Genomic DNA, 57,671 nt, shown 5'->3' with positions numbered 1-57,671 from the left:
AACTGATCGACATCACCGTGCGCGCGGCCCATGCCCATGGCAAATGGGTCGGTGTGTGCGGCGAACTGGCGGCCGATCCGCTGGCGGTGCCGGTGCTGGTCGGCCTCGGTGTAGACGAGTTGAGCGTGTCGGGCCGCAGCATTGCCGAGGTCAAGGCGCGCATCCGCGAACTCAGCCTGACCCAGACTCAAACCCTTGCCCAGCAGGCGCTGGCCGTGGGCAGCGCCAATGAAGTGCGCGCATTAGTGGAGGCCCTGTAATGGCCAAGATCCTGACCCTGACACTCAACCCGGCGCTGGACCTGACGGTGCAGTTGCCGCGCCTTGAGCCCGGCCAGGTCAATCGCAGCGACGAGATGCACACCCACGCCGCCGGTAAAGGCGTGAACGTGGCGCAGGTGCTGGCAGACCTCGGGCATTCGCTCACCGTCAGCGGCTTTCTCGGCGAGGACAACCTTCAGGCGTTCGAAACCCTGTTCGCCAAACGCGGTTTTGTCGACGCGTTTATCCGCGTTCCCGGTGAGACCCGCAGCAACCTCAAACTGGCGGAAAGCGACGGGCGCATCACCGACATCAACGGTCCCGGACCCAAGGTCAGTGAAGCGGCGCAGCAGGCGTTGCTTGATCGACTGGATCAGATTGCCCCGGGGCATGACGCGGTGGTCGTGGCCGGCAGTCTGCCCCAAGGCGTCAGTCCTGAATGGTTGCAGGCATTGGTACTGCGCTTGAAAAACCTCGGCTTGAACGTCGCGCTCGATACCAGTGGCGAAGCATTGCGGGCGGCGCTCAAGGCCGGTCCGTGGCTGATCAAACCGAACACCGAAGAGCTGGCCGAAGTGCTCGGCTGCGAGGTGGTTTCGGTTGCGGCTCAAGCCGAAGCAGCGAGCCGTTTGCATGCCCAAGGCATCGAGCACGTGGTGATTTCCCACGGCGCCGACGGTGTGAACTGGTTCAGTGTCGGTTCGGCGCTGCACGCCACGCCGCCCAAGGTCAGCGTCGCCAGCACCGTGGGCGCAGGGGATTCGTTGCTGGCCGGCATGCTTCACGGTTTGCTCAAGCCCGATACGCCGGAACAGACCCTGCGCACCGCTACGGCGATTGCGGCGATGGCGGTCACGCAGATCGGTTTCGGTATCGGCGATGCGGCGCAGTTGGCGCGGCTCGAACAGGGTGTGCGCGTGCGCCCCCTGACAGAACAATAAGAGGGTTTGTCATGAAGTTAGCCATCGTTACGGCTTGCCCCAACGGCATGGTCACCAGCGTGCTGTGCGCCCGTTTGCTCGATGCCGCGGCGCAGCGTCAGGGCTGGAGCACCAGTGTCGAAGTGGTGGATGTGGCGCACCCGGAACGCCAGTTGTCGGCGGCTACGATCGAGGCCGCCGAGTGGGTGTTGCTGGTCACCAGCGCGCCGGTGGATATGTCGCGATTCGTCGGCAAGCGTGTGTTCCAAAGCACTCCGGCACACGCCCTGCAAGATGTCGAAGCGGTGCTGCGACGCGGTGCCGAAGAAGCTGAAGTTTACGCCGCAGCCGAAGTCACCGTCGAACCTGCAGCCGTTACCAAAAGCGCTCCGCGCCTGGTCGCGATCACCGCGTGTCCGACCGGCGTTGCTCATACTTTCATGGCCGCTGAAGCCTTGCAGCAAGCGGCCAAGCGATTGGGCTATGACCTGCAAATCGAAACCCAGGGCTCGGTCGGTGCGCGCAATCCGTTGAGCGCGGCAGCGATTGCCGATGCGGATGTGGTGCTGCTGGCCTGCGATATCGAAGTCGCGACCGAGCGTTTTGCCGGCAAGAAAATCTACCGTTGCGGCACGGGCATCGCCTTGAAGCAAGCCGAAGCGACGCTGAATAAAGCCCTGGCCGAAGGCAAGCAGGAAAGCGCCGCGACCGGCGCTAAAGGCCCGGCCAAACAAGAGAAGACCGGCATCTACAAACACCTGCTGACCGGCGTGTCGTTCATGCTGCCGATGGTGGTGGCGGGCGGTCTGATGATTGCCTTGTCGTTCGTCTTCGGCATCACTGCGTTCAAGGAAGAAGGCACACTCGCCGCTGCGCTGATGCAGATCGGCGGCGAGACCGCGTTCAAGCTGATGGTGCCGCTGCTGGCGGGCTACATCGCCTACTCGATTGCCGACCGCCCGGGCCTGGCGCCGGGGATGATTGGCGGCTTGCTGGCGAGCACGTTGGGTGCCGGTTTCATCGGCGGGATCATTGCCGGTTTCATCGCCGGTTACGCGGCGCAGGCGATCAACCGTTACGCGCGTTTGCCGCAAAGCCTTGAAGCGTTGAAACCGATCCTGATCATCCCGTTGCTGGCGAGTCTGTTCACCGGGTTGGTGATGATCTACGTGGTTGGCAAACCGGTGGCCGGGATGCTCACCGGGCTCACGCATTTCCTCGACAGCATGGGCACCACCAACGCGATTCTGCTCGGCGTGTTGTTGGGCGGGATGATGTGCGTCGACCTGGGCGGGCCGATCAACAAGGCCGCTTATGCCTTCTCGGTGGGGCTATTGGCGTCCCAGAGTTATGCGCCGATGGCCGCGACCATGGCCGCCGGGATGGTGCCGCCGATTGGCCTGGGCATTGCCACCTTCATTGCCCGGCGCAAGTTCGCCCAGACTGAACGCGAGGCCGGTAAAGCGGCGTTGGTGCTGGGGCTGTGTTTCATCTCCGAAGGCGCGATTCCGTTTGCCGCCAAAGACCCGCTGCGGGTGATCCCGGCAAGCATTGCCGGTGGCGCGCTGACCGGTGCGCTGTCGATGTATTTCGGCTGCAAACTGATGGCGCCGCACGGTGGATTGTTCGTGTTGGCGATCCCGAATGCGATCAACCATGCCTTGTTGTATTTGCTGGCGATTGTCGCGGGGAGTTTGCTGACGGCGGTGGTGTATGCGGTGGTCAAGCGACCTGAGGTTGTCGAGTTGGCAATAGAACCCGTCAACGCATAATCCACCCTTGTAGGAGCCAGCTTGCTGGCGATGGCGGTATTGAAATTGTCATCGCCGGCAAGCCGGCTCCTACAGGTGTGAGTCGATCACAAAACGCGTGAACGACACGGACCTGTAGGAGCAAGCTTGCTCGCGATAGCAGTTTCCCAGCCAACATAGTTCCTGAGTGCTAAACCGCTCTCGCTCCCACAGTGGGGCTGGTTTGTTTTCGGAGTCATGCCTCATTTCTCCTTGAACCCCGGCAAACCTTGAGTGGCACGCCATTCCTTGAGTGTGCGAGTGATACCTTCTGCCGAGTCGTCAGCGCCGTCTTCCGGGTAAAAAATCAGATCTGACCCTGATGGATGTTCACTGATTTTTTCAAAGTGGAACACCAACGTGTCAATCTCTTTTTCCGTTCCGTCGTGGCTGATGATGCTCTGAAGCAAAGCCACGAACTCGCTCTCTGTGTATTCACCGATTTTGTTTTTCATGGTTTCTGCCGGTCTTCCTTGTGGGTTGTTGCGTGTTGTTTGGGTGTCATTACGCGAAGGTTATCAATATCGAAAACAGCACCTCCATGCTGGATCTGTTCAATGTGATGCAATTCATAACGAGCGTTTCCGCCGTTACGCCCGGTCTTGGGGGCAAACGGGGAGTTGCCACCCAGAACGAAACTTTGATTGCTGGCCTTGAACTGGCCAAGTAGCTCGGCATCATTTCCCACAGCAGTCCAAAACGCCTTCCTGAATGCATCAAAGTCTCTGAATTTTTGCCCCCGAAGCACATCCGCAATCCGCGTTGGAATTGGAGCTCCTAGTCCCGCACCAGCCCCTGCCAGCCAAATACCCGAAACATCTTCACCTACTCCCGTCACTCCTCCCGACTCATACCGTGCATTGAGCACAATGTAGATCGGCTCAAGCCCCGCATCCGCCGGGAACCAGATAATTGCATCCTGGTACTCGGGAGGATGCTCCGGGTTCTCCAGTATCTTGTCGGCCTGCTCCGTGGGCGGGTACACCCATATCGTCGGCAGCGGTGGAGCGCCTTCCAGGGCGGGGACTGTTGGGGCGTCGTCAGGATTGGCGACGGGTGTCCAGGTCAGGCCGATGCCGTTGCCGAGGTCTGCGATGAACTGCTCGCCGTCCTTTCGGGCCTTGATGACGGGGACAAACTCCCAGTCTTTTTTTCCGCCGGTGTAGAAGCCGTAAGCGCTGATGGCGTTGTCCGGCAAGACCTTTACGTTGACGCGTACACGGGTGCGTCCCGCCTCCAGTGCTGCGTATTGCTCGTTTTTGTAGAAGGCGCTGTCGAGCGAAAGGCGGGTGTTGGGCATTAGCAGCGCCACTGTCCCGACGGCTGCCCCGGTCGCCACCACTGAACCCGTCAGCGATAGGGCGAGCGAACCACCGAGACGTTGGGCCAAGGCGTTGCCCGTCGACGAGCCGGCCACCCATTTCAGCGGTGTGCCTTCGGCGGTAATCGCCGCGCCGGTGCCCAGTACCGCCCACAACCCGTAGTCAGCCAGTTTCTCGACTGGGACATAACCGGCGTGGTTGTTGTGATTGATGACACCGTCCGGGAGGTTGCAGCTTTTGGCGAACACGCAACCTTTGAAGTGCGAATCGGGCGTTGTGTCGAGAGCGTTTTGTCGTGTTTTTCGACGGGCCTCCCAACGGGCATTGGCCTCCAGTTCATGCCGTTCGTTCTTGGCGGATACCGCTGCGCCAGCATCCTGGAAGGCTTGCACTTCCTCCGTCGTGGGGAGTTGTCTTGGGGCGGGCAGATAGTCCGGGGATTCCGGGAAACCGAGCTTTTTCATCAGCGCTTCTTTTTCGTCCTTGGACAATCCCGGCGTGTAGCCGGGTTTGCCTCAACCCTATCCGGGACGCTCAGGCGTAGGCGTTAGGACGTTTCCTAAAAGCGGCGCTGAAATTTCCTATTTCATGGTGTTGCAGATGAGGGGCGAGTCGGTAAGACCGCGTTATCGTTCATCGCGAGCAGGCTCGCTCCCACAGGTGACCGAGTTGCCCGGACGGACGCGGTCATTGTGGGAGCGAGCCTGCTCGCGATGACGGTTTAAGATTCAATGAAAATGGTGATGGTTAACCCGTAGTCGAGGGCAAGCCCGCCCCCACAGGGGATCTGCGACGTTGGCAGGTTTTGTGTCACGCCCGGGTCACACAGCCATGCTTTAGTTTTCCTTTTTCAGGGAGAACACCATGAGCGAATTCAACCTCGGTCGCCGTCGTGTCATGCAAGCAGTCGGCGCCGGGATTCTGCTTCCCGGTCTTGCGCCGGCGGTGATTGCCTCGGTCAAGGATCGGCCGCAACTCACCGATGGCGTGCAGTCCGGCGACGTGCTGGGCGACCGGGCGATGGTCTGGAGCCGCAGCGATCGTGCGGCGCGGATGGTGGTGGAATGGGACACGCGTAGCCTGTTCGCCAACCCTCGGCGTTTTGTTTCGCCGCTGGCTGATGCCCGCAGCGATTTCACCGCGCGGGTCGAGCTCACCGGTCTGCCCGCCGACCAGGCGATTTTCTATCGCGTGCATTTCGAAGACGCCCAGAGCGGTGTCACCAGCGAACCCTGGTTTGGCCACTTGCGCAGCGTGCCGCAAACCCGGCGCGACATCCGTTTCGTCTGGAGCGGCGATACCGTTGGCCAGGGCTTCGGCATCAACCCGGACATCGGTGGCATGCGCATCTACGAAGCCATGCGTTTGCGCCTGCCGGACTTCTTTATCCACAGCGGCGACACCATCTACGCCGACGGCCCGGTGCCGGCACAGCTTGTGACTGAAAGTGGTCGCGTGTGGCGCAACATCACCAGCGACGCCAAGAGCAAAGTCGCCGAAACCCTCGACGAGTATCGCGGCAATTACCGCTACAACCTGATGGACGAAAACGTCCGTCGCTTCAACGCCGAAGTGCCGCAGATCTGGCAGTGGGACGACCACGAAGTGGTCAACAACTGGTCGCCGGGCAAGCAACTGGATGAGCGTTACCAGAGCAAGGATATCCACAGCCTGGTAGGCCGCGCACGTCAGGCGTGGCTGGAATATGCGCCTATGCGGTTGCAGAGCGCGGATAACGGCGGGCGGATCTATCGCAAGCTCGGTTATGGGCCGATGCTGGATGTGTTTGTGCTCGACATGCGCAGTTATCGCGAGGCCAATGATGACAACCTCGGTGCAGCCAAACCCTTTCTCGGGCGTGAACAGCTGGACTGGCTCAAGCGTGAATTGAAAGCCTCCAGCGCGCAGTGGAAAGTCATTGCCGCCGACATGCCGATCGGCCTCGGTGTGCCTGACGGTGAAGTCAGCCCCGGTGTGGCGCGCTGGGAAGCGGTGGCCAACGGTGATCCGGGCGCGGCCCAGGGGCGTGAGCTGGAAATCGCCGAACTGCTTGGTTTTCTGCGGGCGCAACAGGTGCGCAATTTCCTGTTCCTGACGGCGGATGTGCATTACTGCGCGGCGCATCACTACCATCCGGATCGTGCCGCGTTTCAGGATTTCGAACCGTTCTGGGAGTTTGTTGCCGGGCCGTTGAACGCGGGGAGCTTCGGGCCTAATCCGCTGGATAAAACCTTCGGGCCAGAGGTTGTGTTCGAGAAAGCACCGTCGGCGCAGAACATGTCGCCGTTTGCCGGGTTTCAGTTTTTTGGCGAGGTGAATATTGAGGGGGCGACGGGGGAGATGAGTGTGGTGTTGCGGGATCTGGATGGGGGCAGTGTGTTTGAGCAGAAGTTGCAGCCACAATGACCTGTAGGAGCCAGCTTGCTGGCGATGGCGGTTTTGATATCGCCATCGCCAGCAAGCTGGCTCCTACAGGGGGGAGGGGGTCAGTAGACGTCGCGGCGGTAGCGGCCTTGCTCGATCAAGCGTTCGACTGCTTCAACCCCGAGCACTTCGTTGAGCACTTGATCCACCCCTGAAGCCATTCCCTGCAAGCTGCCGCAGATGTAAATGACGGCACCGTCATCCAGCCATTGCTTGAGCAAACCGGCGGATTCACGCAGGCGATCCTGCACGTAGATCTTCTCGGCCTGATCCCGCGAAAACGCCAGGTCCAGACGCTCGATATCCCCTGAAATCAACCAGTCTTCAAGTTCGTCGCGGCACAGGTAGTCGTGCTCGCGATTGCGTTCGCCAAACAACAGCCAGTGACGTTGCTGCCCATCGGCGATCCGCGCCTTGAGCAAACTGCGCAGCCCGGCCAGGCCGGTGCCGTTGCCCAGCAGGATCATCGGCAGCGGTTCGACCGGCAGATGGAAACCGCTGTTGCGGCGCACCCGCAGGCTGATGGTGCTGCCCACCGGGGCGTGTTCGGTCAGCCATCCGGAGCCGATACCCAGGCTGCCGTTGGGGTGCAGTTCCTGGCGCACGATCAGTTCCAGCACACCGTCGGCGGCAATCGAGGCGATGGAGTATTCGCGCATGGCCAGCGGCACCAAAGCATCCACCAGTGCTTGCGCGTGCAAGCCGACAAGGTGCGTGCGGTTCTCGGGCAATTGTCGAGTCGCGAGTGCTTGCTCCAGCGCTTGCGACAGGCCATCGAGCATCACCGAGGCGCGACCGTCGATCCCGAGGCCATCGAGGAAATGCTCGATCGCCCACGGGCAATTACGCGGCAACACTTCCACCAGATCACCGGCCAGCCAACTGCTGGTGGTGGGTGCGCTGAGACCCAGCAGGTACACGGGCGAGCCGCTGCTGTCCGGGTTCATCACGTCGCGGCGGCTCAGCGTCCAGTTGTCGTAGCTCGGCGCTTGCCAGGAGTCCACGGGCGCTTGTCCGGTCAGTAGACCAAGTTGCTGCTGCCAGTGACGCAAGGCGTAAGGGTCGCCGCAGTCGACTTCCACCGGCGCGAACAAATGCTTGCCGCCGTGCTCGCCGAGCCAGGCATGCAAGCGTCGGGCGAAACCACAGAAGTGTTGATACTGCCGGTCACCCAATCCAAGCACCGCATAATTCAGGCTCTCCAGGCTCAATGCCCGGCCCAGCACTTTGCGTTCGAAACCACGGGCGCTGTCCGGCGCTTCGCCGTCGCCGAAGGTGCTGACCACGAACAGCGCGTTGCTGGAATGACGCAGGTCTTGCTCGCTGACGCTGGCCAGTGGCTGAACCTTTACCGGCAGGCCTGCTGCCTGCAGTTGGCCGGCGGTCTGCCACGCCAGTTGTTCGGCAAACCCGCTTTGGCTGGCGAAGCCGATCAGCCACGCCGGAGCATCGCTGTCCGGTTGTTCGAGGCCTTTGCGGGCGTCCTTGATCTGCTTTTTCTTGCGTCGACGATCGAGGTACAGCAACCAGCCCGTGACGAAAAACAGCGGCATGGTCAGTGCGCTGAGCGTCAGGACGATCCGCCCGACAATCCCGAAGTAACTGCCGACGTGCAGCGCGTAGATGCTCGTCAGCAGTTGCGCCTTGAAGCTTTTGTCGCTGTAGCGGTCATGGCGTTTGACGACGCCGGTGGCCGGATCGAGGGTGATCTGGTTCAGCGCGCGGTCGTGGGGCGAGGTGTTCAACAGGTAGAACACCGTCGCGGGTTGCCCGGCCACAGGCGGCATACGAATGTTGTACGCACTCAATGCCGGGCCGGCAGCGCTGTAAATGCTGCTCCACATCGATGCGTAATCGGCCGTCGGTGCCGGGCCTTCCGGTGCCGGGCCACGATTGCGAACGCGTTCATTCTGCGGCGCATCGGACAGCAATCGGGTCAGGCCCTTGTTGTACCACTCATAGGACCAGGACAACCCGGTCAGCGCTGCCAACAGATAAAACACCAGGCACCAGGTGCCGGCCACCGAGTGCAAATCCCAGTTGAAGCTGCGGCCTGTTTTCTTCCAGTCGAGGGTCAGCCAGGCGCGCCAGCTTTTCCATTGACGCGGCCAGCGCAGGTACAGGCCGGACAGGCAGAAGAACAGCAGAATCAGTGTGCACGCGCCGGTGATCTGCCGACCGGTATCGCCCATGGCGAGGAAGCGGTGCAGTTTCAGCATCAGGTCGAAGAAACCCTGGCCGGTGGCGTCGCCCATGAACTCGGCGGTGTACGGATCGAAGTAGCGCATCTCCCCGCGACGCTCACCCGGTGGCGGGGTGAAGTTCACCCGTGCGGCGTTACCGCTGTCGGTGTCGACCCAGAGCATCGAGACTTTCTTGCCCGATGCACCCTCGATTTTTTCCACCAGTTCAGCGGGCGGCAGCACGCCGGCGACCTGTTTCTCGACCTGCAACACCGACGGGTTGAGTGCGCGCAGGATTTCATCCTCAAACGACACTATCGCCCCGGTGATGCCCATGAGGGCCAGGACCAGCCCGGCACTGATACCGAAAAACCAGTGCAACTGGAACAGGGTTTTCTTCAACACGTCACTCGCCTTGTTCGTTCGAAATTGTCATCACGGCGCGCATTATGCCGTGGGCTGTCGAGAAGCATTCTTTTTTACACACAAAAGCCCCGTTCAATTGCGTGAACGGGGCCTTTCCCTGATTCCAGCCTTCATCTGCACACCTGTAGGGGCACAGCTTGCTGGCGATGACGGTGTGTCAGGCAACATAAATGCTGTCTATGCCGACGTCTTCGCGAGCAAGCTTTGCTCCTACAGGGTTGTGGTGTGGTCAAAAGTGGAAGTTGGCGCTCAGCAGGGCGGTACGGCCGGCCGCTACGTGGGCGTAGTGGGTCTGCAGTATCTGGTCGAAGTAACGCTTGTCGGTCAGGTTCTGCACGTTGAGTTGCAGGTCGACGTTTTTGGTCAGGCGGTAGCTGGCCATCGCGTCGTAACGCCAGTAGGACGGGATCTCCACCGAGTTGGCGATGTTGCCGAACTGCGAGTCAACAAAAGTGGCACCCGCACCCACGGTAAGCTTGTCCGGCACCACGTCGTAAGTCGACCACAGGGTGAAGTTGTTCCGCGGGGTGCTCGGCATGTGGTTACCTTCATCGGCGGCGAGGGTGGTTTTGACCACTTCGCTTTCCATGTAGGTGTAGCCGCCGAAGACTCTCCAGTTGCGGGTCAGCTTACCGGTGTACGTCAGCTCGAGGCCGTTGACGGTTTGCTCGCCATCCAGCACTTGCGAGGTGGCACCATCCGGATCGTTCATACGTGCGTTGGTTTTCTCGGTGCGGAACAGTGCAGCGGTCAGCGACAGGTCGTCACCGAAGAAGTCCCACTTGGTGCCGATCTCGTAGTTGCGGTTCTTTTCCGGGTCCAGATCGGTGTTGTTCGCCGCCAGATCCAGGCCACCGTTGCCGCTGGTTTCACCGGACGGGTTGCTGGAGGTGGAGTAGGCCGCGTAGATGCTGCCGTTAGGCAACGGGTTGTAGACCACGCCGATCTGGTAGTTGACCAGGTCGCTGGTGTTCTCGCGGGAGAAGTCGTTCGCCGGCGCTGTGCTGCTAGCGTTGGCGTGGCCGCTGGATTCCACCTGGTAGTTGTCATAACGCAGGCCCAGGTTCAGGGACCATTGATCGTTGAACTTCAGCGTGTCGAACACGTAGGCCGCAGCGGTTTTGGTGTCGGTGTCGGTGAACGCGGCGCTGTCGGTAATCGTGCCGTTCCAGTTATCCCCAGGTGTCGGGTTGTACAGACTGGTGCAGTCGCCGGAGCGGAAGAGTGCAGTGTTGCACGTCGTGCCGTTGGCGGTCAGGCTGTAAGGGCGGTTGTGGGTGTCTTGATAAGAGAACTCAATACCGGTGACCAGGCTGTGTGCGATGGTGCCAGTGTCGAACTTGGCGCTCAGGTCGGTCTGGTTGATCCAGCCGCTGGACGTCGAATTACGGCTCTTGGCGCCACGGTACACACTGCCCTTGGCGACGTTGCCCTTGCTGTCGTCCGGGTTGGTGACGATGTAGTCCAGCGTCGAACGGGACATGCGGAAGCTGTTGGACACGGTCAGGTCTTCATTCAGATCGTGCTCGATCTTGAAGGTGCCGCTGTCATTGGTGGTCTCGCGGAAGTCGCGGCTGGTGACGCCGTAGAAGTTGTCGCGGTCGACATGCACCGGTTTGTCGACGTTGTACTTGCTGCGGGCCGGGTTCAGGGTCAGCGGAATGCCGTAGTCCGGCATGTCGTCGGTTTCAACGTGGTAGTAACCGAGGGTCATGCGGGTATCGGTGCCCAGGCCGAAGGCGAACGTCGGCGCGACACCCCAGCGGCTGACGTCCACGGTGTCACGACCGGCGACATTGGCTTCGTGTTTCATCAGGTTCAGGCGGAAGGCCGAGGTGTCGGTCATCTGCTGGTTCAGGTCGAGTGTGGTGCGCTTGGTCTGATCCGAGCCCCAGGTGAAGCCGCCATTGTAGAAATTGCCCAGTTTGGCGGTCTTGCTCACCAGGTTCAGGCTGCCACCGGTGGAGCCGGCGCCGGTGTAGGCCGACCCCGGGCCTTTGCTGACTTCGATCGATTCAACGTTGAAGATTTCGCGGCTCTGGGACGCCGGGTCGCGCATGCCGTCGACGAACGTGTCGCTTTCAGCGCTGAAGCCACGAATGATCGGACGGTCGCCCGCCGGGTTACCGCCTTCGCCAGCACCGAAGGTGATGCCGGGTGTCGTGCGCAAGGCGTCGACCAGGCTGGTAGCGCCTGTGTCGCGGATCACCTGCTGCGGAATCACGGTGACACTTTTCGGCGTTTCACGCAGCGGTGCGGTGTATTTCTTGTTGGCCGAGGTATCGGTCTTGTAGGAGGTATCGTCCTGTGTTTCGCCGGTGATGGCAGTGGCGTCCAGGGAAATCGCATTGTTCGGCGCTTTTTCGGTCTTTTCGGCCGCGAAAACCATATGCCCCGCAGAGCCGGCGGTGATTGCCACGCCAATCGCAGAAGCGAGCAAACGCGGTGAATTGACAGGTAATTGTGGTTGTTGGCGTGACATGTGAATTCCCCTCCCCAAGGATTTGAGGCCGCGGAATATAGGGTAGACGCGTCTATGTATCAATTGCGAAACGTTTCTATTCGCACTGAATTTACATTCTTTACAATTTACCCTTACGGTTTTTGCTGTTTCATTCGTCATGGGGGTTTTACAGCGTCAATAAGAATCAATACCATTGACGCCCCTTTGTCTTCAGGTGGTCCTCATGCTGCTGCACATTCCCGGCTTGTTCACTAAAGAAGAAGTGCAGCGCATCCGCGAGGCTCTGGAACAGGCAGATTGGGCCGACGGCAAGATCACCGCCGGCTACCAGTCGGCCAAGGCCAAACACAACCTGCAACTGCCGGAAGGTCATCCACTGGCCAAGGAAGTCGGCGCGGCGATGCTGGAACGGTTGTGGAAAAATCCGCAGTTCATGTCTGCGGCGTTACCGCACAAGGTCTTTCCTCCGTTGCTGAACTGTTACACAGCGGGCGGCAGTTTCGACTTTCATATCGACAACGCCGTGCGCCAGCCCAAAGGCAGCATCGAGCGCGTGCGCACGGATTTGTCGTCGACCCTGTTCTTCAGTGAGCCGGAGGACTACGACGGCGGCGAACTGGAAATCCAGGACACCTACGGCACCCAGCGCGTGAAGTTGCCGGCCGGCGACATGGTCTTGTACCCCGGCACCAGCCTGCACAAGGTCAATGCCGTCACCCGTGGTACACGGTTCGCCTCATTCTTCTGGACCCAAAGCCTGGTCCGCGAAGACAGCCAGCGCGCCCTGCTGTTCGAGATGGACGGTGCGATCCAGCAACTGACGCAGGACATGCCCGACCACCCTTCACTGATCCGCCTGACCGGCACGTATCACAACCTGTTGCGTCGCTGGGTCGAGGTATGAGTTTTCAACTGCGCCGCGAGGAAGTGCTCGACGGCGATCACCTCAAAGCCATGCTTGAGGAAAGTCCTGCGCGTGCTGCTCAGGCAATCCTGATCGCTGCCCGCGAAGGCGTGCTCGACGCGCAAGCCTTGCTCGGCCAGATTCTGCTGGACGGACAGGGCATCGCGCTGGATCAACCGCTGGCGCTGCGCTGGTTCGAGATAGCCGCTCAGCGCGGGCACCTGATGGCGCGCAACATGCTCGGTCGCTGTCATGAACATGGCTGGGGTTGTGCGGCAGATGCTTCAGTTGCAGCGCAGCATTATCGCGTCGGCGCTGAAGCCGGACTGGATTGGGCGATGTACAACTACGCCAACCTGCTGGCGACCGGGCGCGGGGTGACCGAAGATCAGCCGCAAGCGCTGAGTTTTTATCGCCGCGCTGCGGAGCTGGGCCATGCGAAGTCGATGAACCTGCTTGGGCGTTACCTGGAGGAAGGACGGATTTGCCCCGCGGATCTGCAAGGCGCACGCGAGTGGTATCGACGTTCGGCCGATGCCGGGGATTTTCGCGGGCAGTTCAGTCATGGCGCGGTTTTGGTGGAGCAGGGCAGGCTTGACGAAGGAATGGCCTGGTTGCGCCAGGCGATGGTCAACGGCAATCAGCGGTTCCTGCGGGTCAGTGTCCAACGCTTGCGCGAAGCGTCCGACCCTGCGCTCAAGTGTTTGGCTGAGGAGTTTGCCCATCACGAACAAACACTGTTCGGTCGAACCTGAAAGACGCTTCATATAAACATGAAGTGGGTTGTTTCGCAGGTTTGTATTCTTTTCTTATATATGCCCCTCAGGGATTCTTTGACAGCACTTTTATAAGTGGATTAGTCTTTTGTTCAGCGCAGTTAAATGGGATTTGACAGTGCGCCGTTACGATCTGCTTTAAATTATTTAAATATATTCATGCCTATAGTTAATGGAGTAGTTATGAGCAATGACACATTGTGGGAGAACTCTTTACGGGGGGCGAACTACGAGAAGATTACCGAGTTTGCAACCGAAGTTCCAAAGATACTGTCCGATGCGTCCAGCGCGGATGCGGACAATGTGACGCGTGAAGCCGGTTTGTTGCTGACAAAAAAACAGATCATTGATCTGCGCAAGTATGAAGCCGCAGGCTTGGCCCTTCCGTATACATTGAAGGATGTCACCGACTATCTGCGCTTCGGTGCAGGCCAGGATGGCGGTGCCGGTCTCAGGGCCGCCGATTTCCTGAAGACGTTTGTCGAAACTCGTGATCACGCCAGGCGCTGGTCACCGCTGCGCGAACGCATCATGATCACCGGGACCGAACTGAAGCTGTTTGGCGCAAGCATGCAGCGCTACGGCGAAGACATGGAAGAGGTCTACCTTGATCTGAAGTCCGGTCCATTGCTTGAAAAGTACAATGTCAAAACACTGGAGCAACTGAAAAAGTTGCAACTTGAACTGGGCGATAAATTTCCCGGTATAGAACTTGATGCGGATACGATTCCGGACATGAAGTTTTACCTGGGTAAAATATTCGACAGGGTTGCATCCAATCTGGTGAGTGTCCGGGGTATAAAAACCGATCTGGACAAGTTTGGTTATGACCTGCGTGAAAAAGTGCTTCCAGGTATCAAGTTGCGCGTGGCATTGATTCAAACCAATTCCTATCCAGCGGAAGTCAAGAAACTCGATGAAGTCATCGCCCGTCGTGCCGAAGAGATTCTGGAAAAGAATACCCAATACCAGGCGTTGGTCGACAAGGCGCTGGGCTCGGCAGCCGGGTTGAATCTTTTCGGCTTGGGAATGGCTATTTACTACGGTGTCGAAGCGGAGGCGGTACGAGCCGTACGCAAGGAACTGAACGCGGCGCAGGACAAAGACATTGAAGTCCTGAGAAACATGAACCAGACCCTCGGTTCGTTAAAGCGTGTCGAACAGGATCTGCAAAACCTGACCGTCATCGCCATTGATGCTGATCTGGCCACGCAGAATCTCATACACGTCTGGAATGTCATGCATCGGTACGTCGATGAATCGTCGAACGCCATGTTGGGCATCACCGATGCGCTGAGTTTGAGGCGCTTCATGTCGTCATTCCGAGAGGTCGTCGGCCCTTGGGTGCAAATCCACAATGATGCGGACCTCTTGATCGAAGTGTTCAAGGAAGCGGATCGGGAATACAACCAGGACCAAGGAAGGGCGGTACCCAAAATGACAACTTTTTCCATCAAGCAGAACTACCCGGAGCCGAATCTTCAGGTTCTGAAGGACAGCCATCACGCGATGCGTGACGATGCTGTCGCGGCCGAAGCCCTTTTTATCCGGCTCAATTACTTGCCGGGAGTATTCGATCGCTTTCAAAGATTGCTCGGCGATGTCGGTGCCGCAGCCCGGGATCTGCGTGAATCGAGCCTCAACAGCAAGATGGACCTGGAGTCCAAGGTTCGTAAGTTAGTGGCGCTTGAAAAGGAATTGACCGGTGCCGTTGAGGGTTCCGAGGAGTTCGACGAGATTGAAGAGGATCTCATTGCGGCATTGAAAAAAATGCTCGCCATCACGCGCAGCGAGGCGAGCAAAGTGAGTATTCGCCTGGCCAACATCAGCGACGGGTATGACCGACGTACCACATTGGGTTACATCGCTGGCCTGGAAAAAGACCAACTCGATGCCAAAGAGTCCAAACAAGCGTTGAGCGAGACTCAGGTCAAGCTTCAACGTGAGCTCAAGGTTTTGTCCGAGGCAATCAGCGCAATCGAAAAAGCCGGTATCGAGAAAATTGGCAAAGACATTGCCTTGACCATCGACAAGCTCAAAGAGCTGGGCATGGCGCCGCCGCAAGCTCAGATCGTGATGTTTGCGATCGATGAACTGAAGAAAGCCATGGCCGATATCAACGCAGGCATCACCTTCATCAACATGATCCATGAAAGCAACAAGCTTCAGGACAAGGTCAATGAGCTTGGTCGAAAGATTGCGCTCAAAGACCGGGATATCGATCAGTCGGTGGGCAAGATCGAGTTTATCCACTTGATTCATGCGCTGGACGACCAACGCCAGCGTTATGTGGGCGAGTACAAGCTGGCTGTTGCTGCATTCAAGCAATTCCTGACGGTCATGGAGGGCGATACGGCGGGTGATGTCGCGACGCGCAGTGCCAGGGCCATTAAAGAAGCGAGCCAGTTCATTGGCTTCCTGACGCCAATTTCACGGCCGTAACGCCAGCATTCACTGATGGCAGGGGTGGCTTTCATCGAGCATGGCGACCCTTGCCTGATAGTGATCAGTGACAGCTCTCCACGCTGGCCTTCGTCAGTGTCATCAGGTTATTTGCCATGTATGAGTTTTTGCTTGCGAAGACGCATTTCGTTGCGTTGAAAAAATACTTCGATTTCCTCCGCGCACTTCCCGCCACGCTGGATCAACTGAAAAGCCATTCGGACAACTTGCAGCGTCAGGGACATGTGCCGACGACAGGACCTGACGCCGAGCGTCTTAAAGTGCTGGCTTCATTCAGTACCGGTTATCTGGAACGGCTTGAGGCTGATATTTCGGCGCTGGGTAAGGTGTGTGATGAGAACTTGCACTCCATCGAGGTGTTTACCGTGGAGTGCCAAATACTGGCCAAACTGTCGCACAAGCAAGGCCGCTCTTTCAGTATCAGCTCCGTGAACTACAAATTATTCAGCCTGTCCCGATCGCAGTGGTGGATCTGGTTTCCTCCCAGTGATGTCGACGGCCTGGCTTTCGAGCTTTCTCTGCGCCTGGGTCGTACCAAGTCTGCACTGTTGGACTTCAAGGCTGTGCCGCAGGAATTGCACAATGATATCCAGAACGTGTTCGAGCGGTTTTTCCGGTCGTTGACGTTGAAATCCTGTGAGTGCCACTCGCGCTATTCCCGACTTGAAGCCTGGTACGTGGATGGCGGATCAGGCCTGCCCGGGCTGAGTGGCGCTGCCAGTCCAGGCGATTCTGCACAGGCGCGTCAGGCGCGGGCGAACGAGCATCTGCGTGAACTGTTCGCGATCAAGACAGAGGCCTGCTCGGCGATTCACAATCTGAGCGACTTCCTCTATGCAATGCAGCACTTTCTGACGGTAGCTGAGCTTGAATTACGTAACGTCAGGCCGACTATTAAACTCTCGCAATTGAACTGCGCTCTGGCGCAGGTCGAGCATGTGCTGGAAGAGGTCAAGTCGATGGCTGAACAAATGCGGTACTGGTCCCGGGCATAAAAAAAGGTCCATGACATGTCATGGACCTTCTGTTGTTACAGCAAGCGGTATTACACGTAGAACGACTTCAGCGGCGGGAAGCCATTGAACTCGACGGCGCTGTAGCTGGTGGTGTACGCACCGGTCGACAGCCAGTACAAACGATCACCGATCGCCAGGTTCAGCGGCAAACCGTACTTGTAGTTTTCGTACATGATGTCGGCGCTGTCGCAGGTCGGGCCGGCGATAACCACTTCTTCCACTTCGCCTTTCTTTTCGGTCCAGATCGGGAACTTGATGGCTTCGTCCATGGTTTCGATCAGGCCGGAGAACTTGCCCACATCCGTGTACACCCAGCGCTCGACGGCGGTGCGGGATTTGCGTGCAACCAACACCACTTCACTGACCAGGATGCCGGCGTTGGCGATCAACGAACGGCCCGGTTCCAGGATGATTTCCGGCAGGTCGTCGCCGAAGTCTTCCTTGAGGAAACGGATGATTTCTTCAGCGTAGGTTTCCAGGCTGTTGGTGCGGGTGATGTAGTTGGCCGGGAAGCCACCGCCCATGTTGATCAGCTTCAGGTGGATGCCGTCTTCTTCTTTCAGGCGCTCGAAGATCACTTTGACCTTGGCGATCGCTGCGTCCCAGACGCTGATGTCGCGCTGTTGCGAGCCGACGTGGAACGAGATGCCGTAAGGCACCAGGCCCAGGTCGCGAGCGAGGATCAGCAGGTCCATGGCCATGTCGGTCTGGCAGCCGAATTTGCGCGACAAAGGCCAATCGGCAGTGGTCGAGCCTTCGGTGAGGATGCGCACGTAGACTTTCGAACCCGGTGCAGCCTTGGCGATGTTGCGCAGGTCGGCTTCGGAGTCAGTGGCATACAGACGCACGCCCTTCTCGTAGAAGTAGCGGATGTCCTTGGATTTCTTGATGGTGTTGCCGTAGCTGATGCGATCCGGGCCGACGCCCTGGTTCATCACTTTATCGAGCTCGTAGATCGAGGCGATGTCGAAGTTCGAGCCTTTCTCTTTGAGCAGGTCGATGATTTCGACGGCCGGGTTGGCCTTGACGGCGTAGTAGACCTTGGCGAATTCGAAACCGGCGCGCAGGTCGTCATAGGCCTGGCTGATCATCGCGGTGTCGATAACCACGAACGGGGTTTCTTGTTTGTCGGCGAAAGCCTTCATTTTCTGAAAGGTATCGCGCGCGAAATAGTCTTCGACGTTGATCGACATGCTGGGAACTCCTACTGGCAAACTAGATTAATCAATGGGTGCGAGGGTGTGTCATCAATGAAATCGCGAGTGCGTTGCGCCTGAGCGCGTGCCAGGCAAGGCGCAGGCCGCCGCTAATGGTCATTCCCTTCGCAAGGCCTGCAACGCAGCATGGCGCGCGCTCAGGCACAACCCGAAGGGCCGGGCCTGCTTTTGCGCAGGGCTGCGTTGCTCGTCCCTTATTTGGAACAACCAAACCGCGGGCCTCGCGCCTTGCCCTGCGCAAAAGCAGGCTCCGGCGCACTCGTGATTTCATTGATGACACACCCTCCTGAACGTCCTCCGTATCCCCACTTTGGTTCGCCTACTTCCCAAGGCATGTCGCCGAAAGCAAAAAGGCCATGGGAAGCGGTGCTTTCCCTTGGCCTTGCTGTCTCGTCGTCAGTACTTGAGCCGGATGGATCGTTTCCAGCATGGACGTTCGGCGCGAACTTTAGGGCGTGAGGGGCTTGAGATCAACAAAAAATGTCGCGTTTTTGCACTTGTCTGACGCACGTTGCCGCCAGCTCTCCTTGTACTCGACACAGATGACAGGCCGATGTTCCCGAGGAAATCTGAAGTGTTAAAAATACCTGCACGTTCGACGCTTATGTCTGCCAACTCAAAGACAACTGCGATGGCGTCAACATCGGCGACGATAGCTGCGAAAAGGTCGGCTGAGCGATTTTTTGACTGTTTCGGCGGACCTTTTTAGAGGCCGCTTGCCGAGGCAGGTGTTGATATTTTTTTCCGGTCACAGGCTGTGCGGTTTTTGTGGGAGCGAGCCTGCTCGCGATGGCAATTTCAAATTCAACATCGTCGTTGGCTGACCATGCGCTATCGCGAGCAGGCTCGCTCCCACAGTTTTTGCATTTTTACCCAGCGATTCTGGCTGTCAGGCGACTGCCTCGGCCGGCGACACGATATTGGTTTTCATGCCCCGTGAGCGTCCTGAGCTCAGATAGGCCGCAATCGACTCCTGCGTCACTTCCCCCAAAAACACCCGCTCGGCATCCATCACCGGCAACCACGAACGGTTGAACTCGTACATCCGCGACAACAGGATGCGCAAATGCTCGTCGTACGCTGCCGTGGCATTGAACTCACGCAGGTACTGCGCGCAAGCCCCGGTCTGACGGTGCAGGTCGCGACGTCGTACATAACCGAGCGCCTTGTTCTCACCGTCCGTGACCACGACATAACGACGGTCATGTTCATCCATCAACTCCAGCGCTTCAGTCACCGGCGTTTCCGGGCTGACGGACGGTGCGTTGTCCGCCGCGTCTTCGGCCTTCACCAGCAGCAGACGCTTGAGCGTGCTGTCCTGGCCGACGAAGTTGCTGACAAAGTCGTCCGCCGGGTGCGCCAGCAGCGTGTCCGGGTGATCGATCTGCAACAGCTTGCCGGCGCGGAAGATTGCAATCTTGTCGCCGAGCTTGATCGCTTCGTCGATGTCGTGGCTGACCATGATCACGGTCTTGTTCAGCGCCCGCTGCATCTCGAAGAACTCGTTCTGGATCATCTCGCGGTTGATCGGGTCGACCGCGCCGAACGGTTCATCCATCAACAGCAACGGTGCATCCGCCGCCAGTGCGCGAATCACGCCGATCCGTTGCTGCTGACCACCGGACAATTCTCGCGGATAACGATTCAAATATTGCTTGGGTTCAAGCTTGATCATGCTCATCAACTCGCGGGCGCGGTCGTGGCACTTCTGTTTGTCCCAGCCCAGCAGGCGCGGAACGATGGTGATGTTTTCCTCGATGGTCATGTTCGGAAACAGGCCGATCTGCTGGATCACGTAACCGATGTTGCGACGCAGGGTCACTTCGTCGAGGTCGGTGGTGTCTTCGCCGTTGATCAGGATCTTGCCCGAGGTCGGCTTGATCAGGCGGTTGATCATCTTCAGCGTGGTGCTTTTGCCGCAGCCCGATGGCCCGAGGAACACACAGATTTCGCCTTCATTGACGGTCAGGCTGACCGAGTCCACGGCTTTCACATCTTTGCCGTTGCTTTGGAAAGTCTTGCTGAGGTTTTGAAGTTCGATCATTTGAGCAGTCCTTTTGGAGTCAGCGTGCGTTGCAGCCATTGCAGAAGCAGGTCGGCGAAGATGGCCAGCAGGCTGACCAGCACGGCGCCGACGATCAGCATCGACATGTCGCTGCGGCTGATGGAAGCGAGAATGAGGACACCGAGGCCACCGGCGCCGATGGTCGCGGCGATGGTCATGACACCGATGTTCATGACCACGGCGGTGCGCACGCCAGCGAGGATCACCGGCACGGCAATCGGCAGTTCGACCATGCGCAGGCGCTGGCCGAAGGTCATGCCGATGCCGCGTGCGGCTTCGCGAATGCCCGGTTCGACGCCGGTCAGGGCGAGGTAGGTGTTACGCATGATCGGCAGCAACGAGTACAGAAACACTGCCGTGATCGCGGGCATCGGCCCCAGGCCCTGGCCGAATTTGGAGTAGAACGGCAGCAGCAGGCCGAACAGTGCAATCGACGGCACGGTCAGCAGCACCGTGGCGCTGGCTTGCAAGGGGCCGGCGAGCGTCGGGAAACGTGTCATCAGAATGCCCAGCGGCACGCCGGCCAGAATCGCCAGGGTCACGGCGATGCCGACCAGGGTGATGTGCTGCCAGGTCAGATGCAGCACCTGCGGCCAGTCGAGATGGGAAAAGGCGTTGAGAAATTCCATGGCTTTTCCTCCTTAGTTGATGGGGTGCTGGCGCAGGAAGTCGGCGGCAACGGATGAAGGGCTTTCGTGATCGACATCGACCCGCGCGTTGAGCTGGCGCATGGTTTCGTCATCGAACAGCTCGGCCAGCGGCTTGATCTCTTGCGCCAGTTTCGGGTGGGCATCGAGGTAAACCTGACGCACCACCGGCGCGGCGGTGTAGTCCGGGAAGTAGTGCTTGTCGTCTTCAAGCAGTTTCAACTTGAAGGCGTTCAAGCGACCGTCGGTGGTGTAGACCAGACCGGCGAACACCTGGCCATTGCGCAGGGCGGTGTAGACCAGGCCTGCATCCATCTGGCGGATGTTTTTGCGCGTCAGGTTCATGCTGTAGAGGTCGACCATGCCGTCCAGACCATCGGAGCGGTTGGCGAACTCGGTGTCCAGCGCGACCAGGTGATTAGTCTTCGCCTCAGCCTGCATCACCGTGTTCAGCTCGCTGATGGTGTTGATCTGCGGGTAGGCCTTCGCGGTTTTTTCCGGCAGGGCCAGGGCGTAGGTGTTGCTGAACTTCGACGGGGTCAGCCAGACCAGGCCTTTTTTCGCGTCGAGTTCTTTCACCTTGGCGTAGGACTGAGCGCTGTCGAGTTTTTCGGTGACATGGTTGTAGGCCACCAGTGAGACGCCGGTGTATTCCCACATCAGGTCCAGTTGGCCACTTTCGTGGGCGCTGCGAGCGAGGTTGCTGCCCAGACCGCCAGTCACCTGGGTGTCATAACCCTTGGCGCGCAGGTACTGGGAGGTGATTTCCGCGAGCAGGGTTTGTTCGGTGAACACCCGGGCGCCGATGCGGATCACCGGTTTTTCAGCGGCTTGGGCGATTCCCGAGAACAGCAGAACGCAGCCTAGTAAAAAGCTTGATGTCTTCATGATTATTCCTTTGCCGAGGCTTAAGACGGGCGCAAGCCGCGTTCGAGCCAGAGGCGGCTGGCGAGTGTCACCAGGCCGTCGAGCAGCAAGGCCAGCAGGGCGGTGCAGGCCGCGCCGAGCAGCAGTTGCGGCTGATTGTTCAGGGCGATGCCGGGGAAAATCAGGCTGCCCAGGCTGTTGGCGCCAATCAGGAACGCCAGCGGTGCGGTACCGACGTTGATCGCCAGGGCTACACGCACACCGCCGATGATGATCGGCACGGCGTTCGGCAGTTCAACCCGCCACAGCACTTGAGTCGGCGTCATGCCGATGCCGACGGCCGCTTCCTTGAGGGAGCCCTGAACATTTTTCAGGCCTTCATAGGTGTTGCGCACGATCGGCAACAGCGAGGCGAGGAACAGGGCGAAGATCGCGGGGCCGCTGCCAATGCCCAGAATCCCCAGGGCAATGGCCAGTACGGCAAGTGGCGGCACGGTGTTGCCGATGTTGAAGATCTGCATGAAGCGTTCGGCGCGTCCCACCATGGTCGGACGGCTGAGGAAGATACCGGCGGGTATGCCCACAACAAGGGCGGCCAGCATGGAGGCGAGGACGAGAATCAGATGAGCTTGCAGGTAAAACAACAAATCGTCGCGGTACTGTTCGATCGTGTTGATGCCAATCCAGTGGACCAGCAGGGCCAGAAGGGCGACGACAACCGCACCTCCTGTCAGCCCTTTGCCATAGCGAATAGCCACAGGCGGACTCCTTTTTTCTTTGTCGGCGAACGCAGCTTCGTGTGGCAATGCCAGTCCTGGCTGCCGAAGTAAGCGTTCGCGAGAAGCAGCGCGTTCTATGCCCGCGAAGGGACATGAATCGAGCCATAAGCGCAGCCTCGTCAGGCTAACTTGCTGATTTTTCAGCCCCTGGGACGAGTGCCGTAACAGGGGAGTGGACGCCTCCACCTTTTAAAAGGTTCCATAATTAGCAGCAGATAGCCACCCTTGATGACCGAACACGCCCCCGTTCGATGCCATAACGCAACCCTGTAGGAGCCGGCTTGCCGGCGATGAGGGCCGAGAGATCACCGCAAGGCGTACGGCCCCAATCGCCGGCAAGCCGGGTCCTACAAAAGTCCGCGCGTCCGGGCGGGCGGTGGTCCGTGGCGGTCGGTTTGCGCTATACTCGCCGCCCTTTTTTGAATCACCGCCAGGCGATTTCCCATGACCAAACAGGCCGCCGAAGTCGCGAAACGCCGCACTTTCGCCATTATTTCCCACCCCGATGCCGGTAAAACCACCATCACCGAGAAGCTCTTGCTGATGGGCAAGGCGATTGCGGTTGCCGGCACGGTGAAGTCTCGCAAGTCCGACCGCCATGCCACCTCCGACTGGATGGAAATGGAAAAGCAGCGGGGTATCTCGATTACCACGTCGGTCATGCAGTTCCCGTATCGCGATCACATGATCAACCTGCTCGACACCCCGGGCCACGAAGACTTCTCCGAAGATACCTACCGCACCCTGACGGCGGTGGACTCGGCATTGATGGTCCTCGATGGCGGTAAGGGTGTAGAGCCACGGACCATCGCGTTGATGGACGTCTGCCGTCTGCGTGACACGCCGATTGTCAGCTTCATCAACAAACTCGACCGTGACATCCGCGACCCGATCGAACTGCTCGACGAAATCGAAGCGGTCCTGAAGATCAAGGCCGCGCCGATCACCTGGCCGATCGGTTGCTACCGCGATTTCAAAGGCGTTTATCACCTCGCCGACGACTACATCATCGTGTACACCGCCGGTCACGGCCACGAGCGCACCGATGTGAAAATCATCGAGAAACTCGACTCCGATGAAGCCCGCGCGCACTTGGGCGACGAGTACGATCGCTTCGTTGACCAACTGGAACTGGTGCAAGGCGCCTGCCACGAATTCAACCAGCAGGAGTTCCTCGACGGCCAACTGACCCCGGTGTTCTTCGGTACCGCACTGGGCAACTTCGGTGTCGATCACGTGCTCGACGCCGTGGTCAACTGGGCGCCGAAACCACTGGCCCGGGTTGCCAACGAGCGCACTGTGGAGCCGGTCGAAGAGAAATTCAGCGGCTTCGTGTTCAAGATCCAGGCGAACATGGACCCGAAACACCGCGACCGTATCGCCTTCATGCGTATCTGCTCCGGCAAGTACGAGAAGGGCATGAAGATGCGCCACGTGCGCACCGGCAAGGACGTGCGCATCGGCGACGCCCTGACGTTCTTCTCCTCCGAGCGTGAGCAACTGGAAGAAGCGTTCGCCGGCGACATCATCGGTCTGCACAACCACGGCACGATCCAGATCGGCGACACCTTCACCGAAGGCGAAGTCCTGGGCTTCACCGGCATCCCGCACTTCGCCCCGGAACTGTTCCGTCGCGTGCGCCTGCGCGATCCGCTGAAATCCAAGCAGCTGCGTCAGGGCTTGCAGCAATTGGCGGAAGAGGGCGCGACCCAGGTGTTCTTCCCCGAGCGCAGCAACGACATCATCCTCGGCGCTGTCGGTGTGCTGCAGTTCGATGTGGTCGCCAGCCGCCTGAAAGAGGAATACAAGGTCGAGTGCTCCTACGAGCCGATCACCGTGTACTCCGCGCGCTGGATCGATTGCGACGATAAGAAGAAGTTCGAGGAGTTCCGGGTCAAGGCCGTGGAAAACCTCGCGGTCGACGGCGGTGGTCACCTGACCTACCTGGCCCCGACCCGCGTCAACCTGGCGCTGATGGAAGAGCGCTGGCCGGACGTGAAATTCCGTGCGACGCGTGAGCACCACTAAGCGCTGAGCTGCAAAACCAGAAGCCCCGGTAGCGAAAGCACCGGGGTTTTTTAATGCCCGACACAAATCCCCCCTGTAGGAGCCGGCTTGCTGGCGATGGACCAGAGAACGCCGCGTTAATCCTGACAGCGCGCGTTATCGTTAACGACCATCGCCAGCAAGCTAGCTCCTACAGAAAAGCATCGTGTTAGCGGGTTTGGTTATAGGCCATATTCACAACCAATCTCTAAAGCCATCGCATTCCGTCTCTTCGTTAGCGTCCTATCTGGAGAACCCGGCTGATCGGAACTAGATTTCAAAGAGCGCCAGACAGGTACAGATGTTTCACCTGCAAAAGGATGGAATCGACTATGAACAGGTTGCTACGCGTTATGCTGCTGTTGAAGGTTTTGCTGATGCTGGCCCTCGGCAGTTCGGCGGTCTGGGCCGAGTGTGAGGATCACGAAAGCCAGGCATCGAGTGGGCAAGTGACGCACACCGGCATGATGATCGCCAAGTCCGAATCAGAGCCCGGTGATCAGGGGCAGGGCGGCAGCGCGGACGATGATGATACGACCACTGACGAGCCGGACAGTGATGAGGAAGAAGGGGCCTGAGTAGCAGGCAAAATAAAACCCCTTCGACCCGATTGACGCGCAATCGAAGCAGAAGAGGTTTTTGAACAGAACACCTATCCCTTGTAGGAGCGAGCCTGCTCGCGATGGAGTATCAGTAACAGCCGTGTTGGCTGACACTCCATCGCGGGCAGGCTCGCTCCTACAGGTTTTTTCAGCCCGCTGTTATGCCGCGCCGTCGAGGAATTGCTCGGCGTAGTGGCAAGCCACCTGGCGGTTATCGAGAGGGCGCAGGGCTGGCTCTTCGGTTTTGCAACGGTCGGTCGCGTACGGGCAACGCTTGTGGAAAGCGCAGCCCGACGGCGGGTTCAACGGGTTGGGCAACTCGCCGACGATCTTGATCTTCGGCTTGTTCGGGTCCGGGTGAATGGTCGGTGTGGCCGACAGCAACGCCTGGGTGTACGGGTGCAGCGGACGCTCGTAGATGTCGTTCTTCGGACCCATTTCCACCGGGCGACCGAGGTACATCACCATCACGTCATCGGCAACGTGTTGCACCACGGCCAGGTTGTGCGAGATGAACACGTAGGCGGTGTTGAACTCTTGCTGCAGGTCCATGAACAGGTTCAGCACCTGCGCCTGGATCGACACGTCCAGCGCCGAGGTCGGTTCGTCCGCCACCAGCACTTTCGGTTGCAGCATCATGGCGCGGGCGAGGGCGATCCGCTGGCGCTGACCGCCGGAGAACATGTGCGGATAGCGCTGGTAATGCTCAGGGCGCAGACCCACCTGCTTCATCATCGCCTGCACTTTTTCGCGACGCTCGGCTGCGCTGAGGCTGGTGTTGATCAGCAGCGGCTCGGCGAGTTGATCACCGACTTTCTGCCGAGGGTTCAACGATGCGTACGGGCTCTGGAACACCATCTGCACGTCTTTGCGCAGTTGTTTGCGTTGAGCCTTGTCAGCCCCGGCGACTTCCTGCCCGGCGATTTTCAAGGAGCCGGAAGACGGCTCTTCGATCAGCGTCAGGGCGCGGGCCAGGGTGGATTTGCCGCAACCGGATTCGCCCACGACAGCGAGGGTCTTGCCGGCTTCCAGTTCGAACGACACACCGTTCAGGGCGCGTACGGTCGCATGGCCCTTGAACAGGCCGCGGGACACTTCGTAGTGACGGGTGAGGTCGCGGGCGGTAAGTACGACGGCCATTACGCCACCTCCTGGTTCAGCGGGTAGAAGCAGCGGGCGAGGCTGTTGCTTTTCGGGTCAAGGGTCGGACGCTGCGCACGGCAGCTGTCCTGCACATACGGGCAGCGCGGCGACAGCAGGCAGCCTTGCGGACGGTCGTAACGACCGGGAACGATGCCCGGCAATGTCGACAGGCGTGAGGCGCCGAGGCTGTGTTCCGGAATCGCCTTGAGCAGCGCTTCGCTGTACGGGTGCGCCGGAATGTCGAACAGTTGTGGCACATGACCGACTTCTACGGCCTGGCCGGCGTACATCACGCACACACGCTGGGCAGTTTCGGCAACGACCGCGAGGTCGTGAGTGATCAGCACCAGGCCCATGTTCTGCTCTTTCTGCAACGCCAGGAGCAGGTCCATGATCTGCGCCTGAATCGTCACGTCCAAAGCGGTGGTCGGTTCGTCGGCGATCAGCAGTTTGGGCTCGCCGGCAATCGCCATGGCGATCGCAACACGTTGGCTCATGCCGCCCGACAGTTGATGCGGGTAGGCGTCCATACGGCTGGCGGCGCCCGGGATTTCCACTTTTTCCAACAGTTCGATGGCGCGTTTGCGCGCTTGCTTGCCGGACATTTTCAGGTGCAGGCGCAGCACTTCTTCGATCTGGAAACCGACGGTGTAGCTCGGGTTCAGCGCGGTCATCGGGTCCTGGAAGACCATGGCCAGGTCTTTGCCGACGATTTGCCGACGCTGACGGTTGCTGAGCTTGAGCATGTTCTTGCCGTCGAAATTCAGGGCGTCGGCGGTGACGATCCCCGGATGCTCGATCAGGCCCATCAGCGCCATCATGGTCACGGATTTACCCGAACCCGACTCGCCAACGATGGCCAGCACTTCGCCTTTGTCCACGGAAATGTCGAGCCCGTCGACCACCGGAACGGCGTTCTTGTCGCCGAAGCGAACGTTGAGATTCTTGATTTCTAACAGTGACATTTGAATCTCCTCAGGCGGCGTTCTTGAGTTTCGGGTCCAGCGCATCGCGCAGGCCGTCGCCCATCAAGTTGATTGCCAGCACGCTGAGCAAAATGGTCAAACCAGGCAGGCTTACTACCCACCAGGCGCGTTCGATGTAGTCGCGAGCCGAAGCCAGCATGGTGCCCCACTCAGGGGTTGGCGGTTGTACGCCAAGGCCCAGGAAGCCAAGGGCTGCGGCATCGAGAATCGCCGAGGAGAAACTCAGGGTGGCCTGAACGATCAGCGGCGCCATGCAGTTGGGCAGCACGGTGACGAACATCAGGCGTGGCAGACCGGCACCGGCCAGGCGCGCGGCGGTCACGTAGTCGCGGTTCAGCTCGCCCATCACCGCAGCGCGGGTCAGACGAACATAGGACGGCAACGAAACGACGGCGATGGCAATGATGGTGTTGATCAGGCCAGGGCCGAGGATGGCGACAATCGCCACGGCCAGCAACAGCGAGGGCAGGGCCAGCATGATGTCCATCAGACGCATGATGGTCGGGCCAAGGATGCGCGGGAAGAAGCCGGCGAACAGACCGAGCAGGATGCCCGGGATCAGCGACATCACCACCGACGACAAGCCGATCAGCAGGGACAGGCGCGAACCGTTGATCAGGCGCGACAGCAGGTCGCGGCCCAGTTCATCGGTGCCGAGCAGGAACTGGATTTGCCCGCCTTCCAGCCAGGACGGCGGGGTCAGCAGGAAGTCACGGTATTGCTCGCTTGGGTTATGTGGCGAGACCCACGGCGCGAAGATCGCGCAGAAGATCACCAGCAACATGAACATCAGGCCGGCGACGGCGCCTTTGTTCTTGGAGAACGCTTGCCAGAATTCTTTGTACGGGGACGGGTACAGCAGGCTTTGATCGACTGTTACCGCTTGATTTGCAGTTGAAGCTGGAGTGGTCATGGTCATGATCTCAGCGCTGGTGACGGATGCGTGGGTTGGCGAAGCCGTAGAGGATGTCCACGATGAAGTTCACCAGAATCACCAGGCAGGCGATTAACAGGATGCCGTTTTGCACCACGGGATAATCCCGTGCGCCAATGGCTTCGATCAGCCATTTGCCGATGCCGGGCCACGAGAAAATGGTTTCGGTCAGGACCGCACCGGCCAGCAATGTGCCGACTTGCAGGCCGACTACTGTCAGTACCGGAATCAGCGCGTTGCGCAGGCCGTGTACGAACACTACGCGCGACGGCGACAGGCCTTTGGCCTTGGCGGTCCGGATGTAGTCTTCGCGCAGCACTTCGAGCATCGAAGAACGGGTCATCCGCGCAATCACCGCCAGCGGGATGGTGCCGAGCACGATGGCCGGCAGGATCAGGTGATGCAGGGCATCGAGGAACGCACCGACGTCATCGGCCAGCAGCGTGTCGATGAGCATGAAGCCGGTGCGCGGCTCGATGTCATAGAGCAGGTCGATCCGCCCGGACACCGGGGTCCAGCCCAGGGACACCGAGAAGAACATGATCAGGATCAGGCCCCACCAGAAGATCGGCATCGAATATCCCGCCAGGGAGATGCCCATCACCCCATGGTCGAACAGGGATCCTCGCTTGAGTGCCGCGATCACCCCGGCCAGAAGGCCCAGGATGCCGGCGAACAACAGGGCGGCCATGGACAGTTCCAGGGTCGCGGGGAATAGAGAGCTGAACTCGCTCCACACGCTTTCACGGGTACGCAGGGATTCGCCGAGATCGCCGTGAGCCAGTTTGCCGATGTAATCCAGGTATTGGGCATACAGCGGTTTGTTCAGACCTAGGCGTTCCATTGCCTGAGCATGCATTTCGGGGTCGACTCGTCGTTCGCCCATCATTACTTCCACGGGGTCGCCTGGAATCATGCGAATCAACGCGAAAGTCAGCAAGGTGATGCCGAAGAACGTGGGGATCAATAACCCCAATCGGCGGGCAATAAAACTAAACATCTTCTGGTGTACCTCATCAGCCGGTTAGGCGTGCCTGGTGTCCCTGGAGTCAGGGACACCGGGAGTTTTCTTATCTACTTCACCTGGGTGGTGGCGAAGTTATTAGTGGTGAGGGGGCTAATGTGATAGCCCTCTACGTTGTTGCGCATAGCGGTGAACATTCTAGTGTGCGCCATGCTGATCCATGGCTGGTCCTGGTTAAAAATAACCTGGGCCTGCTCGTACAGCGCTGCCCGCTCGGCCGGATCGGTTTTTTCGCGAGCCTGGTCGATCAGCGCCTGGAACTTGTCATTGCACCAGCGTGCATAGTTTTCGCCGTTCTTCGCGGCTTCGCAACTGAGCATAGGCGTCAGGAAGTTATCCGGGTCGCCGTTATCACCCGCCCATCCGGCGGAAACCATGTCGTGCTCGCCGTTTTTCGCGCGTTTGAGCATTTCGCCCCATTCCATCACGCGGATGTCGATCTTGATCCCGACCTTGGCCAGGTCAGCCTGCATCATCTGCGCGCCGAGCATCGGGTTCGGGTTGGTCGGGCCGCCACCGTTGCGGGTGAACAAGGTGAAGGTGGTGCCTTCCGGTACGCCGGCTTCCTTGAGCAGGGCGCGGGCCCTGTCCAGATCACGGGCCGGGTTTTTCAGGCTGTGGTTGTAGCCCAGCAGCGTGTCCGGGAACGGGTTGACCGCCACTGTCGCATTGCCTTTACCAAACAGCGCGTTGACATAAGCCTCTTTATCGAAGGCGATGTCGATGGCTTTGCGCACCCGCACGTCGCTCATGTACTTGTGCGTGGTGTTCATGGCGATGTACGAAACGGTCATCGCGTTCAGTTCATCGACGCTCAGTTTGGCGTCTTTCTTGATGCTCGGGATGTCATCCGGCTTCGGATACAGCGCAACCTGGCACTCGTTGGCCTTGAGCTTTTGCAGGCGCACGTTGTTGTCGGTGGCGATGGCCAGGATCAACGAGTCAGCCGGCGGCTTGCCACGGAAGTAGTCCGGGTTGGCCTTGAAGCGAACCTGAGCGTCCTTGGCGTAACGCTGGAAAACGAACGGGCCGGTGCCGACCGGTTTGTTGTTGAGGTCGCCGGTCTTGTTCGTCTTGAGCAACTGGTCGGCGTACTCGGCAGGGTAAATCGAGGAGAAGGCCATGGCGATGTCGGCCAGGAACGGCGCTTCGCGACGGGTCAGGGTGAATTTGACCGTGTTGTCGTCAACTTTCTCGACGCTTTTCAGCAGTTCCTTGAAGCCCATGCTTTCAAAGTACGGGAAGCCCACGCTCGACAGTTTGTGCCACGGGTGATTCGGGTCCAGTTGACGCTGGAAGCTCCAGACCACGTCGTCGGCGTTCATGTCGCGGGTCGGCTTGAAGTATTCGGTGGTGTGAAACTTGACGCCTTTGCGCAGGTGGAACGTGTAGGTCAGGCCGTCTTCGCTGATGTCCCAGGACTCGGCCAGTGCCGGAATCACTTCGGTGGTACCGGGCTTGAAGTCCGCCAGGCGGTTGAAGATGGTTTCGGCCACCGCATCGGCTGTGACTGCAGTCGTGTATTGAACCATGTCGAAGCCTTCCGGACTGGCTTCGGTGCAAACCACCAAGGGTTTGGCCGAGACGCCAACGGCAACACTCAGCAACGCGGCAGCGATGGCCGCACGTAGGGGAAGCATTTTCATCAAGAGCCCTCTGCAATCAGTTAAGGACAAAAGCCGAACGGTAGATTCGTCACTGAATCAGCCGTTCGGCGGGTGCATTACAGAACGTTGAACGGGATGGTGGTCACGAGACGGAACTCGTTGAGGCTGCCATCCGCCTGGTTTTCGCTGGCGCGGTGAGCGGTGTAGGTCGCGCGGATCGCGGTCGCCTTGAGCGGGCCACTCTGCACGGCGTACGAAGCACCGATGCCGTATTCGTAATGGTGCTCGCCGTCCATTCCTTTCACGTCGCCGTAGCCGGTGCTGTTGTAGTGAGTACCGTCGATGCCCCAGCCGCGCGCCTGGTAGATGTTGAACTTCAGGCCTGGAACGCCGTATTCAGCCATGTTCAGGCCGTAGGCGACCTGGAAGGATTTCTCGTTCGGGCCGTTGAAGTCCGACAACAGGGAGTTGGCCAGGTAGATGCCGTTGGTTTCGTGCAGGTAGTCGAAGTACTCGTTACCGTTCACTTCCTGGTACGAGAAGGTCAGGCTGTGAGCCTGGTGGGTCAGGCCGAACGACAGGGAGTAGGTGTCGTTGTCGATCTGGCCGAGCTTGGCTTTACCTTCGTCGACGGTTTTGTAGTAGTTCAGGCCGGTGGTCAGGCTCAGGATCGAGCTGTCGCCCAACACATGGCTGGCGCCGAAGTAGTACTGGTTCCACAGGTCTTCCGCCTGGGTGCCCCACAGGCTGGTGGTCAGGCTGGCGAACGGCTGGTAGGTGATACCGGCGGTGTTGACGTGATCCGCTTCGGCTGTGCCGTCGCCGTATTCGGAACGGAACTTGCGCTGGCTCTGTTCGGTACGCGGCGAGTTACGGTCGAAGGTGCCGAGGTCGAAGGAGAGGTTTTCCAGCTCTTCGCTGTGCAGGGTCACACCTTCGAAGCTCGAAGGCAGGGGACGGTTACCGATGACATCCACTTGCGGGCTGCTGAAATTCTGGCGACCAGCCGTCAGTGTGGTGTTGGAGACGCGTGCCTTGACGTTGGCCAGGCCCAGTTTGCTCCACTGATCAACAGCGTCACCGCCATTTTCAGTCAGCGTACGGTTGTTACCACGGCCGGAGCGACCTGGCTCAGGCGCACCGCCGTTGCCGGACGCGAGGTCTTTACGATCACGGTCCAGGGCGATTGCGTTGTAGGCCGCGATTTCGGTGCTGAAGCCTACGGTGCCTTCGGTGAAGCCCGAGTTGTACTTGATGATCGTGCCTTGCACCCAGTTGATGCGGCGGTCAGTCGTGTGAGTCTCACCATTTTTACGATAGTTGAGCGTCGCGCCCCGCTTGAACGACTCATTCGCATACCAGTTACGCGTGGAGCCGGTGACCGATTGCCCTTCGACAAAGCCGGTGGCTTCGCTTTGGGCGCTCTTTTCCTTGACGGTGACCGGTGTGAAAGCCTGGCTCTGGGACTCAGCGTAGGCCGTGGCGGTAACGCTGCTGATGGCCAGGGCCAATAACGCGGTGCTGCTCAGTTTCATGGGTGAAGCTCCTTTCTTTCTTTTTTTATACCGGTCTTTTTTTGTGATCCGGCTATTGGTTTTGGAACTCATACAAGGCTTCGCAAACGTTTGCTGTCGGCCTGATCGGCAAATAACGGCAATACGCTTGCGTGAGGGCGGAATCCGCCCCCAGCGTTTTTTGGCTAATCGGTTATTTGTCGATACTGACGCCCGAGAACACGTTGCGGCCGAAAGGACTCACCTTGAATCCTTCGACTTTGGCGCTTAACGGCTGGTTGACCGTCGAGTGAGCGACAGGCGTGATCGGCACTTGCTGCTTGAGCAACTGCTGAGCCTGTTTGTAAAGCACGGTGCGCTGGTCACGGTCTGTGACGACCTTGGCCTGCTTGATCAGCTTGTCGTAAGCCGGATCACACCATTGGGAGTAGTTGTTGCCGCCAATGGCGTCGCAGCTGTAAAGCGTGCCGAGCCAGTTGTCCGGGTCCCCATTGTCACCGGTCCAGCCAATCAGGCTGACGTCGTGCTCGCCATTCTTGGTGCGCTTGATGTACTCGCCCCATTCGTAGCTGACGATCTTCACTTTGAGACCGATCTTCGCCCAGTCAGCCTGGAGCATCTCGGCCATCAACTTGGCGTTGGGGTTGTAGGGACGCTGAACCGGCATCGCCCACAGGGTAATTTCGGTGCCTTCTTTCACGCCGGCAGCCTTGAGCAGTTCCTTGGCTTTTTCCGGGTTGTAGGCGGCGTCTTTAATGGTCTCGTCGTAGGACCATTGGGTCGGCGGCATGGCGTTTTGCGCCAGTTGACCGGCACCTTGGTAAACGGCGTTGAGAATGCTTTGCTTGTTCACCGCCATGTCCAGCGCCTGACGCACTTCGAGCTGGTCGAATGGTTTGTGGCGCACGTTGTAGGCGATGTAGCCGAGGTTGAAGCCAGGCTTTTCGATGAGCTTGAGATTCGCGTCGTTCTTCAGCGCTTCGACATCGGCGGGACGTGGGTGCAGGGTGATCTGGCACTCGTTGGCCTTGAGTTTCTGCACCCGCACCGACGCATCGGTGTTGATGGCGAAAATCAGGTTGTCGAGCTTGACCCGGCTCGGGTCCCAGTACTGCTTGTTGCCGCTGTAACGGATGTTGGAGTCTTTCTGGTAGCTCTTGAACACGAACGGCCCGGTGCCGATCGGCTTCTGGTTGATGTCGCTCGGCTTGCCTTCGGCCAGCAGCTTGTCGGCGTATTCGGCGGACAGGATGGCAGCGAAGCTCATGGCGATGTTCTGGATGAACGCGGCGTCCACGCTGTTGAGCGTCATGACCACGGTCAGCGGCCCGGTCTTTTCGACCTTGGCGATGTTCTTGTTCAGGCTCATCCCGTTGAAATACGGGAACTCGGTTGGATAAGCCTTACGGAAAGGTTGCTGCGGATCGAGCATGCGATTGAAGGTGAACAGCACGTCATCGGCGTTGAAATCACGGCTCGGCGTGAAGTACTTGGTCGTATGAAATTTCACCCCTTCGCGCAGGTGAAAGGTGTACTTGAGGCCGTCTTCGGAAATATCCCAGCTCTTTGCCAGGCCTGGTACGACGTTGGTGGCGCCTTTTTCGAATTCTGCCAATCGGTTGTACAACGGCTCGGCGGCGTCGTTATCGGTCGCGGTCGTGTACTGCGCGGTGTCGAAGCCAGCCGGGCTGCCTTCGGAGCAGAACACCAGGCTGTTGTTGGCGGCCTGGCTGATGGAAGTGGCGGCCAGCAGGCCGGTGCCCAGCAATGCGGATAAAACCAAGGTATGGCGCATGACGCTCCCTTTTCTCTTTCGCTAAGTGTTTTCAATGCGCCGCTGTCCCGTCCGGGGACGTGGAGGCGTCATTGATCTCAAGCCATGACGTGCAGCAATAACCGAGAGCCCACGCGTGCACTGGTCAGAACCCGACGGTAAGAGCCGCGAGTCTGGCAGTAAATGCGTAGAGTCCTAAAGACTCGTAGGAAAGGGCAACGCGTCCGACGCCGCAGCTGTAATGCTCAGCGGAATAGGATGTAGGTTGTTCCCTGCTTTCTCGGTAGAAAAAGCAACGGCGACGTCAAAAACGTCGCCGTTGCCAAATCTTATTTGCTGACGCTAACGCCGTAGAAGGAGTTCAAGCCGAATGGGCTGATCTTGAAATCCTGCACTTCGTTGCGCATGGGTTGGAACACCGTCGAGTGAGCGATAGGTGTCATCGGAACAGCGTCTTTGAGGACGTGTTGCGCCTGCTTGTACAGTTCGGTGCGCTTGCCCTGGTCGGTCGTGCGCTTGGCTTCTTTGACGATGCCGTCGAACTTCTTGTCGCACCACTTGGAGAAGTTGTTGCCTTGCAGCGAGTCGCAGCCGAACAGCACGTTCAGCCAGTTGTCCGGGTCACCGTTGTCGCCGCTCCAGCCAATCAGCATCGCGCCGTTTTCGCCGCCTTTGGAGCGCTTGATGTACTCGCCCCATTCGTAGCTCTGGATTTTGGCCTTGATACCGATCTTCGCCCAGTCGGACTGCAGCATTTCTGCCATCAGCTTGGCGTTCGGGTTGTACGGACGCTGCACCGGCATTGCCCATAGAACGATTTCGGTGCCTTCCTTCACACCGGCTTCCTTGAGCAGCTCCTTGGCTTTCTCAGGGTTGTACGGAGCATCCACGATGGTGGTGTCGTAAGACCACTGGGTCGGCGGCATGGCGTTGACGGCCTTTTGACCTGCACCCTGGTAAACCGAGTCGATGATCTGTTGTTTGTTGACGGCCATGTCCAGTGCCTGACGCACTTTCAGTTGGGCCATCGGGTTCGGCTTGTCGTCACCCTTGATCTTGTCCATCACGTTGTAGGCGATGTAACCCAGGTTGAAACCAGCCTGGTCAGGCACCTTCAGGGTTTTGTCTTCTTTCAGCGCCTTCAGGTCGGCCGGACGCGGGAACAGAGTGATCTGGCACTCGCCCTTTTTCAGCTTCTGGATACGCACCGAAGGGTCGGTGGTGATGGCGAAGATCAGGTTGTCGATCTTGACGTCGTCAGGCTTCCAGTAGTCCTTGTTCCCGGTGTAGCGGATGTTGGAGTCTTTCTGGTAGCTCTTGAACACGAACGGACCAGTGCCGACCGGCTTCTGGTTGATGTCGGCGGCTTTGCCTTCCTTGAGCAGCTGGGCTGCGTACTCGGCGGACTGCACCGAGGCGAAGCTCATGGCCATGTTCTGGATGAACGCGGCATCTACTTCTTTGAGGGTGAACTTGACGGTGTGGTCGTCGACTTTATCGATCTTGGTGATGTTGGTGTCCATCCCCATGTCGGTGAAGTACGGGAATTCGGTCGGGTACGCCTTACGGAACGGATCATCCTTGTTAATCATGCGATTAAAGGTGAACAGCACGTCGTCGGCGTTGAACTCGCGAGTCGGCTTGAAGTACGGGGTAGTGTGGAACTTGACGCCTTCACGCAGGTGGAAGGTGTAAGTCAGGCCATCATCGGAGATGTCCCACTTGGTCGCCAGACCAGGAATAACGGCGGTGCCGCCGCGCTCGAACTGAGTCAGACGGTTGAACATGGTTTCGGCAGAGGCGTCGAAGTCGGTTCCGGTGGTGTACTGACCAGGATCAAAACCGGCCGGGCTCCCTTCGGAGCAGAACACCAGGTTAGTCGCCGCTTGGGCGAAAGGTGCGGCAGCTAACAAGCTGGCGCCGACTAAAAACGGAATGACCGCGTGTTTAAGCATGGTGGCCTCATGATTTGTTGTCATTTTTGAATTTGAGGACGACCTCGTGAGTCGTGCCTGCGGATACTTATGCAGGGGCCATACCCAATGCAAGATGTTGAATGGCCACAAGCCTTAAACAGTGGCACGAACGTACCTTAATGTCGCATATGTATAAATTGACGCGCATTTGACCGTTTGCGTGTATTTTTTTCGGTGCAAACCACGCACTGACGAAGGGCAACCGGGGCGCTGGGCGCACCCGGTTGGCGCGCGGTGTTACTTATTTATACCCACACCATAGAAGGGTGTGAGGCCGAACGGGCTGATCTTGAAGTCGGTGACTTCCTTGCGCAGCGGCTGGAACACCGTCGAGTTGGCGATCGGCGTGATAGGGACCTGTTGCTTAAGGATTTGTTGGGCCTGTTGATACAGTTTCACCCGCTGCTGTTTGTCCGTGGACACCTTGGCTTGCTGGACGAGTTTGTCGTAGGCCGGGTCGCACCACTTGGCGTAGTTGCTGCCCTTCACTGCCGCGCAGCTGTAGAGCACGCCGAGCCAGTTGTCGGGGTCGCCGTTGTCGCCGGTCCAGCCGTAGATCATCGCGTCGTGTTCGCCGTTCTTGGCGCGCTTGATGTACTCGCCCCATTCATAGCTGACGATGTTGGCCTTGATGCCGACCTTCTCCCAATCCTGCTGGATCATCTGCGCCGACATCCGCGCATTGGGGTTGGAGGCACGCTGCACGGTCATGGCCCACAAATTAATGGTGGTACCGGGTGCAACCCCTGCTTCTTTCAGTAGCGCCCGGGCTTTTGTCGGGTCGTGGGGGGCATCCTTGATGCTCGGGTCATACGACCATTGCGCGGGAGGCAAGGCGTTTTGCGCCAGTTGCCCGGCACTCTGGTAGACAGCCTTGATGATCGCCGGTTTGTCGATCGCCATGTCCAGGGCCTGGCGTACCTTGAGCTGGTCCAGTGGCGGATGCGTCACGTTGTAGGCCAGGAAGCCGAGGTTGAACCCGGCCTGCTTGAGCACGCGCAGGTTCGGGTCTTTCTCCATCAGCTCGATGTCGGCCGGGCGCGGGTAACCGCTGACCTGGCACTCGCCGGTCTTGAGTTTCTGCAAGCGCACGGCGGCGTCCGGGGTGATCGAGAACACCAGGTTGTCGATTTTCACATCCTCGGGTTTCCAGTACGCCTTGTTGGCGACGTAGCGGATCTGCGAGTCCTTTTGATAGCGCTTGAACACGAACGGGCCGGTGCCGACGGGTTTCTGGTTGATGTCGGCCGCTTTGCCTTCCTTTAACAATTGCGCGCCGTACTCGGCGGATTGCACCGAAGCGAAACTCATCGCCAGGTTCTGGATGAAGGCGGCGTCGATGTTGTTCAGGCTGAAGCGCACGGTGTGCTCGTCGATTTTGTCGACGCTCTTGATCGTTTTGTTCAGGTCCATATCGGTGAAGTACGGGGACTCGGCGGGATAGGCTTTGCGGAACGCGTTCTCCGGGTCGAGCAGGCGCTGGAAGGTGAACAGCACGTCGTCGGCGTTGAAGTCGCGGGTCGGGGTGAAATAGTCGGTGGTGTGGAATTTCACGCCGTCGCGCAGGTGGAAGGTGTAGGTGAGGCCGTCTTTTGATACGTCCCAGTTTGTCGCCAGGCCGGGTTCGACTTCGGTGCCGCCGCGTTTGAATTGGGTGAGGCGGTTGAAGACGGTTTCGGCGGAGGCGTCGAAGTCGGTGCCGCTGGTGTATTGGCTGGGGTCGAAGCCGGCGGGGCTGGCTTCGGAGCAGTAGACCAGGGTGGTGGCGGCTTGTGCGAATGGGGCGGTTGTTGCGAGGGCTAGGGCGAGCAGGAGTGGTTTGACGGTGGTTCTTTCCATGGAGTCCCCGGGGGTTTGGGTCGCTGTGTTTTCCTCAGGGTAGCGTCGTAGACGGGGTGGGCGGAAATATCCGTTTGTGAGGGGGACCCCTCTATCTCGGTATATTCAGGCTGGTTGCCTGTTGTGTGCACGTTCAAAATGTAGGAGCCGGCTTGCTGGCGATGGCGGCCTTATGGCCGACCAATTTCCTTTTGGGCGTACATATCCATTCCTGCGGTAACGGCCGCCTATGGTTTCGCCCTTACGGCGAGTCCCTTTTGGCAAACGCCCCAAAAGGAACCAAAAGGTCTCGCCCCGGCGTCCGGCCCCTCGCTAAAGCTCGGTGTTCCCTCGCTCCGGTCCTGCTCCGTGGGCCCGCCGCCATCGGCCATCCATGGCCGGGGGCGGCTAGCCCGGCATCCATGCCGGGCTGCCCACTGCGCAGAACCTCCACTCGGCCTCCCGAAGGGGCGGGCAGATCAAAATCAAAAGCTGCAGGCGAGCTAACGCTCGGCCTGATGAGTGGTGAGAAGCGGGTGGGCGTCGACCTGCTTTTGTAGGAGCCGGCTTGCCGGCGATGGCGGCCTTCCAGCCGACCCGATTTCGCGGATGTACCCGAACTTTTGTAGGAGCCGGCTTGCTGGCGATGGCGGCCTGTCAGCCGACCCGATTTCGCGGATGTACCCGAGCTTTTGTAGGAGCCGGCTTGCTGCGGGCGGCGTTCCGACGATGGCGTCCGAAACAGCGCCGCAAAATCCGGAATTTTTCGCCAGCAAGCCGGCTCCTACAGGATCGGGGGGCGTCGATTTTGCCGGACCATAAAAAAACGGCGATCACTTTGGTGGTCGCCGTTTTTTGTACTGGCTATCGAATCAAGGCATCAATACTTCAATCGACCCATCCGCCGTCATGCTGACCTGGCTGGTGCCGGCTTCAACTTCCGGCGTAACCGGCGCGGCATCCATGCTGGCCGCTTTCATCATCATCGGCCCACGCATGTACGGTTGTGGATAACCGTTGCTGTTCAGGTTCAGGTTGACGATTTTGTAACCCTTGCCGCCCAGCGCGTCGGTGGCCAGTTGTGCACGGGCCTTGAAGGCGGTCACGGCGTCTTTGAGCAGGGCGTCTTCGCTGGCCTTGCGGGTTGGTGTGGCGATGGCGAAGTCCATGCCGCCCATTTTCAGGTCGGTGAGCAGTTCGCCGGTCAGTTTCGACAGGGCGGCGAAGTCGGAGCTTTCCAGGCGCAGTTCGGCGCGTTCGCGCCAGCCAGTGATTTTCTGGCCCTTGGTGTCGTAGATCGGGTAGCTGTTGCGGCTGCCCTGACGCAAGGTGATGTCTTTGACTTGCTTGGCCTGGGCCAGCGCCTTGTTCATGGTGGTGCTGACGTCGGCCGCGAGTTTGGCCGGGTCGGTGTTTTGTTCTTCGGTGTAGAGGGTCACGATCATCAGGTCGCGGGCAACTTCCTGACTGACTTCGGCGCGCAGGGAAATCTGGTTGTAATGCAGCTCGTCGGCGGCCATGGCCGGGAGGCTGGCGACGGTGCCAACGCTGAGGGCGAGAAGGGCGGCGCTGCGGCGGAAAGTGTGCATGAAAACTCCTTGGACGATGCGCAGGGGTTAGGTCCGAGCCTGCGTGAAACCATCAGACTCTAGCTTTAATGATCCGGTTCGCACAGTTACAACTTCTATACAGATGGTTGACCGCGTCGCGGCCTTCGCGGGCAAGTCGGATCGCCGCCCGCTCGCTACTACAGGTCTGTGTCGTGCACAAAATATTTGCCCGCCGCTCTCTCGTAGGAGCGAGCGGGCGGCGATCCGACTTGCCCGCGAAGGCGGCCTTATAGACGCAGCTGATATTCCTGCCATGTGGCCGTTTGCCGCACTTTTGCCTGTCAGCCCCCGTGCTTGGTTATACTCCGTGCGATCTGCCTGGAGCGCTCATCAGGAGAGCTCATGCTCGCCCCCGTTCAAATCACTTCCGCAACTCGTCAGAATCTCTGGCGGCTGACGTTCATCCGCACATTGGTGTTGGCCGCTCAGGCCGGTTCAGTGGGCCTGGCCTACTGGCTCGACTTGCTGCCGCTACCTTGGTTTCAACTGGCCGCGACCCTCGGTTGCTCTATGTTGCTGTGCGCGTTCACGGCGATTCGGCTGCGTACCTCCTGGCCGGTTACTGAGCTCGAATACGCCGTGCAACTGGCCTGCGACCTGTTTATCCACAGCGCCTTGCTGTATTTCTCCGGCGGCTCGACCAACCCCTTCGTCTCTTATTACCTGGTGCCGCTGACCATCGCCGCCGTGACGCTGCCATGGCGTTATTCGGTGATTCTGTCGGGCATCGCCCTGGCGATGTACACCTTGTTGCTGGCGGGTTTCTATCCGCTGCAAACCTTCCCGATTGCCCGGGAAAACCTGCAGGTCTACGGGATGTGGCTGAGCTTCGCCCTCGCCGCGGCGGTCATCACCTTCTTCGCCGCGCGCATGGCCGAAGAGCTGCGGCGGCAGGAAGAGCTGCGCGCCATCCGTCGCGAAGAAGGCCTGCGTGATCAGCAATTGCTGGCCGTCGCGACCGAGGCCGCCGGTGCCGCCCATGAACTGGGCACGCCGCTGGCGACCATGAGCGTGCTGCTCAAGGAAATGCGCCGGGACCATCACGATCCGATGTTGCAGGACGACCTCAGCGTGCTGCAGGATCAGGTCAAACTCTGCAAAGAAACCTTGCAGCAACTGGTGCGCGCCGCCGAGGCCAATCGCCGCTTGGCTGTGGAGATGCAGGACGTCACCGATTGGCTCGACGAAGCGCTGAACCGCTGGCACTTGATGCGCCCGGAAGCCAGTTACCGCTTCCAGCGCCTGGGCCAAGGCACCGTGCCACGCATGGCGCCGCCTCCGGACCTGACCCAGGCGCTGCTGAATTTGTTGAACAACGCCGCTGATGCATGCCCCGAAGGGCTGCAAGTGACGCTGGACTGGAATGCCGAGGACTTGACCATCAGCATTCGAGACCACGGCGCCGGTGTGCCGCTGGCCATTGCCGAACAGATCGGCAAACCGTTTTTTACCACCAAGGGCAAAGGTTTCGGCCTGGGCCTGTTTTTGAGCAAGGCCAGCGTGACACGCGCCGGCGGCTCAGTGAAACTCTACAGTCATGAGGAAGGCGGTACGCTCACCGAGCTGCGCCTGCCCCGTGTCGCCCGAGGAGACGAACATGAGTGAAGAGATCCAAGTCGAAGGCGAAGAACTGCCGCATTTGCTGCTGGTAGATGACGACGCCACGTTCACCCGCGTGATGGCGCGCGCCATGGCTCGCCGTGGTTTTCGCGTCAGCACCGCCGGCTCCGCCGAAGAAGGCCTGACCATCGCCCAGGCCGATATCCCGGATTACGCCGCGCTGGACCTGAAAATGGACGGCGATTCCGGCCTGGTGTTGCTGCCAAAACTGCTCGAACTCGACCCGGAGATGCGCGTGGTGATCCTCACCGGTTACTCGAGCATTGCCACCGCTGTCGAAGCGATCAAGCGCGGTGCCTGCAACTACCTGTGCAAACCGGCGGATGCCGATGATGTCCTTGCTGCGCTGCTCTCCGAGCACGCCGACCTCGACTCCCTGGTGCCGGAAAACCCGATGTCGGTGGACCGCTTGCAATGGGAACACATCCAGCGCGTGTTGACCGAACACGAAGGCAACATCTCCGCCACTGCCCGTGCCTTGGGCATGCACCGCCGTACGCTGCAGCGCAAACTGCAAAAGCGTCCCGTTCGTCGCTGAACCTGCGCTGAACAAATGCCGGCCGCGCCTCGCGACAAACCGAGCCGATCATCTATGATCGGTTCGTGCGTGTTCTTTTCTTTATCGAGCCTTTTCCATGAATCAGAACGCTGAATATTCCGCGGTCAACGATGCCGTGCGCGGGCAGTTTTTTCGCAAAGTCTGGGCGATGATCACGCCTTATTGGCAAAGCGAAGAGAAGGTCAAGGCCTGGACACTACTGATCGCGGTGATCGCGTTGTCGTTGATCAGCGTGGGGCTCTCGGTGTGGTTCAACACCTGGTACAAGGACTTCTACAACGCTCTGCAGAAGAAGGACGAAGCCGCGTTCTGGCAGCTGATTCTGTATTTCTGCGGGATTGCGGCGGTGGCGATCATCGGTGCCGTTTACCGGCTCTATCTGACGCAGATGCTGACCATCCGCTGGCGTGCCTGGCTCACGGAAAAGCATTTCGCCCGCTGGCTCGGCAACAAGAATTACTACCAGCTGGAGCAGGGCGGTTACACCGATAACCCGGACCAGCGGATTTCCGAAGACCTCAACAACTTCACCTCCAATACCCTGGAACTGGGCATCGGTTTGCTGCGCAACATTGTCAGCCTGGTGTCGTTCTCGATCATTCTGTGGGGCGTGTCGGGCAGTATCGAAGTGTTCGGTTTCACAATCCCCGGCTACATGTTCTGGTGTGTGCTGGTGTATGCCGTGATCGGTAGCTGGCTGACGCATCTGATTGGTCGTCGCCTGATCGGCCTGAACAACCAACAACAACGCTTTGAAGCCGACCTGCGTTTCTCCATGGTACGGGTTCGCGAAAATGCCGAGACCATTGCGCTGTACAACGGCGAACCCAATGAAAATCGTCGCTTGAGCCACCGCTTCGGGATGGTCTGGCACAACTTCTGGGACATCATGAAGGTGTCCAAGCGTCTGACGTTCTTTACCGCAGGTTACCAACAGGCCGCCATCATCTTTCCGTTCATGGTCGCGGCCCCACGTTATTTCGCTGGCAAGATCGAACTCGGTGATCTGATGCAAATCAGTTCGGCGTTCGGCAATGTGCAGGAGAGTTTCAGCTGGTTTATCAGCGCGTACCAGAACCTCGCCTCATGGCGTGCCACTTGTGATCGTCTGCTGAGTTTCCGTCAGGCCATGACCGACAACGAAGAGCGCGCGCCAGCCATCGACGTGCAGAATCAGGGTAATGGGTTGAAGATTCACAACCTGGGCCTCGATCTGGCGGACGGTCGGCATTTGCTGACCAATGCCGACATGACCGTGGAGGAGGGCGAGCGCGTGATGCTCAGCGGCCGTTCCGGCAGCGGCAAGTCCACGTTGCTGCGAGCGATGGGGCATTTGTGGCCAACAGGCCATGGCAGCATTCGTCTGCCGGCGGCGCGCTATTTGTTCCTGCCGCAAAAGCCTTATCTGCCGATTGGCACGCTGCGCGAGGTGTTGAGTTATCCACAGCCTGGCGAGACCTATCCGCAGGAACGCTACGTACATGTGCTGGAAACCTGTCGTTTGCCACACCTGGTTTCGCGCCTGGATGAAGCGAATCACTGGCAACGCATGCTTTCGCCGGGCGAACAGCAACGTCTGGCCTTCGCCCGTGCGTTGCTTTATGCGCCGCAATGGCTGTACATGGACGAAGCGACTTCGGCGATGGATGAAGAGGATGAAGCTTCGCTGTATCAGGCGTTGATCGATGAGATTCCGGGGCTCAGCATCGTCAGCGTCGGACATCGCAGCAGCCTGAAACGCTTCCATCCACGGCATGTGCGCATCGACAACGGCCATCTGGTGGATCAGACCGTAACCGCATAATCACCACCACCCCTGTAGGAGCGAGCCTGCTCGCGATGGACCTGAGAGCGCCGCGGAGTGTCAGACTTCCAGCGTTATCGTTGGCGACCATCGCGAGCAGGCTCGCTCCTACAAGGGCGGGGTGATCGTACAACCGCGTTGAGCTATGATGCGGTTTCAGCCGAATTTTTCGAGACAGACGTTCACCATGGAAAACCCGATCGACGCACCACGCCTCCCTCGCAAGCGCCGCAGCCTCGCACAGGAATTGGTGACGGTGCTGTCCGAGCAGATCCGCGATGGTCACCTCAAGCGCGGCGACAAATTGCCCACCGAGTCGGCGATCATGGATGCCCATGGCGTCAGCCGCACCGTGGTGCGCGAGGCGATTTCCCGTTTGCAGGCGGCCGGGCAGGTGGAAACCCGCCACGGCATCGGCACCTTCGTGCTCGATACACCGAGCCCGAGTGGTTTCCGTATCGACCCGGCGACGGTGGTGACGCTGCGTGATGTGCTGGCGATTCTGGAGCTGCGTATCAGCCTCGAAGTGGAGTCCGCGGGGCTTGCTGCGCAACGTCGCAGCCCTGAGCAGTTGGCGTTGATGCGCGCCGCCCTGGACGCCTTGAACGAAAGCGCGGCCCACGCCAGCGATGCGGTGGCCTCGGACTTCCAGTTCCACCTGCAAATCGCGCTGTCGACCGGCAACCGCTACTTCACCGACATCATGACCCACCTGGGCACCAGCATCATTCCGCGTACGCGCCTGAACTCGGCACGCCTGGCCCATGACGACCAACAGCACTACATGAGTCGCCTGAGCCGTGAGCACGAAGAGATTTACGATGCGATTGCACGCCAGGATTCCGATGCGGCGCGGGCGGCGATGCGCTTGCATCTGACGAACAGCCGCGAGCGGTTGCGCCATGCGCATGAAGAGGCTGAGGCGCAGCGGGGTTAATATTTCAACCCGGGTTACGGGTTGTCCGAGAGACCGCCATCGCCGGCAAGCCGGCTCCTACAGGAACTGTGTCGTACGCAAATTTTGTGTACGACGACAATCCTGTAGGAGCCGGCTTGCTGGCGATGAGTCCTGCGGCCGTTACACCACAGCGTCAGCCAGCACGAAGAATCGAACGATCCACCCTCACCGCCAACCGACCTGCACCGGGCTTGGCATCGAACACCACATCCCCATGCTTACCCACCACCGCTTTGGCAATGGCCTTGCCATCAGCCAGCAACTCCAGCGGCGCACCCTTCAGCGAATCGCCCGAAGCCAATTCCAGTTTCAGTTTGATAGTCATCATCGATCTCCTTGTCAGGCCACGTTGCCAGTCGGGTTGTAGTCCTTGAGCAGCAGGTAAGTGCTCCAGCCCCACCAGTCATCGACGGTGGCGGTGTCATTCAGGTTATTGACGTCCTTGCGCCGCAACACCTTGTTGCCCTCGACCTTGAACAGCGGCGAGAAATTGCCCGTCGGGTTCAGTACCGCTTGCAGATCAGGCAGTTTTTTCAATGCCGCGAAACTGCCGGGCGACGGGGCGATGCCGCTGAGGTACGTCGCGAAAATTTCATCCGCCGACACCTGGACCGCTAGATTGACCTGGACGCGATTGGCGCTGTCGATTGCATCGAAGTAGCGCTTGTCGCCATAAGCGTGCCATTGAACGCCGTCACCGTTGCGCACATTGAGGCCGAACTTGCTGTCTTCGTCGTGCATGAAGCGGGTAATCAACGAGCCCAGGTCACTCGGCGTGACCACCGCTGCCAACTGTTTGCGCGGCACCCGCAGGTGGCCGGCGGAAAACAGGTCGGTCAGGTAGTGATCGGCGAAAGCGTTCATCGCGTAAGCCAGTTCCAGCGACGCGTCATCGCCACTGTTGTGGGCGACCACCGCTTGTTGCAATGCCGCCGTATGCCCGGCGATGTAGGCCAACAGTGCCCACTCGGCGAAGTGGTCAGCGTTGTTGGCGGCCAGTTTCAGGTAGCGGCCCAATGGATACAGGGCCGAGACGAAACTGCCGCCGCCGGTGATCTTGTTCCACTCTTCCGACAACGTATCACCCAATGCGTCATACGCCTCGTGGGGCTGTTTGCCGTCCTTTATCGCCTGTTTAACCGCGGCGATTTCCTTCTGCATGACGCCGAGGATCAGCTTCGCTTCGGCATTTGACGCCGGCAGCACCGCCAGGGAATTGAAGGCCTCGGTAAAGCGCTGGATCCGGTCGGCAGCGGTTGCGCCTTCGCTGACCGGTTTGTCCGGGATTCCATAGAAATCACCGCCCAGTGCAACAACCTGCCCATACGTCAGGGCCAGGCCGTTAGGCAAATGCAACTCGACCTGCGAGGCCGTTATCGCCGGTGCATCCTTGACGAAACGCAGCAGCGTGTTATCGCCGATGGCGGTGTGTTCACCACCCTCGAACCTCAGCTGTGGCTTGCCTTTCAAGGCGTTGCCGGATGCAGGGGCGGATGGCTGGTGGGTGTCGGTTTGGTGCTCGTCGAGGCGCAGGACCAGATGGTCATTACCCGTAATGGCGATGCCGTTCTCGGTGAACAGATCATCCAGACCGGCAATGACCTGTTTTGGTTTTTCCTGAGTTTTTGTGTGTAGACCTGACATTTCTATCTCCTTGATATGTCGTCGGTATGTTTCAAATAACTGTATGCATATACAGCTGTTCAGAGCATAGAGGAGATCTTTCCTACGTCAAGAAAATACTTTTCCGACGCATAAATTTTGGGTGCGGCGATGAAATGCAGTTGACGGTTGTTTTTTAAGTTGTACGATGACCTACAACTTCGGCGCAGGCTGAACGGTTTTCTCACACACACACATAAACAAACGTTGCTACCCAGGGTGTTCGAATAATGAATCCACAAGAACTGAAGTCCATCCTCTCTTCCGGTCTGTTGTCTTTCCCGGTTACCGATTTCAATGCTCAGGGCGACTTCAATCGCGCGGGCTACATCAAGCGTCTCGAATGGCTGGCCCCATACGGCGCCTCGGCTTTGTTCGCCGCAGGCGGCACCGGTGAGTTCTTCTCCCTGGCGGCCAGCGAATATTCGGAAATCATCAAGACTGCCGTCGACACCTGCGAAACCAGCGTGCCGATTCTGGCCGGCGTTGGCGGTTCGACCCGTCAAGCCATCGAATACGCACAGGAAGCCGAGCGTCTGGGCGCCAAAGGCCTGTTGCTGCTGCCGCACTACCTGACCGAAGCCAGCCAGGACGGCGTTGCCGCCCACGTTGAAGCCGTGTGCAAATCGGTGAAGATCGGCGTGGTGGTTTACAACCGTAACGTCTGCCGCCTGACCGCGCCGCTGCTGGAACGCCTGGCCGAGCGCTGCCCGAACCTGATCGGCTACAAGGATGGCCTGGGCGATATCGAGTTGATGGTGTCGATCCGTCGTCGCCTCGGTGATCGTTTCAGCTACCTGGGTGGTTTGCCGACCGCCGAAGTCTACGCCGCTGCCTACAAGGCCTTGGGCGTACCGGTTTACTCCTCGGCGGTGTTCAACTTCATCCCGAAAACCGCGATGGATTTCTACCACGCCATCGCTCGCGAAGATCACGCCACCGTCGGCAAGATCATCGACGACTTCTTCCTGCCGTACCTGGACATCCGTAACCGCAAATCCGGTTACGCAGTGAGCATCGTCAAGGCGGGTGCGAAAATTGCCGGCTATGACGCAGGTCCTGTGCGTGCGCCGCTGACCGATCTGACCGGCGAAGAGTACGAAATGCTCGCCGCGCTGATCGACAAGCAAGGTGCGCAGTAACACACCCGATTAAACAAGGCCGCTGAGCAATCAGCGGCCTTTTGCGTGAGGAGAATTGTTGTGGCTGATACAAAGCGTTTTGATAACTACATCAACGGTGAATGGGTTGCCGGCAGTGAATACTGCGCCAACATCAACCCGTCCGAACTGACCGACACCATCGGTGAATACGCCAAGGCTGATCTGGCCCAGGTCCACGCCGCCATCGACGCCGCTCGCGCTGCGTTCCCGGCCTGGTCGACCTCGGGCATTCAAGCCCGCCACGACTCGCTGGATAAAGTCGGTACTGAAATCCTCGCTCGCCGCGAAGAGCTCGGCACCTTGCTGGCTCGGGAAGAGGGCAAGACCCTGCCTGAAGCCATCGGCGAAGTGACCCGCGCCGGTAACATCTTCAAGTTCTTCGCCGGTGAAACCCTGCGTCTGTCCGGCGACTACTTGCCGTCGGTACGTCCGGGCGTCAATGTCGAAGTCACTCGCGAAGCCTTGGGCGTGGTCGGTCTGATCACCCCGTGGAACTTCCCGATCGCCATCCCTGCGTGGAAAATCGCCCCGGCCCTGGCCTACGGCAACTGCGTCGTGCTGAAACCGGCGGATCTGGTGCCGGGTTGCGCCTGGGCGCTGGCTGAAATCATCTCCCGCGCAGGCTTCCCGGCCGGCGTGTTCAACCTGGTGATGGGCAGCGGTCGCGTGGTTGGCGATGCAATGGTTCAGAGCCCGAAAGTCGATGGCATCAGCTTCACCGGTTCCGTCGGTGTCGGTCGTCAGATCGCCGTCAGCTGCGTGTCGCGCCAGGCCAAGGTTCAGCTGGAAATGGGTGGCAAGAACCCGCAGATCATCCTCGACGACGCCGACCTCAAGCAAGCGGTCGAACTGTCGGTACAGAGCGCGTTCTACTCCACCGGCCAGCGTTGCACCGCTTCCAGCCGCTTCATCGTCACTGCCGGCATCCACGACAAGTTCGTCGAAGCCATGGCCGAGCGCATGAAGTCGATCAAGGTTGGCCACGCGCTGAAAACCGGCACCGACATCGGTCCGGTGGTCTCGCAAGCTCAGCTTGAACAGGACATGAAGTACATCGACATCGGCCAGTCCGAAGGTGCACGTCTGGTCAGCGGCGGCGGTCTGGTGACCTGCGACACCGAAGGCTACTACCTCGCGCCTACGCTGTTTGCCGACAGCGAAGCGGCGATGCGCATCAGCCGCGAAGAGATCTTCGGCCCAGTGGCCAACATCGTTCGCGTGGCGGATTACGACGCTGCACTGGCCATGGCCAACGACACCGAATTCGGTCTGTCGGCGGGCATCGCCACCACGTCGCTGAAGTACGCCAACCACTTCAAACGCCACTCCCAGGCCGGGATGGTGATGGTCAACCTGCCGACGGCGGGCGTGGATTACCACGTTCCATTCGGTGGGCGTAAAGGTTCATCCTATGGTTCCCGCGAGCAAGGTCGCTACGCGCAAGAGTTCTACACGGTTGTGAAGACCTCCTACATCGGTTCCTGATTCACGCAATACCTGTAGGAGCTGGCCTGCCAGCGATGGCATCACCGCGGTGTGACTGACATACCGAAGTGTCCGCATCGCTGGCAGGCCAGCTCCCACAAAAAACAAAACCGTTATTACCCGCATAAAAATAATCAGTGGGAGTACATCTACATGCAAGCGACCAAGCCGACCCACGTCCGCTATTTGATTTTGCTCATGCTTTTTCTGGTGACCACAATCAACTACGCCGACCGGGCAACCATCGCAATCGCCGGCTCCAGCCTGCAAAAAGACCTCGGCATCGACGCGGTCACCCTCGGTTACATCTTCTCCGCATTCGGTTGGGCCTACGTGGCCGGGCAAATTCCCGGTGGCTGGCTGCTGGACCGTTTCGGCTCGAAAAAAATCTACGCGCTGAGCATTTTCACCTGGTCATTGTTCACCGTGCTGCAGGGCTATGTCGGCGAGTTCGGCATGTCCACGGCGGTGGTTGCGCTGTTCATGCTGCGCTTCCTGGTGGGCCTGGCCGAAGCGCCGTCCTTCCCCGGTAACGCACGCATCGTGGCCGCCTGGTTCCCGACCGCTGAGCGCGGCACCGCCTCGGCGATCTTCAACTCGGCGCAATACTTTGCCACCGTGTTGTTCGCGCCGCTGATGGGCTGGATCGTCTACAGCTTCGGCTGGCAGCACGTGTTTATCGTGATGGGCGTGATCGGCATCATCTTCTCGGGCATCTGGCTGAAGGTGATCTACAGCCCGCGCCAGCACCCGATGATCAACGACGCCGAGTTCCAGCACATCGCCGACAACGGCGGCATGGTCGATATGGACCAGGACAAAGGCAAAGGCAAAAAAAGCGACGGTCCGAAGTGGGATTACATCCGCCAGTTGCTGACCAACCGCATGATGCTCGGCGTGTACCTGGGCCAATACTGCATCAACGGCATCACCTACTTCTTCCTGACCTGGTTCCCGGTATACCTGGTGCAAGAACGCGGCATGACCATCCTCAAGGCCGGTTTCATCGCCTCGTTGCCGGCGATCTGCGGCTTCATCGGTGGTGTGCTCGGCGGGGTGATTTCCGACTACCTGCTGCGTAAGGGCCATTCCCTGACCTTCGCCCGCAAGGCGCCGATCATCGCGGGCTTGCTGGTTTCCAGCAGCATCGTGGCTTGCAACTATGTCGATGTTGAATGGATGGTCGTCGGCTTCATGGCCCTGGCATTCTTCGGCAAAGGCGTGGGTGCACTGGGTTGGGCCGTGGTGTCCGATACCTCGCCGAAACAGATTGCCGGTCTCAGCGGTGGCCTGTTCAACACCTTCGGCAACATCGCGTCGATCACCACGCCGATCGTCATCGGCTACATCATCAGCTCCACCGGTTCGTTCAAGTGGGCGCTGGTGTTTGTCGGTTGCAACGCACTGGTTGCAGTGTTCAGCTACCTGGTGATCGTTGGCCCGATCAAACGTGTGGTGCTCAAAGAACCACCGGTCAGCGGCCCTGAAACAAACAACAAATTGTCACAAGCGCATTCCTGAGGAGCGGCGTCATGCAGTTGATTGAACATTCCGACTCGCCGCGCTACATCCGTCTGCACGAGCGAGACAACGTCGTGATCGTGGTCAACGATCAGGGCGTGCCGGCGGGCACCGAGTTTCCCGATGGCCTGGTCACCGTGGACTTCGTGCCGCAGAGCCACAAGGTCACCCTCGAGGACATTCCCGAGGGCGGCCAGGTGATTCGTTACGGCCAGACCATTGGCTACGCGTTGCAGCCGATTCCGCGCGGCAGTTGGGTCAAGGAAGATCAACTGCGCATGCCCACCGCGCCACCGCTGGACAGCTTGCCGCTGTCCACCGAGGTGCCGGCGGCGCAGGCACCGCTGGAAGGCTTTACGTTCGAGGGTTATCGCAACGCCGACGGGACCGTCGGCACGCGCAACATTCTCGGGATTACCACCACGGTGCAGTGTGTCACCGGCGTTCTGGATCATGCGGTCAAGCGCATCAAGGACGAGTTGCTGCCCAAGTACCCGAACGTCGATGACGTGGTCGCGTTGACTCACAGCTACGGCTGCGGCGTGGCAATCACCGCGACGGATGCGTACATCCCGATCCGCACCGTGCGTAACCTGGCGCGCAACCCGAACCTGGGCGGCGAAGCGCTGGTGATCAGCCTGGGCTGCGAGAAATTGCAGGCCGGGCAGGTGATGCACGAGAACGACAGCTCGGTGGATTTGAGCGATCCGTGGCTGTATCGCTTGCAGGATTCGAGTCACGGTTTCACCGAAATGATCGAGCAGATCATGGCCCTGGCCGAGACCCGTTTGAAGAAGCTCGATCAACGTCGCCGGGAAACCGTGCCGGCGTCCGAACTGATTCTCGGCATGCAGTGTGGTGGCAGCGATGCGTTCTCCGGCATCACCGCCAACCCGGCGCTGGGTTACGCCTCTGACCTGTTGCTGCGCGCTGGTGCGACGGTGATGTTTTCCGAAGTCACCGAAGTGCGCGACGCGATTTACCTGCTGACGTCCCGCGCCGAAACCGAGGAAGTCGCTCAGGAACTGGTGCGGGAAATGGACTGGTACGACCGTTACCTGGCCAAGGGCGAAGCGGATCGCAGCGCCAACACCACGCCGGGCAACAAGAAGGGCGGGTTGTCGAACATTGTCGAGAAATCCCTTGGGTCGATCGTCAAATCCGGCAGCAGCGCGATCAACGGCGTGCTGGGCCCTGGCGAGCGCTTCAAGCGCAAAGGCCTGATTTTCTGCGCGACCCCGGCCAGCGATTTTGTCTGCGGGACGTTGCAACTGGCGGCCGGGATGAACCTGCACGTGTTCACCACCGGGCGTGGCACGCCGTATGGCCTGGCGATGGCGCCGGTGGTGAAGGTATCGACCCGGACCGAACTGGCGCAGCGCTGGCCGGACCTGATCGACATCGATGCCGGGCGGATTGCGACTGGACGAGCGTCGATCGAGGATCTCGGCTGGGAGTTGTTTCACTACTACCTGGACGTGGCCAGCGGGAAGAAACAGACATGGTCGGAGCGGCACAAGCTGCATAACGACATTACCCTGTTCAACCCGGCGCCCATTACTTAAGACCGAGGCGCCTGCATCGCCGGCAAGCCAGCTCCTACAGGGTCTTCGTCGTACACAAAATTTGCGTACGACACAGTTCCTGTAGGAGCCGGCTTGCCGGCGATAGCGGTCTACCAGACGCCAACGCCCTGGGTGGCTTATCATTAGCCCCCTAACGACGCCCACCCAAGGTGACCCCCGGCATGCTGGCTATCTTCCTCGAAACCCTGAACATCACCGCGCCGGTGTTTGCCATGCTGTTTCTGGGCGTGCTGCTAAAGCGTATCAACTGGATCAACGACAATTTCATCCACACAGCGTCGGCTCTGGTGTTCAACGTCACCATGCCGGCGTTGCTGTTTCTGGGCATCCTGCATGCCGACTTGCACGCCGCGCTGCAACCGTCGCTGCTGATCTATTTTTCGATTGCCACGCTGGTCAGCTTCGCCATCGCCTGGGGCTGGGCGATCTGGAAGTGCCCGCGTGAAGACCGCGGGATTTACACCCAGGGTGCGTTTCGCGGCAACAACGGCGTTATCGGCCTCGCGCTGGCAGCGAGCATGTACGGCGATTACGGAATTTCCCTCGGCGCGATTCTCGCGGCACTGGTGATCCTGTTTTACAACACGCTGTCGACCATTGTGCTGGCGGTGTACAGCCCGGTGATCAAGTCCGACCCGTGGAGTATCTGCAAAAGCGTGATGAACAACCCGCTGATCATCAGCGTGTTTGCGGCGGCGCCGTTCGCGTATTTCAATATTGCCTTGCCGGGCTGGCTGGAGAAGTCCGGGCAGTACCTGGCGCAAACCACGTTGCCCTTGGCGTTGATCTGCATCGGCGGCACGCTGTCGCTGGCGGCGATGCGCAAAAGCGGCAACATGGCGCTCAGCTCCAGCCTGGTGAAGATGATCGGCCTGCCGGTGCTGGCGACGCTGGGCGCATGGCTCTGGGGTTTTCGCGGGGCGGAGTTGGGGATTCTGTTCCTGTACTTCGGCAGCCCGACCGCGGCGGCCAGTTTTGTCATGGCGCGTCAGGCCGATGGCAATCATGAACTGGCGGCGGCGATCATTGTGATCACCACGCTGATGGCGGCGGTGACCACCAATATCGGGATCTTTTTGTTGCAGTGGGGTGGGTGGATCTAGCGTCGGGATTTGTAGTGTTTTTCAGGGCCTCATCGCGAGCAGGCTCGCTCCCACATTTGGAATGCGTTCCCCTGTGGGAGTGAGCCTGCTCGCGATGGCGGTAGATGAGCCACTACAGCATTCGAAGACTTACTCTGGCTTCTGGTAGGTATCGATCACTTCCTGCGCCGCCCGAAACGCATCGATCGCCGCCGGCACACCGGCATACACCGCGCAATGCAGCAGTGCCTCGCGAATCTCTTCCACGGTGCAGCCATTGTTCAGCGCGCCGCGCACGTGGCCTTTCAATTCCTGCGGGCACTTCAGCGCGGTCAGCGCGGCGAGGGTGATCAGGCTGCGGGTTTTCAGCGGCAAACCTTCGCGGCTCCACACACTGCCCCAGGCGTGTTCATTGACGAAATCCTGCAACGGCTGGGTGAACTCGGTGGCATTGCCCAATGCGCGATCGACGAACGCGTCGCCCATCACTTGGCGGCGGACTTCAACGCCGGTTTTTTTATTGTCGGTCATGGCAATTCCTTCTTGTGGTGTTGGCGACGCCAGGCGCGCAGCGACGTGAACAGCAAAAACGCCAACAGCGCCGGCAGGACGAAAAACAGCATCAGGTGTTCAAGCTTGCCGGCCAGCGGCATGCCGGTGGTGAACGACACCACGTGCAGACCGTAAGCCAGGTACAAACCCAAAAACAGCAGACCTTCGGCGCGGGTCACCCGGTAGCCGGAATAGAACACCGGCAGGCACAGCGCCGCGACGCCGAGCATCACCGGCAAGTCGAAATCCAGCGCGTTGGGCGAGACCGACAGCGGCGACGGCGCGATCAGTGCGGTAACGCCCAGCACGCCCAACAGGTTGAACAGGTTGCTGCCGATCACGTTGCCTACGGCGATGTCGCGCTGGCCACGCAATGCCGCGATCAACGAGGTCGCCAGTTCCGGCAACGAAGTGCTGACGGCGACGATGGTCAGGCCGATGATCCGTTCCGACAGCCCCAGGTCCGTGGCGACCGACACCGCGGCGCCCAGCAGCAAATGCCCGGCGTAGATCAGCATCGCCAGGCCCGCGACGATCATCAGCAGGCTGCTGAACCACGGAACTTCAGGGCCTTCATGCGGGCTCGTTTGTGGGCGCGCCGAATGCCGCGACTGGCGCAGCAGCAGGCCCAGATACACCATCAGCGCCGCCAATAGCAGGACGCCGTCGACCCGGGTCAGTTCTTCATTCCATGCCAGGACGAACACCAGCAGGCTGGCGCCGATCATCAGTGGAATATCCAGGCGCACCAGTTGCCGCGAGACCCGCAGCGGGATGATCAGCGCCGAAAGCCCGAGGGTGACGAGGATGTTGAAGATGCTGCTGCCGATCACGCTGCCGACGGCGATGTCGGCGTTCTGCGCCAGCGTGGCTTGCAGGCTGACGGCCATCTGCGGTGCGCTGCTGCCGAGGGCGACGATGGTCAGGCCGATGATCAACGGTCGAACGTGCAGTCGCGCGGCCACGCGCACGGCGGCGCGCACCATCAGTTCGGCACCGGCGATCAGTAGAACCAGGCCGCTGAGCAGTTCAATCACGCTGAGCAGGGGTAAGTCGGCAAGTCCGAAAATGGTCGGGGCTCCGTGAGTCAGTCGAGGGCTTGCACGCGAACCCGTGCGGTGCCGCTTTTGATCATGCCCAGTTGCTCGGCGGCTTCGTGAGACAAGTCGATCAGGCGCCCGCGAGTGTGCGGCCCGCGATCATTGATGCGGACTACACAGGATTTGTCGTTTTTCAGATTGGTGACCTTCACCCGCGTACCAAAGGGTAGTTGGCGGTGGGCAGCGGTCATGGAATTTTTGTCGAAACGTTCACCACTGGCGGTGCGTTTGCCCTGGTGTTTGGCGCCGTAGTAGGACGCCACGCCTGTCTGGTCGTAACCGTGAGGATCGACGACATCGGTGCTGGCGCAACCGGCCAGTAAAGACAACAGGGCGCAGGCCCCCAGTAGACGTTTCATAAACGGTTTCCCAAAAACAAATGTGGGAGCGGGCTTGCTCGCGAAGGGGTCATCACATCCAACATAAATGCTGAATGTCACACCGCTTTCGCGAGCAAGCCCGCTCCCACAGGGGGTAGAGCCAGGCTTGAATACTGGCTCCATGCTCATCAGCCTTCGAGCTTGCTTTTCAGCAGTTCGTTGACCTGTTGCGGGTTGGCCTTGCCTTTGGAGGCTTTCATGGCCTGGCCGACGAAGAAGCCGAACATCTTGCCGCGTTTGGCTTCGTCTGCCGCGCGGTATTGTTCGACCTGCTCGGCGTTGGCCGCGAGCATTTCGTCCAGCACCGCCGAGATCGCGCCGGTGTCGGTCACTTGCTTCAAGCCGCGCTTGTCGATGATCTCGTCCGCGCTGCCTTCGCCGTTGGCCATCGCTTCAAACACCACTTTGGCGATCTTGCCGGAGATGGTGTTGTCCTTGATGCGCAGCAGCATGCCGCCCAGTTGCTCGGCCGAAACCGGCGACTGATCGATGTCCAGGCCTTGTTTGTTCAACAGGCTGCCCAGTTCAACCATGACCCAGTTGGCCGCCAGTTTGGCGTCGCCGCCAATGCTCGCGACTTTCTCGAAGTAATCGGCTTGCTCGCGGCTGGTGGCCAGGACGCTGGCGTCGTAGACCGACAGACCGAACTGCTCCTGGAAACGCTCGCGTTTCTGCGGTGGCAATTCCGGCAGGGTGGCGCGCACGTCGTCGAGGAACGAGTTCTCGATGACCACCGGCAGCAGGTCCGGATCGGGGAAGTAACGGTAGTCGTTGGCTTCCTCTTTGCTGCGCATCGGACGGGTTTCGTCCTTGTTCGGGTCGTACAGGCGAGTCTGCTGGATCACCTTGCCGCCGTCTTCGATCAGTTCGATCTGACGCTGCACTTCGGTGTTGATCGCCTTCTCGATGAAGCGGAACGAGTTGACGTTCTTGATCTCGCAACGCGTGCCGAACTCAGCCTGGCCTTTCGGACGGATCGACACGTTGCAGTCGCAACGCAGCGAACCTTCGGCCATGTTGCCGTCGCAGATGCCCAGGTAGCGCACCAGCGCGTGGACAGCCTTGACGTAAGCCACGGCTTCCTTGGCGCTGCGCATGTCCGGCTCGGAAACGATTTCCAGCAGCGGCGTGCCGGCGCGGTTCAGGTCGATGCCGGTGGCACCGTTGAACTCTTCGTGCAGGCTTTTACCGGCGTCTTCTTCCAGGTGCGCGCGGGTGATGCCAACGCGTTTGACCGTGCCGTCTTCAAGGGCGATGTCCAGGTGGCCCTTGCCGACAATCGGCAATTCCATCTGGCTGATCTGGTAGCCCTTGGGCAGGTCCGGGTAGAAATAGTTTTTGCGGGCGAACACGTTGTGCTGGCCGATCTCGGCATCGATAGCGAGGCCGAACATCACGGCCATGCGCACCGCTTCCTGGTTCAGCACTGGCAAGACGCCAGGCATGCCGAGGTCAACCAGGCTGGCCTGGGTGTTCGGCTCGGAACCGAAAGTGGTGGAGCTACCGGAAAAGATTTTCGACCGGGTGGTGAGCTGGGTATGAATCTCCAGCCCGATCACGACTTCCCATTGCATGTGTTTCTCCTCAGAAGCCGGTTGGGGTGCGGGTGTGCCAGTCAGTGTTCAACTGATACTGATGGGCAACGTTCAACAGGCGACCTTCCTGGAAATACGGGGCGAGCAGTTGCACGCCGACCGGCAGGCCATCGACGAAACCGGCGGGCATGGACAAGCCCGGCAGGCCGGCGAGGTTGGCGGTGATGGTGTAGACGTCTTCCAGATAGGCAGCGACCGGGTCGCTGCTCTTGGCGCCAAGCTTCCAGGCCGGGTTCGGCGTGGTTGGGCCGAGGATGATGTCGACTTCATTGAAAGCCGCCATGAAGTCGTTTTTCACCAGGCGACGAATCTTCTGCGCCTTCAGGTAGTAGGCGTCGTAGTAACCGGCCGACAGCGCGTAGGCGCCGACCATGATCCGGCGCTGCACTTCTGCACCGAAACCTTCGCCACGGGAACGCTTGTACAGGTCTTCCAGGTTTTTCGGGTCTTCGCAGCGATAGCCGAAACGCACGCCGTCGAAACGCGACAGGTTGGAAGACGCTTCTGCCGGGGCGATCACGTAGTACGCAGGAATCGCGTGCTGCATGTTCGGCAGGCTGATTTCCTTGATCACGGCACCGAGCTTTTCCAGCTCCTTGATGCTGTTCTGGATCAACTCGGCGATACGCGGGTCGAGACCGGCGCTGAAGTATTCCTTCGGCACACCGATGCGCAGGCCTTTCAGCGAATCGTTGAGGCTGGCGCTGTAATCCGGCACGGGCTCGTCGATGCTGGTGGAGTCATTGCTGTCGAAACCGGCCATGCCTTGCAGCAGGATCGCGCAGTCTTCGGCGGTGCGCGCCAACGGGCCACCCTGATCGAGGCTGGACGCGTAAGCGATCATGCCCCAGCGCGAAACGCGACCGTAGGTCGGTTTCAGGCCGGTGAGGTTGGTGAACGCGGCCGGCTGGCGGATCGAGCCGCCGGTGTCGGTGGCGGTCGCGGCTGGCAACAGACGAGCGGCAACGGCCGCCGCCGAACCACCGGACGAACCGCCCGGCACGTGTTCCAGGTTCCACGGGTTTTTCACCGCGCCGTAGTAGCTCG

Annotated in this window: 45 protein-coding genes (2 of these 45 cut by a window edge); 19 read left to right on the top strand and 26 right to left on the bottom strand. The window is 59.5% G+C overall.

Features of this window, described 5'->3' with window-relative positions; all coding sequences use genetic code 11:
- The 3 genes in view from ptsP to J4E42_RS11540 are tightly spaced (at most 11 nt apart) and all read left to right on the top strand, a layout consistent with a single transcriptional unit that may run on beyond the window.
- Positions 1 to 260, top strand: the 3' portion of a protein-coding gene (gene ptsP / locus J4E42_RS11550; RefSeq protein ID WP_207285293.1) for a phosphoenolpyruvate--protein phosphotransferase. It extends 2,602 nt beyond the left edge of the window; only the last 260 of its 2,862 coding nucleotides appear in the window; its start codon lies off the left edge, out of view; its stop codon occupies positions 258 to 260.
- Positions 260 to 1,201 (top strand): 1-phosphofructokinase, encoded by a 942-nt coding sequence (gene pfkB, locus J4E42_RS11545; RefSeq protein ID WP_207285292.1) that lies wholly within the window; start codon positions 260 to 262, stop codon positions 1,199 to 1,201. The genes ptsP and pfkB overlap by 1 nt, the downstream gene beginning before the upstream one ends.
- Before the next feature lie 11 nt (positions 1,202 to 1,212).
- Positions 1,213 to 2,952, top strand: a complete 1,740-nt coding sequence (locus J4E42_RS11540) for a PTS fructose-like transporter subunit IIB (protein ID WP_207285291.1) — start codon at positions 1,213 to 1,215, stop codon at positions 2,950 to 2,952.
- A gap of 221 nt (positions 2,953 to 3,173) precedes the next feature.
- On the opposite strand, the gene J4E42_RS11535 is transcribed toward J4E42_RS11540, so the two are convergent.
- Together J4E42_RS11535 and J4E42_RS11530 are read right to left on the bottom strand one after the other, a co-directional pair.
- The gene (locus J4E42_RS11535; protein ID WP_008024432.1) at positions 3,174 to 3,425 is read right to left on the bottom strand and encodes a bacteriocin immunity protein; all 252 of its coding nucleotides are present in this window, start codon (positions 3,423 to 3,425) and stop codon (positions 3,174 to 3,176) included.
- Positions 3,422 to 4,756 (bottom strand): S-type pyocin domain-containing protein, encoded by a 1,335-nt coding sequence (locus J4E42_RS11530; protein WP_207285321.1) that lies wholly within the window; start codon positions 4,754 to 4,756, stop codon positions 3,422 to 3,424. Before J4E42_RS11530 ends, J4E42_RS11535 begins: the two co-directional genes overlap by 4 nt.
- Before the next feature lie 400 nt (positions 4,757 to 5,156).
- On the opposite strand from J4E42_RS11530, the gene J4E42_RS11525 reads away from it, so the two are divergent.
- Positions 5,157 to 6,698 carry an alkaline phosphatase gene (locus J4E42_RS11525; RefSeq protein WP_207285290.1) on the top strand — a complete coding sequence of 514 codons (1,542 nt, stop codon included), beginning with the start codon at positions 5,157 to 5,159 and terminating at the stop codon, positions 6,696 to 6,698.
- Positions 6,699 to 6,778: 80 nt separating this feature from the next.
- Here the strand turns inward: J4E42_RS11525 and J4E42_RS11520 are convergent, their stop codons facing one another.
- Both J4E42_RS11520 and J4E42_RS11515 read right to left on the bottom strand, forming a co-directional pair.
- A complete protein-coding gene (locus J4E42_RS11520; protein WP_207285289.1) occupies positions 6,779 to 9,304 on the bottom strand; it encodes a sulfite reductase flavoprotein subunit alpha in 2,526 nt (841 codons plus the stop codon).
- Between the two features lie 250 nt (positions 9,305 to 9,554).
- Positions 9,555 to 11,807, bottom strand: a complete 2,253-nt coding sequence (locus J4E42_RS11515) for a TonB-dependent siderophore receptor (protein WP_207285288.1) — start codon at positions 11,805 to 11,807, stop codon at positions 9,555 to 9,557.
- A gap of 205 nt (positions 11,808 to 12,012) precedes the next feature.
- Here J4E42_RS11515 and J4E42_RS11510 point away from each other — a divergent pair, with 205 nt between their 5' ends.
- From J4E42_RS11510 to J4E42_RS11495, 4 genes are all read left to right on the top strand, one after another.
- The gene (locus J4E42_RS11510; protein ID WP_008036255.1) at positions 12,013 to 12,693 is read left to right on the top strand and encodes a Fe2+-dependent dioxygenase; all 681 of its coding nucleotides are present in this window, start codon (positions 12,013 to 12,015) and stop codon (positions 12,691 to 12,693) included.
- On the top strand, positions 12,690 to 13,448 hold the full coding sequence (locus tag J4E42_RS11505) for a tetratricopeptide repeat protein (protein ID WP_207285287.1): 759 nt from the start codon (positions 12,690 to 12,692) through the stop codon (positions 13,446 to 13,448). The genes J4E42_RS11510 and J4E42_RS11505 overlap by 4 nt, the downstream gene beginning before the upstream one ends.
- Before the next feature lie 204 nt (positions 13,449 to 13,652).
- Entirely contained in the window at positions 13,653 to 15,911 is a 2,259-nt protein-coding gene (locus J4E42_RS11500) for an alpha-xenorhabdolysin family binary toxin subunit A (protein ID WP_207285286.1), read from the top strand.
- Positions 15,912 to 16,027: 116 nt separating this feature from the next.
- A complete protein-coding gene (locus tag J4E42_RS11495; RefSeq protein WP_008036259.1) occupies positions 16,028 to 16,927 on the top strand; it encodes a hypothetical protein in 900 nt (299 codons plus the stop codon).
- 50 nt (positions 16,928 to 16,977) lie between these two features.
- On the opposite strand, the gene J4E42_RS11490 is transcribed toward J4E42_RS11495, so the two are convergent.
- The 5 genes from J4E42_RS11490 to J4E42_RS11470 all read right to left on the bottom strand — a co-directional run bounded on the left by J4E42_RS11490 (position 16,978) and on the right by J4E42_RS11470 (position 22,502).
- Positions 16,978 to 18,141, bottom strand: a complete 1,164-nt coding sequence (locus tag J4E42_RS11490) for a type III PLP-dependent enzyme (protein ID WP_008024420.1) — start codon at positions 18,139 to 18,141, stop codon at positions 16,978 to 16,980.
- 913 nt (positions 18,142 to 19,054) lie between these two features.
- Positions 19,055 to 20,209, bottom strand: a complete 1,155-nt coding sequence (locus J4E42_RS11485) for a betaine/proline/choline family ABC transporter ATP-binding protein (RefSeq protein WP_207285285.1) — start codon at positions 20,207 to 20,209, stop codon at positions 19,055 to 19,057.
- A complete protein-coding gene (locus J4E42_RS11480) occupies positions 20,206 to 20,859 on the bottom strand; it encodes an ABC transporter permease (RefSeq protein WP_207285284.1) in 654 nt (217 codons plus the stop codon). The genes J4E42_RS11485 and J4E42_RS11480 overlap by 4 nt, the downstream gene beginning before the upstream one ends.
- 12 nt (positions 20,860 to 20,871) lie before the next feature.
- Positions 20,872 to 21,765 carry a glycine betaine ABC transporter substrate-binding protein gene (locus J4E42_RS11475; RefSeq protein WP_192227714.1) on the bottom strand — a complete coding sequence of 298 codons (894 nt, stop codon included), beginning with the start codon at positions 21,763 to 21,765 and terminating at the stop codon, positions 20,872 to 20,874.
- 20 nt (positions 21,766 to 21,785) lie between these two features.
- Positions 21,786 to 22,502 carry an ABC transporter permease gene (locus tag J4E42_RS11470; protein ID WP_008036263.1) on the bottom strand — a complete coding sequence of 239 codons (717 nt, stop codon included), beginning with the start codon at positions 22,500 to 22,502 and terminating at the stop codon, positions 21,786 to 21,788.
- Positions 22,503 to 22,967: 465 nt separating this feature from the next.
- On the opposite strand from J4E42_RS11470, the gene J4E42_RS11465 reads away from it, so the two are divergent.
- Both J4E42_RS11465 and J4E42_RS11460 read left to right on the top strand, forming a co-directional pair.
- Positions 22,968 to 24,551, top strand: a complete 1,584-nt coding sequence (locus J4E42_RS11465) for a peptide chain release factor 3 (protein WP_008024413.1) — start codon at positions 22,968 to 22,970, stop codon at positions 24,549 to 24,551.
- A 350-nt stretch (positions 24,552 to 24,901) separates the two neighbouring features.
- Positions 24,902 to 25,147 carry a hypothetical protein gene (locus J4E42_RS11460; RefSeq protein WP_207285283.1) on the top strand — a complete coding sequence of 82 codons (246 nt, stop codon included), beginning with the start codon at positions 24,902 to 24,904 and terminating at the stop codon, positions 25,145 to 25,147.
- 183 nt (positions 25,148 to 25,330) lie between these two features.
- Here J4E42_RS11460 and J4E42_RS11455 read toward each other — a convergent pair whose 3' ends face one another.
- From J4E42_RS11455 to J4E42_RS11410, 10 genes are all read right to left on the bottom strand, one after another.
- Positions 25,331 to 26,311 (bottom strand): peptide ABC transporter ATP-binding protein, encoded by a 981-nt coding sequence (locus J4E42_RS11455; RefSeq protein ID WP_008024408.1) that lies wholly within the window; start codon positions 26,309 to 26,311, stop codon positions 25,331 to 25,333.
- Complete coding sequence (locus J4E42_RS11450) at positions 26,311 to 27,279, bottom strand: ABC transporter ATP-binding protein (protein WP_008036265.1); 969 nt, start codon at positions 27,277 to 27,279, stop codon at positions 26,311 to 26,313. Before J4E42_RS11450 ends, J4E42_RS11455 begins: the two co-directional genes overlap by 1 nt.
- 10 nt (positions 27,280 to 27,289) lie before the next feature.
- Positions 27,290 to 28,213, bottom strand: coding sequence for an ABC transporter permease subunit (locus J4E42_RS11445; protein ID WP_192227718.1), 924 nt, complete (start codon positions 28,211 to 28,213; stop codon positions 27,290 to 27,292).
- Positions 28,214 to 28,223: 10 nt separating this feature from the next.
- Positions 28,224 to 29,234 carry an ABC transporter permease subunit gene (locus J4E42_RS11440; protein WP_008024401.1) on the bottom strand — a complete coding sequence of 337 codons (1,011 nt, stop codon included), beginning with the start codon at positions 29,232 to 29,234 and terminating at the stop codon, positions 28,224 to 28,226.
- Positions 29,235 to 29,308: 74 nt separating this feature from the next.
- Entirely contained in the window at positions 29,309 to 30,904 is a 1,596-nt protein-coding gene (locus tag J4E42_RS11435) for an ABC transporter substrate-binding protein (RefSeq protein ID WP_008036266.1), read from the bottom strand.
- A gap of 77 nt (positions 30,905 to 30,981) precedes the next feature.
- Positions 30,982 to 32,400 carry an OprD family porin gene (locus J4E42_RS11430; RefSeq protein WP_008036267.1) on the bottom strand — a complete coding sequence of 473 codons (1,419 nt, stop codon included), beginning with the start codon at positions 32,398 to 32,400 and terminating at the stop codon, positions 30,982 to 30,984.
- 172 nt (positions 32,401 to 32,572) lie between these two features.
- Positions 32,573 to 34,174 carry an ABC transporter substrate-binding protein gene (locus J4E42_RS11425; protein WP_008024394.1) on the bottom strand — a complete coding sequence of 534 codons (1,602 nt, stop codon included), beginning with the start codon at positions 34,172 to 34,174 and terminating at the stop codon, positions 32,573 to 32,575.
- Positions 34,175 to 34,482: 308 nt separating this feature from the next.
- Positions 34,483 to 36,108, bottom strand: coding sequence for an ABC transporter substrate-binding protein (locus J4E42_RS11420; protein WP_008036270.1), 1,626 nt, complete (start codon positions 36,106 to 36,108; stop codon positions 34,483 to 34,485).
- A gap of 258 nt (positions 36,109 to 36,366) precedes the next feature.
- Positions 36,367 to 37,968, bottom strand: coding sequence for an ABC transporter substrate-binding protein (locus J4E42_RS11415; RefSeq protein WP_207285282.1), 1,602 nt, complete (start codon positions 37,966 to 37,968; stop codon positions 36,367 to 36,369).
- Between the two features lie 851 nt (positions 37,969 to 38,819).
- Positions 38,820 to 39,536 (bottom strand): SIMPL domain-containing protein, encoded by a 717-nt coding sequence (locus J4E42_RS11410; protein ID WP_008037440.1) that lies wholly within the window; start codon positions 39,534 to 39,536, stop codon positions 38,820 to 38,822.
- A gap of 363 nt (positions 39,537 to 39,899) precedes the next feature.
- Here J4E42_RS11410 and J4E42_RS11405 point away from each other — a divergent pair, with 363 nt between their 5' ends.
- The 4 genes from J4E42_RS11405 (at position 39,900) to J4E42_RS11390 (ending at position 44,477) form a co-directional block, all read left to right on the top strand.
- On the top strand, positions 39,900 to 41,162 hold the full coding sequence (locus J4E42_RS11405) for an ATP-binding protein (protein WP_008037438.1): 1,263 nt from the start codon (positions 39,900 to 39,902) through the stop codon (positions 41,160 to 41,162).
- The gene (locus tag J4E42_RS11400) at positions 41,155 to 41,715 is read left to right on the top strand and encodes a response regulator transcription factor (protein ID WP_008026845.1); all 561 of its coding nucleotides are present in this window, start codon (positions 41,155 to 41,157) and stop codon (positions 41,713 to 41,715) included. The genes J4E42_RS11405 and J4E42_RS11400 overlap by 8 nt, the downstream gene beginning before the upstream one ends.
- Before the next feature lie 97 nt (positions 41,716 to 41,812).
- Complete coding sequence (locus J4E42_RS11395; RefSeq protein WP_207285281.1) at positions 41,813 to 43,540, top strand: ABC transporter ATP-binding protein/permease; 1,728 nt, start codon at positions 41,813 to 41,815, stop codon at positions 43,538 to 43,540.
- Positions 43,541 to 43,727: 187 nt separating this feature from the next.
- Positions 43,728 to 44,477 carry a FadR/GntR family transcriptional regulator gene (locus J4E42_RS11390; protein ID WP_031318393.1) on the top strand — a complete coding sequence of 250 codons (750 nt, stop codon included), beginning with the start codon at positions 43,728 to 43,730 and terminating at the stop codon, positions 44,475 to 44,477.
- A gap of 154 nt (positions 44,478 to 44,631) precedes the next feature.
- On the opposite strand, the gene J4E42_RS11385 is transcribed toward J4E42_RS11390, so the two are convergent.
- Together J4E42_RS11385 and J4E42_RS11380 are read right to left on the bottom strand one after the other, a co-directional pair.
- A complete protein-coding gene (locus J4E42_RS11385; RefSeq protein WP_192227722.1) occupies positions 44,632 to 44,823 on the bottom strand; it encodes a hypothetical protein in 192 nt (63 codons plus the stop codon).
- A gap of 14 nt (positions 44,824 to 44,837) precedes the next feature.
- Positions 44,838 to 46,142, bottom strand: coding sequence for a phospholipase (locus J4E42_RS11380; RefSeq protein WP_207285280.1), 1,305 nt, complete (start codon positions 46,140 to 46,142; stop codon positions 44,838 to 44,840).
- Between the two features lie 248 nt (positions 46,143 to 46,390).
- Here J4E42_RS11380 and kdgD point away from each other — a divergent pair, with 248 nt between their 5' ends.
- The 5 genes from kdgD (at position 46,391) to J4E42_RS11355 (ending at position 53,018) form a co-directional block, all read left to right on the top strand.
- Complete coding sequence (kdgD, locus tag J4E42_RS11375) at positions 46,391 to 47,302, top strand: 5-dehydro-4-deoxyglucarate dehydratase (RefSeq protein WP_008026855.1); 912 nt, start codon at positions 46,391 to 46,393, stop codon at positions 47,300 to 47,302.
- A gap of 60 nt (positions 47,303 to 47,362) precedes the next feature.
- Positions 47,363 to 48,808: an aldehyde dehydrogenase family protein gene (locus J4E42_RS11370; RefSeq protein ID WP_008026857.1), complete on the top strand. Its 1,446-nt coding sequence runs from the start codon at positions 47,363 to 47,365 to the stop codon at positions 48,806 to 48,808.
- Positions 48,809 to 48,868: 60 nt separating this feature from the next.
- Entirely contained in the window at positions 48,869 to 50,329 is a 1,461-nt protein-coding gene (locus J4E42_RS11365) for an MFS transporter (RefSeq protein WP_207285320.1), read from the top strand.
- A gap of 11 nt (positions 50,330 to 50,340) precedes the next feature.
- Positions 50,341 to 51,894, top strand: coding sequence for a galactarate dehydratase (gene garD / locus J4E42_RS11360; RefSeq protein WP_008037432.1), 1,554 nt, complete (start codon positions 50,341 to 50,343; stop codon positions 51,892 to 51,894).
- 182 nt (positions 51,895 to 52,076) lie between these two features.
- Positions 52,077 to 53,018, top strand: a complete 942-nt coding sequence (locus tag J4E42_RS11355; protein WP_008026863.1) for an AEC family transporter — start codon at positions 52,077 to 52,079, stop codon at positions 53,016 to 53,018.
- Positions 53,019 to 53,147: 129 nt separating this feature from the next.
- On the opposite strand, the gene J4E42_RS11350 is transcribed toward J4E42_RS11355, so the two are convergent.
- The 5 genes from J4E42_RS11350 to gatA all read right to left on the bottom strand — a co-directional run.
- A complete protein-coding gene (locus J4E42_RS11350; protein ID WP_008037429.1) occupies positions 53,148 to 53,528 on the bottom strand; it encodes a carboxymuconolactone decarboxylase family protein in 381 nt (126 codons plus the stop codon).
- Positions 53,525 to 54,586, bottom strand: a complete 1,062-nt coding sequence (locus J4E42_RS11345) for a calcium/sodium antiporter (RefSeq protein ID WP_008037426.1) — start codon at positions 54,584 to 54,586, stop codon at positions 53,525 to 53,527. Before J4E42_RS11345 ends, J4E42_RS11350 begins: the two co-directional genes overlap by 4 nt.
- A gap of 50 nt (positions 54,587 to 54,636) precedes the next feature.
- Complete coding sequence (locus tag J4E42_RS11340; RefSeq protein WP_008037420.1) at positions 54,637 to 55,008, bottom strand: septal ring lytic transglycosylase RlpA family protein; 372 nt, start codon at positions 55,006 to 55,008, stop codon at positions 54,637 to 54,639.
- Between the two features lie 149 nt (positions 55,009 to 55,157).
- Positions 55,158 to 56,603, bottom strand: a complete 1,446-nt coding sequence (gene gatB, locus J4E42_RS11335; RefSeq protein ID WP_008026871.1) for an Asp-tRNA(Asn)/Glu-tRNA(Gln) amidotransferase subunit GatB — start codon at positions 56,601 to 56,603, stop codon at positions 55,158 to 55,160.
- A 10-nt stretch (positions 56,604 to 56,613) separates the two neighbouring features.
- Positions 56,614 to 57,671 carry the 3' portion of an Asp-tRNA(Asn)/Glu-tRNA(Gln) amidotransferase subunit GatA gene (gene gatA / locus J4E42_RS11330; protein WP_008026874.1) on the bottom strand. The gene runs 394 nt beyond the window's last position, so 1,058 of the gene's 1,452 nt are visible here — the last part of the coding sequence; its start codon lies beyond the right edge, outside the window; its stop codon occupies positions 56,614 to 56,616.

Source organism: Pseudomonas sp. FW300-N2A2, from assembly GCF_017351735.1.
GTDB classification, from domain to species: domain Bacteria; phylum Pseudomonadota; class Gammaproteobacteria; order Pseudomonadales; family Pseudomonadaceae; genus Aquipseudomonas; species Aquipseudomonas migulae.
This window is presented reverse-complemented; position numbering and strand designations above follow the sequence as displayed.

Excerpts from the sequence above, each read along its gene's own strand:
- pfkB (WP_207285292.1), top strand. The coding sequence starts at position 260 with ATGGCCAAGATCCTGACCCTGACACTCAACCCGGCGCTGGACCTGACG.
- J4E42_RS11540 (WP_207285291.1), top strand. The coding sequence starts at position 1,213 with ATGAAGTTAGCCATCGTTACGGCTTGCCCCAACGGCATGGTCACCAGC.
- J4E42_RS11535 (WP_008024432.1), bottom strand. The coding sequence starts at position 3,425 with ATGAAAAACAAAATCGGTGAATACACAGAGAGCGAGTTCGTGGCTTTG.
- J4E42_RS11530 (WP_207285321.1), bottom strand. The coding sequence starts at position 4,756 with ATGAAAAAGCTCGGTTTCCCGGAATCCCCGGACTATCTGCCCGCCCCA.
- J4E42_RS11525 (WP_207285290.1), top strand. The coding sequence starts at position 5,157 with ATGAGCGAATTCAACCTCGGTCGCCGTCGTGTCATGCAAGCAGTCGGC.
- J4E42_RS11515 (WP_207285288.1), bottom strand. The coding sequence starts at position 11,807 with ATGTCACGCCAACAACCACAATTACCTGTCAATTCACCGCGTTTGCTC.
- J4E42_RS11510 (WP_008036255.1), top strand. The coding sequence starts at position 12,013 with ATGCTGCTGCACATTCCCGGCTTGTTCACTAAAGAAGAAGTGCAGCGC.
- J4E42_RS11505 (WP_207285287.1), top strand. The coding sequence starts at position 12,690 with ATGAGTTTTCAACTGCGCCGCGAGGAAGTGCTCGACGGCGATCACCTC.
- J4E42_RS11500 (WP_207285286.1), top strand. The coding sequence starts at position 13,653 with ATGAGCAATGACACATTGTGGGAGAACTCTTTACGGGGGGCGAACTAC.
- J4E42_RS11495 (WP_008036259.1), top strand. The coding sequence starts at position 16,028 with ATGTATGAGTTTTTGCTTGCGAAGACGCATTTCGTTGCGTTGAAAAAA.
- J4E42_RS11490 (WP_008024420.1), bottom strand. The coding sequence starts at position 18,141 with ATGTCGATCAACGTCGAAGACTATTTCGCGCGCGATACCTTTCAGAAA.
- J4E42_RS11485 (WP_207285285.1), bottom strand. The coding sequence starts at position 20,209 with ATGATCGAACTTCAAAACCTCAGCAAGACTTTCCAAAGCAACGGCAAA.
- J4E42_RS11480 (WP_207285284.1), bottom strand. The coding sequence starts at position 20,859 with ATGGAATTTCTCAACGCCTTTTCCCATCTCGACTGGCCGCAGGTGCTG.
- J4E42_RS11475 (WP_192227714.1), bottom strand. The coding sequence starts at position 21,765 with ATGAAGACATCAAGCTTTTTACTAGGCTGCGTTCTGCTGTTCTCGGGA.
- J4E42_RS11465 (WP_008024413.1), top strand. The coding sequence starts at position 22,968 with ATGACCAAACAGGCCGCCGAAGTCGCGAAACGCCGCACTTTCGCCATT.
- J4E42_RS11460 (WP_207285283.1), top strand. The coding sequence starts at position 24,902 with ATGAACAGGTTGCTACGCGTTATGCTGCTGTTGAAGGTTTTGCTGATG.
- J4E42_RS11455 (WP_008024408.1), bottom strand. The coding sequence starts at position 26,311 with ATGGCCGTCGTACTTACCGCCCGCGACCTCACCCGTCACTACGAAGTG.
- J4E42_RS11450 (WP_008036265.1), bottom strand. The coding sequence starts at position 27,279 with ATGTCACTGTTAGAAATCAAGAATCTCAACGTTCGCTTCGGCGACAAG.
- J4E42_RS11445 (WP_192227718.1), bottom strand. The coding sequence starts at position 28,213 with ATGACCACTCCAGCTTCAACTGCAAATCAAGCGGTAACAGTCGATCAA.
- J4E42_RS11440 (WP_008024401.1), bottom strand. The coding sequence starts at position 29,234 with ATGTTTAGTTTTATTGCCCGCCGATTGGGGTTATTGATCCCCACGTTC.
- J4E42_RS11435 (WP_008036266.1), bottom strand. The coding sequence starts at position 30,904 with ATGAAAATGCTTCCCCTACGTGCGGCCATCGCTGCCGCGTTGCTGAGT.
- J4E42_RS11430 (WP_008036267.1), bottom strand. The coding sequence starts at position 32,400 with ATGAAACTGAGCAGCACCGCGTTATTGGCCCTGGCCATCAGCAGCGTT.
- J4E42_RS11425 (WP_008024394.1), bottom strand. The coding sequence starts at position 34,174 with ATGCGCCATACCTTGGTTTTATCCGCATTGCTGGGCACCGGCCTGCTG.
- J4E42_RS11420 (WP_008036270.1), bottom strand. The coding sequence starts at position 36,108 with ATGCTTAAACACGCGGTCATTCCGTTTTTAGTCGGCGCCAGCTTGTTA.
- J4E42_RS11415 (WP_207285282.1), bottom strand. The coding sequence starts at position 37,968 with ATGGAAAGAACCACCGTCAAACCACTCCTGCTCGCCCTAGCCCTCGCA.
- J4E42_RS11410 (WP_008037440.1), bottom strand. The coding sequence starts at position 39,536 with ATGCACACTTTCCGCCGCAGCGCCGCCCTTCTCGCCCTCAGCGTTGGC.
- J4E42_RS11405 (WP_008037438.1), top strand. The coding sequence starts at position 39,900 with ATGCTCGCCCCCGTTCAAATCACTTCCGCAACTCGTCAGAATCTCTGG.
- J4E42_RS11400 (WP_008026845.1), top strand. The coding sequence starts at position 41,155 with ATGAGTGAAGAGATCCAAGTCGAAGGCGAAGAACTGCCGCATTTGCTG.
- J4E42_RS11395 (WP_207285281.1), top strand. The coding sequence starts at position 41,813 with ATGAATCAGAACGCTGAATATTCCGCGGTCAACGATGCCGTGCGCGGG.
- J4E42_RS11390 (WP_031318393.1), top strand. The coding sequence starts at position 43,728 with ATGGAAAACCCGATCGACGCACCACGCCTCCCTCGCAAGCGCCGCAGC.
- J4E42_RS11385 (WP_192227722.1), bottom strand. The coding sequence starts at position 44,823 with ATGACTATCAAACTGAAACTGGAATTGGCTTCGGGCGATTCGCTGAAG.
- J4E42_RS11380 (WP_207285280.1), bottom strand. The coding sequence starts at position 46,142 with ATGTCAGGTCTACACACAAAAACTCAGGAAAAACCAAAACAGGTCATT.
- kdgD (WP_008026855.1), top strand. The coding sequence starts at position 46,391 with ATGAATCCACAAGAACTGAAGTCCATCCTCTCTTCCGGTCTGTTGTCT.
- garD (WP_008037432.1), top strand. The coding sequence starts at position 50,341 with ATGCAGTTGATTGAACATTCCGACTCGCCGCGCTACATCCGTCTGCAC.
- J4E42_RS11355 (WP_008026863.1), top strand. The coding sequence starts at position 52,077 with ATGCTGGCTATCTTCCTCGAAACCCTGAACATCACCGCGCCGGTGTTT.
- J4E42_RS11350 (WP_008037429.1), bottom strand. The coding sequence starts at position 53,528 with ATGACCGACAATAAAAAAACCGGCGTTGAAGTCCGCCGCCAAGTGATG.
- J4E42_RS11340 (WP_008037420.1), bottom strand. The coding sequence starts at position 55,008 with ATGAAACGTCTACTGGGGGCCTGCGCCCTGTTGTCTTTACTGGCCGGT.
- gatB (WP_008026871.1), bottom strand. The coding sequence starts at position 56,603 with ATGCAATGGGAAGTCGTGATCGGGCTGGAGATTCATACCCAGCTCACC.